The 57,671-nt window shown below is 74.4% G+C and carries 48 protein-coding genes and 2 pseudogenes (1 of these 50 running past the window's edge); 27 read left to right on the top strand and 23 right to left on the bottom strand.

Features of this window, described 5'->3' with window-relative positions; all coding sequences use genetic code 11:
* Together ACFT41_RS16445 and ACFT41_RS16440 are read left to right on the top strand one after the other, a co-directional pair.
* Positions 1-1,007, top strand: partial view of a hypothetical protein gene (locus tag ACFT41_RS16445; protein WP_377585297.1) — the 3' portion only. It extends 895 nt beyond the left edge of the window; only the last 1,007 of its 1,902 coding nucleotides appear in the window; its start codon lies off the left edge, out of view; its stop codon occupies positions 1,005-1,007.
* A complete protein-coding gene (locus ACFT41_RS16440; RefSeq protein ID WP_377585300.1) occupies positions 1,007-2,818 on the top strand; it encodes a hypothetical protein in 1,812 nt (603 codons plus the stop codon). Before ACFT41_RS16445 ends, ACFT41_RS16440 begins: the two co-directional genes overlap by 1 nt.
* A 13-nt stretch (positions 2,819-2,831) precedes the next feature.
* Here ACFT41_RS16440 and ACFT41_RS16435 read toward each other — a convergent pair whose 3' ends face one another.
* Positions 2,832-4,679 (bottom strand): hypothetical protein, encoded by a 1,848-nt coding sequence (locus tag ACFT41_RS16435; protein WP_377585303.1) that lies wholly within the window; start codon positions 4,677-4,679, stop codon positions 2,832-2,834.
* Positions 4,680-4,790: 111 nt separating this feature from the next.
* Here ACFT41_RS16435 and ACFT41_RS16430 point away from each other — a divergent pair, with 111 nt between their 5' ends.
* The 9 genes and pseudogenes from ACFT41_RS16430 (at position 4,791) to ACFT41_RS16390 (ending at position 15,277) form a co-directional block, all read left to right on the top strand.
* Positions 4,791-6,104, top strand: a complete 1,314-nt coding sequence (locus tag ACFT41_RS16430) for a PQQ-binding-like beta-propeller repeat protein (protein ID WP_377585306.1) — start codon at positions 4,791-4,793, stop codon at positions 6,102-6,104.
* 141 nt (positions 6,105-6,245) lie between these two features.
* Entirely contained in the window at positions 6,246-6,914 is a 669-nt protein-coding gene (locus ACFT41_RS16425) for a response regulator transcription factor (RefSeq protein ID WP_043962528.1), read from the top strand.
* Positions 6,911-8,092 carry a sensor histidine kinase gene (locus tag ACFT41_RS16420; RefSeq protein WP_377585308.1) on the top strand — a complete coding sequence of 394 codons (1,182 nt, stop codon included), beginning with the start codon at positions 6,911-6,913 and terminating at the stop codon, positions 8,090-8,092. The genes ACFT41_RS16425 and ACFT41_RS16420 overlap by 4 nt, the downstream gene beginning before the upstream one ends.
* A 337-nt stretch (positions 8,093-8,429) precedes the next feature.
* Positions 8,430-10,970, top strand: coding sequence for a malectin domain-containing carbohydrate-binding protein (locus tag ACFT41_RS16415; RefSeq protein WP_377585311.1), 2,541 nt, complete (start codon positions 8,430-8,432; stop codon positions 10,968-10,970).
* Between the two features lie 138 nt (positions 10,971-11,108).
* On the top strand, positions 11,109-11,429 hold the full coding sequence (locus tag ACFT41_RS16410) for a VOC family protein (RefSeq protein WP_377585314.1): 321 nt from the start codon (positions 11,109-11,111) through the stop codon (positions 11,427-11,429).
* A 15-nt stretch (positions 11,430-11,444) separates the two neighbouring features.
* Complete coding sequence (locus tag ACFT41_RS16405; protein WP_377585316.1) at positions 11,445-11,924, top strand: hypothetical protein; 480 nt, start codon at positions 11,445-11,447, stop codon at positions 11,922-11,924.
* Positions 11,921-13,300 carry a KGGVGR-motif variant AAA ATPase gene (locus ACFT41_RS16400; protein ID WP_377585318.1) on the top strand — a complete coding sequence of 460 codons (1,380 nt, stop codon included), beginning with the start codon at positions 11,921-11,923 and terminating at the stop codon, positions 13,298-13,300. The genes ACFT41_RS16405 and ACFT41_RS16400 overlap by 4 nt, the downstream gene beginning before the upstream one ends.
* On the top strand, positions 13,300-14,772 hold the full coding sequence (locus ACFT41_RS16395; RefSeq protein WP_377585320.1) for a hypothetical protein: 1,473 nt from the start codon (positions 13,300-13,302) through the stop codon (positions 14,770-14,772). The genes ACFT41_RS16400 and ACFT41_RS16395 overlap by 1 nt, the downstream gene beginning before the upstream one ends.
* Positions 14,773-15,035: 263 nt before the next feature.
* Positions 15,036-15,277, top strand: a pseudogene (locus ACFT41_RS16390) (VOC family protein).
* 87 nt (positions 15,278-15,364) lie between these two features.
* Here the strand turns inward: ACFT41_RS16390 and ACFT41_RS16385 are convergent.
* The 4 genes from ACFT41_RS16385 to ACFT41_RS16370 form a co-directional block, all read right to left on the bottom strand.
* Complete coding sequence (locus ACFT41_RS16385; protein WP_377585322.1) at positions 15,365-16,192, bottom strand: hypothetical protein; 828 nt, start codon at positions 16,190-16,192, stop codon at positions 15,365-15,367.
* A gap of 102 nt (positions 16,193-16,294) precedes the next feature.
* Positions 16,295-18,364 carry a 3-hydroxyacyl-CoA dehydrogenase NAD-binding domain-containing protein gene (locus tag ACFT41_RS16380; protein WP_377585324.1) on the bottom strand — a complete coding sequence of 690 codons (2,070 nt, stop codon included), beginning with the start codon at positions 18,362-18,364 and terminating at the stop codon, positions 16,295-16,297.
* Positions 18,361-19,584, bottom strand: a complete 1,224-nt coding sequence (locus ACFT41_RS16375) for a thiolase family protein (protein WP_377585326.1) — start codon at positions 19,582-19,584, stop codon at positions 18,361-18,363. The genes ACFT41_RS16380 and ACFT41_RS16375 overlap by 4 nt, the downstream gene beginning before the upstream one ends.
* A 230-nt stretch (positions 19,585-19,814) precedes the next feature.
* Complete coding sequence (locus tag ACFT41_RS16370) at positions 19,815-21,143, bottom strand: ribonuclease D (protein ID WP_377585328.1); 1,329 nt, start codon at positions 21,141-21,143, stop codon at positions 19,815-19,817.
* A 200-nt stretch (positions 21,144-21,343) separates the two neighbouring features.
* Here ACFT41_RS16370 and ACFT41_RS16365 point away from each other — a divergent pair, with 200 nt between their 5' ends.
* Positions 21,344-22,813, top strand: coding sequence for a trypsin-like peptidase domain-containing protein (locus ACFT41_RS16365; RefSeq protein WP_377585330.1), 1,470 nt, complete (start codon positions 21,344-21,346; stop codon positions 22,811-22,813).
* Between the two features lie 86 nt (positions 22,814-22,899).
* Positions 22,900-23,775, top strand: a complete 876-nt coding sequence (locus ACFT41_RS16360) for a hypothetical protein (RefSeq protein ID WP_377585333.1) — start codon at positions 22,900-22,902, stop codon at positions 23,773-23,775.
* 132 nt (positions 23,776-23,907) lie between these two features.
* Here the strand turns inward: ACFT41_RS16360 and ACFT41_RS16355 are convergent, their stop codons facing one another.
* Positions 23,908-24,480, bottom strand: a complete 573-nt coding sequence (locus ACFT41_RS16355; protein ID WP_377585335.1) for a DUF3000 domain-containing protein — start codon at positions 24,478-24,480, stop codon at positions 23,908-23,910.
* A 207-nt stretch (positions 24,481-24,687) separates the two neighbouring features.
* Here ACFT41_RS16355 and hemE point away from each other — a divergent pair, with 207 nt between their 5' ends.
* The 3 genes from hemE to hemQ are packed head-to-tail and all read left to right on the top strand — an operon-like array spanning position 24,688 to position 27,908.
* Positions 24,688-25,779 (top strand): uroporphyrinogen decarboxylase, encoded by a 1,092-nt coding sequence (gene hemE, locus ACFT41_RS16350; RefSeq protein WP_377585337.1) that lies wholly within the window; start codon positions 24,688-24,690, stop codon positions 25,777-25,779.
* Positions 25,780-25,794: 15 nt separating this feature from the next.
* Complete coding sequence (hemG, locus tag ACFT41_RS16345) at positions 25,795-27,210, top strand: protoporphyrinogen oxidase (RefSeq protein ID WP_377585339.1); 1,416 nt, start codon at positions 25,795-25,797, stop codon at positions 27,208-27,210.
* Complete coding sequence (gene hemQ / locus ACFT41_RS16340; RefSeq protein ID WP_377585342.1) at positions 27,207-27,908, top strand: hydrogen peroxide-dependent heme synthase; 702 nt, start codon at positions 27,207-27,209, stop codon at positions 27,906-27,908. The genes hemG and hemQ overlap by 4 nt, the downstream gene beginning before the upstream one ends.
* A 120-nt stretch (positions 27,909-28,028) precedes the next feature.
* On the opposite strand, the gene ACFT41_RS16335 is transcribed toward hemQ, so the two are convergent.
* The 3 genes from ACFT41_RS16335 to ACFT41_RS16325 form a co-directional block, all read right to left on the bottom strand.
* A complete protein-coding gene (locus ACFT41_RS16335; protein ID WP_377585385.1) occupies positions 28,029-29,039 on the bottom strand; it encodes a lytic polysaccharide monooxygenase in 1,011 nt (336 codons plus the stop codon).
* Between the two features lie 200 nt (positions 29,040-29,239).
* A complete protein-coding gene (locus ACFT41_RS16330) occupies positions 29,240-29,710 on the bottom strand; it encodes a GNAT family N-acetyltransferase (protein ID WP_377585345.1) in 471 nt (156 codons plus the stop codon).
* Between the two features lie 115 nt (positions 29,711-29,825).
* Positions 29,826-30,086, bottom strand: a complete 261-nt coding sequence (locus ACFT41_RS16325) for a Prokaryotic metallothionein (RefSeq protein ID WP_377585348.1) — start codon at positions 30,084-30,086, stop codon at positions 29,826-29,828.
* A gap of 159 nt (positions 30,087-30,245) precedes the next feature.
* Here ACFT41_RS16325 and ACFT41_RS16320 point away from each other — a divergent pair, with 159 nt between their 5' ends.
* Positions 30,246-30,521, top strand: coding sequence for an isoamylase early set domain-containing protein (locus ACFT41_RS16320; RefSeq protein ID WP_377585350.1), 276 nt, complete (start codon positions 30,246-30,248; stop codon positions 30,519-30,521).
* A gap of 53 nt (positions 30,522-30,574) precedes the next feature.
* Here ACFT41_RS16320 and msrB read toward each other — a convergent pair whose 3' ends face one another.
* Positions 30,575-30,985 carry a peptide-methionine (R)-S-oxide reductase MsrB gene (msrB, locus tag ACFT41_RS16315; protein WP_377585352.1) on the bottom strand — a complete coding sequence of 137 codons (411 nt, stop codon included), beginning with the start codon at positions 30,983-30,985 and terminating at the stop codon, positions 30,575-30,577.
* Between the two features lie 47 nt (positions 30,986-31,032).
* Here msrB and ligD point away from each other — a divergent pair, with 47 nt between their 5' ends.
* Complete coding sequence (gene ligD / locus ACFT41_RS16310; RefSeq protein WP_377585354.1) at positions 31,033-32,061, top strand: non-homologous end-joining DNA ligase; 1,029 nt, start codon at positions 31,033-31,035, stop codon at positions 32,059-32,061.
* A gap of 232 nt (positions 32,062-32,293) precedes the next feature.
* Here the strand turns inward: ligD and ACFT41_RS16305 are convergent, their stop codons facing one another.
* Positions 32,294-32,590, bottom strand: coding sequence for a hypothetical protein (locus tag ACFT41_RS16305; protein ID WP_377585356.1), 297 nt, complete (start codon positions 32,588-32,590; stop codon positions 32,294-32,296).
* Positions 32,591-32,804: 214 nt separating this feature from the next.
* On the opposite strand from ACFT41_RS16305, the gene ACFT41_RS16300 reads away from it, so the two are divergent.
* The 4 genes from ACFT41_RS16300 (at position 32,805) to ACFT41_RS16285 (ending at position 40,588) form a co-directional block, all read left to right on the top strand.
* Entirely contained in the window at positions 32,805-35,996 is a 3,192-nt protein-coding gene (locus tag ACFT41_RS16300) for an FtsX-like permease family protein (RefSeq protein ID WP_377585359.1), read from the top strand.
* A 68-nt stretch (positions 35,997-36,064) separates the two neighbouring features.
* Positions 36,065-38,827: a hypothetical protein gene (locus ACFT41_RS16295; protein ID WP_377585361.1), complete on the top strand. Its 2,763-nt coding sequence runs from the start codon at positions 36,065-36,067 to the stop codon at positions 38,825-38,827.
* A 1-nt stretch (position 38,828) separates the two neighbouring features.
* A complete protein-coding gene (locus ACFT41_RS16290; protein ID WP_377585364.1) occupies positions 38,829-39,821 on the top strand; it encodes an ABC transporter ATP-binding protein in 993 nt (330 codons plus the stop codon).
* A 95-nt stretch (positions 39,822-39,916) separates the two neighbouring features.
* A complete protein-coding gene (locus ACFT41_RS16285; RefSeq protein ID WP_377585388.1) occupies positions 39,917-40,588 on the top strand; it encodes an ABC transporter ATP-binding protein in 672 nt (223 codons plus the stop codon).
* A 26-nt stretch (positions 40,589-40,614) separates the two neighbouring features.
* On the opposite strand, the gene ACFT41_RS16280 is transcribed toward ACFT41_RS16285, so the two are convergent.
* Positions 40,615-41,067: a GNAT family N-acetyltransferase gene (locus ACFT41_RS16280; RefSeq protein ID WP_377585367.1), complete on the bottom strand. Its 453-nt coding sequence runs from the start codon at positions 41,065-41,067 to the stop codon at positions 40,615-40,617.
* Positions 41,068-41,141: 74 nt separating this feature from the next.
* Between ACFT41_RS16280 and ACFT41_RS16275 the strand changes: the two genes are divergently transcribed.
* Positions 41,142-41,615 (top strand): ion channel, encoded by a 474-nt coding sequence (locus tag ACFT41_RS16275; protein ID WP_377585370.1) that lies wholly within the window; start codon positions 41,142-41,144, stop codon positions 41,613-41,615.
* A 24-nt stretch (positions 41,616-41,639) separates the two neighbouring features.
* Here the strand turns inward: ACFT41_RS16275 and ACFT41_RS16270 are convergent, their stop codons facing one another.
* Entirely contained in the window at positions 41,640-43,202 is a 1,563-nt protein-coding gene (locus tag ACFT41_RS16270) for an alpha/beta hydrolase (protein WP_377585391.1), read from the bottom strand.
* Positions 43,203-43,271: 69 nt separating this feature from the next.
* Complete coding sequence (locus ACFT41_RS16265; protein ID WP_377585394.1) at positions 43,272-44,381, bottom strand: ATP-dependent DNA ligase; 1,110 nt, start codon at positions 44,379-44,381, stop codon at positions 43,272-43,274.
* Positions 44,382-44,516: 135 nt separating this feature from the next.
* On the opposite strand from ACFT41_RS16265, the gene ACFT41_RS16260 reads away from it, so the two are divergent.
* The 3 genes from ACFT41_RS16260 to ACFT41_RS16250 all read left to right on the top strand — a co-directional run bounded on the left by ACFT41_RS16260 (position 44,517) and on the right by ACFT41_RS16250 (position 45,927).
* A complete protein-coding gene (locus ACFT41_RS16260) occupies positions 44,517-44,729 on the top strand; it encodes a hypothetical protein (RefSeq protein WP_229404206.1) in 213 nt (70 codons plus the stop codon).
* A 160-nt stretch (positions 44,730-44,889) separates the two neighbouring features.
* A complete protein-coding gene (locus tag ACFT41_RS16255; protein WP_377585373.1) occupies positions 44,890-45,312 on the top strand; it encodes an SRPBCC family protein in 423 nt (140 codons plus the stop codon).
* Positions 45,313-45,417: 105 nt separating this feature from the next.
* Positions 45,418-45,927, top strand: coding sequence for a DUF1990 family protein (locus tag ACFT41_RS16250; RefSeq protein WP_377585376.1), 510 nt, complete (start codon positions 45,418-45,420; stop codon positions 45,925-45,927).
* A 21-nt stretch (positions 45,928-45,948) separates the two neighbouring features.
* Here ACFT41_RS16250 and ACFT41_RS16245 read toward each other — a convergent pair whose 3' ends face one another.
* The 9 genes from ACFT41_RS16245 to ACFT41_RS16205 all read right to left on the bottom strand — a co-directional run bounded on the left by ACFT41_RS16245 (position 45,949) and on the right by ACFT41_RS16205 (position 56,949).
* Positions 45,949-46,866: a DNA-3-methyladenine glycosylase family protein gene (locus tag ACFT41_RS16245; RefSeq protein ID WP_377585379.1), complete on the bottom strand. Its 918-nt coding sequence runs from the start codon at positions 46,864-46,866 to the stop codon at positions 45,949-45,951.
* A 320-nt stretch (positions 46,867-47,186) separates the two neighbouring features.
* On the bottom strand, positions 47,187-47,708 hold the full coding sequence (locus tag ACFT41_RS16240; protein WP_377613903.1) for a hypothetical protein: 522 nt from the start codon (positions 47,706-47,708) through the stop codon (positions 47,187-47,189).
* A 345-nt stretch (positions 47,709-48,053) separates the two neighbouring features.
* Positions 48,054-48,839, bottom strand: a complete 786-nt coding sequence (locus ACFT41_RS16235; protein WP_377589840.1) for an anti-sigma factor family protein — start codon at positions 48,837-48,839, stop codon at positions 48,054-48,056.
* On the bottom strand, positions 48,836-49,534 hold the full coding sequence (locus ACFT41_RS16230) for a sigma-70 family RNA polymerase sigma factor (protein ID WP_377589841.1): 699 nt from the start codon (positions 49,532-49,534) through the stop codon (positions 48,836-48,838). The genes ACFT41_RS16235 and ACFT41_RS16230 overlap by 4 nt, the downstream gene beginning before the upstream one ends.
* An 84-nt stretch (positions 49,535-49,618) precedes the next feature.
* A complete protein-coding gene (locus ACFT41_RS16225) occupies positions 49,619-50,476 on the bottom strand; it encodes a spermidine synthase (RefSeq protein ID WP_377589842.1) in 858 nt (285 codons plus the stop codon).
* Between the two features lie 46 nt (positions 50,477-50,522).
* On the bottom strand, positions 50,523-51,491 hold the full coding sequence (locus ACFT41_RS16220) for a hypothetical protein (RefSeq protein ID WP_377589843.1): 969 nt from the start codon (positions 51,489-51,491) through the stop codon (positions 50,523-50,525).
* A 68-nt stretch (positions 51,492-51,559) separates the two neighbouring features.
* Positions 51,560-54,034: an AAA family ATPase gene (locus ACFT41_RS16215; RefSeq protein WP_377589844.1), complete on the bottom strand. Its 2,475-nt coding sequence runs from the start codon at positions 54,032-54,034 to the stop codon at positions 51,560-51,562.
* The gene (locus ACFT41_RS16210; RefSeq protein ID WP_377589845.1) at positions 54,034-55,182 is read right to left on the bottom strand and encodes an exonuclease SbcCD subunit D; all 1,149 of its coding nucleotides are present in this window, start codon (positions 55,180-55,182) and stop codon (positions 54,034-54,036) included. The genes ACFT41_RS16215 and ACFT41_RS16210 overlap by 1 nt, the downstream gene beginning before the upstream one ends.
* Positions 55,183-55,194: 12 nt before the next feature.
* Positions 55,195-56,949 carry an ATP-binding protein gene (locus ACFT41_RS16205; RefSeq protein ID WP_377589846.1) on the bottom strand — a complete coding sequence of 585 codons (1,755 nt, stop codon included), beginning with the start codon at positions 56,947-56,949 and terminating at the stop codon, positions 55,195-55,197.
* A 381-nt stretch (positions 56,950-57,330) separates the two neighbouring features.
* Here ACFT41_RS16205 and ACFT41_RS16200 point away from each other — a divergent pair.
* Positions 57,331-57,671: pseudogene (locus ACFT41_RS16200) on the top strand (hypothetical protein); the annotation flags it as partial.

The following is a 57,671-nucleotide window of genomic DNA, read 5'->3' as shown; positions in this document are numbered from 1 at the left end:
ACCCGCTCTACGTGCAGTTCGCCGGGCCGATGGCGTACCACGGGCTCAGCGACGCAGTCCGCGACTACGGCAACGACATCGCCGCGTTCTTCGCCCCCGGCTCGCCCACCCTCGGCGGCAACGAGCGCGCCAACGTCAACCTCGCCCCGAACTACTCCGAGGAGAACGCCTTCCTCGGCTGGAGCCTCGCCCTCATCGCCGTCGGCACCGTGCTCTGGCTGCGCCGCGAGCCGATCGTCCGCGCCCTCGCGGCGACCGGCGCGTTCTTCGCGGTGCTCTCCCTCGGCGAGCGGGTGTCCTGGTGGGACCGGGAGCTGTTCACCGGCCCCTGGGAGATCCTGGTGCGGCTGCCGCTGCTCGACGCCGTGGTGCCCACCCGGTTCGGCATGATCACCACCGTGGTGGTCGGGGTGCTGCTCGCCCTCGCCGTCGAGCGGGTCTGGGCGCTGCGCACGGCCGAGGCCCGCACCATGCGTACCCTCGGGGTGGCCGCCCTGGTCATGGCGCTGCTGCCGATCGCGCCGATGCCGCTGAAGGTCACCTCCCGCCCGCCGGTGCCGACGTTCATCACCGCCGACCGGTGGCGCGACTACGTCGGCCCCGACCAGACCCTCGTGCCGATCCCGGTGCCCAGCATGGGCAACACGCACGGGATGCGGTGGGCGGCCACCACCAACCTCGACTTCAAGATCCCGGGCGGCTACTTCCTCGCCCCGCGCAACGGCAACACCGGCGACCCGGGCCGGTTCGGCGGGCGGCCCAGCGGCGTCGGCGAGCTGCTGGAGGACGTGGCCAGCACCGGGCGTACCCCGAAGCTCGACGACCGCCAGCGCCGCCGCTCCCTGGACGAGTTGCGGCACTGGCGGGCCGCGATCCTGGTGCTCCCGGTCGGCCAGCACAACGCCGAGCCGCTGCGGCGTACCGTCGAGGACCTGGTCGGCCCGGCGCGCCGCGAGCTGGACGTCTGGGTCTGGGACGTGCGGACGCTGACCGACCCGTCGGCCTGATGGCCGCGCCCGCCACCGGCGGCGCGCCGGCCGGGCGGCGGCAGCCGGGCGCGCCGCCGGTCGCCGTTCGACCCCGGCGGGTACGGGGCGTCGACGCCGCCGTGGTCGCCGGCTACCTCGGCCTGGCGGTGCTGCTCACCAGCCGGCAGTGGGGCCGACCCGACCGGCTGTTCCACCAGGACAACGACCAGATGCTGTTCGAGTGGATGCTCGCCCACGCGGCCCGCGCCGTCACCACCGGGGAGCATCCGCTGCACAGCGTGGCTCTCAACGCCCCGGACGGGGTGAACCTGATGGCCAACACGTCGGTGCTCGGCCTGGGCGTGCCGCTGACCCCGGTGACGCTGCTGTTCGGCACGCAGGCGGCCTTCCTCGTGGCGGTCGTCGTCAGCCTGGCCGGCACCGCCACCGCGTGGTACGTCCTGCTGGCCCGCCGCCTGGTCGACTCCCGGGTCGCCGCCGCAGTCGGGGGCCTCGTCTGCGGCTTCGCCCCCGGCATGGTGGCCCAGGCCGGGGCGCACCTGCACATGGCCGCCCAGTTCCTGGTGCCGCCGATCCTGGCGCTGGTGTTCCGGCCCGACACCGACCGGGTCCGCCGGCACGGGGTGGCGCTCGGGCTGCTGGTGGCGTACCAGGTCTTCGTCGGCGAGGAGCAGCTCGTCTTCCTGGCGCTCGCCGCCGGGGTGCTCACCCTGGCGTACGCCCTCGCCGACCGGGCGGCGGCCCGCCGGCTGGCGCCCGCGTTCCTCGGCCGGCTCGGCGTGGGCGCGCTGGTGGCGGGGGCGCTGCTGGCGTACCCGCTGTGGTTCCAGTTCCTCGGCCCGTACCACTACCGGGGGATGCCCTTCCATGCGCGGGGCTTCCAGCTCGACGCCGCCTCGTACGCCGCGTCGGCCCGGCAGACGGTCCTCGGCGACGGGTACGTGCCCGGGCTGCTCGCGCCGAACCCGACCGAGGAGAACTCGTTCTTCGGTCCCGGGCTGCTGGTGCTCGCCGTGGTGGTCGTGGTCTGGCTGTGGCACCGGCCGCTGGTGCGGGCCCTCGCCGCCGTCGGGACGCTCGCCGCGCTGCTCTCCCTCGGCGACACCGTGCGCGTGGACGGCGCGTCGACCGGGCTGCCCGGGCCGTACCGGCTGCTGGCCGGGGTGCCGCTGCTCGACCTCGTGGTGCCGGCCCGGTTCGCCCTGATCTGCGTACCGGTGCTGGGGGTGCTGGTCGCCCTCTCCCTGGACCGGGCGTTCGCCCTGGCTCCGGTCCCGTCGGCGGGCGACCGGCGAGGGGCGCCGGTGCGGCTGCTCTGGGGCGGGGCCGTGGCCGCCGCGCTGCTCCCGCTGGCCCCCACGCCGATCCGCACCGTGCCGACGTGGCCGGTGCCGGCGTTCGTGGCCGGCGGCGGCTGGCGGGCGTACGTGCCGGCCGGCCGGACGCTGGTGCCGGTGCCGCCGGTGACCGGGGCGGGGGTGAGCCCGGCGACGTTCTGGTCGGCCCGCACCGGGCTGGCCTTCACCGCGCCTGGCGGCTACTTCATCGGCCCGAGCGCCGCCGGCGACCCGACCGCCCGCTGGGGCGCGCCCGACCGCCCGACGGCGACGCTGCTACGCCGGGCGGCCGAGACGGGCGAGGCGCCGGTGGTGACCGACGCGGACCGTCGGCAGGCGGTGACCGACCTGCGCCACTGGCGGGCGGCCGTGCTGGTGCAGGGCGGACTGCATCGGGGCGATCCGGTCCGCCGCACCGTCGACCAGCTCGTCGGCCCGGGACGCGAGGTCGACGGCGCCTGGGTCTGGGACGTACGCCCCCTGGTGGGCTGACCGCCGCCGGGCCTCACACCTGCCAGAGCCAGACGTCGTCGACGCGCTGCGGCGGGCCCAGCAGGGCGGTCATCAGCTCACGCAGGACCGCCTCGCGCGGGTGCGCGCCGAGGACGACCACGGACGCCTTCCAGTAGCGTAGGTCCTCCACCGCCTGCCGACGGTTCTCCTCGGTCAGCGGCGGCACGGCGCCGGCGTCCATCGTGGAGTAGACGAGGGTGCTGGTCGGCCGGTTCGGGGCGCCGAAGACGCCCTCGCCGTCGGGGTTGGGCCCGATGAAGTAGCCGCCGGGGATGGGGAACTCGTGCCCGGTCAGGGCGCTCCAGCGCAGCGTGGGCAGGCCGTGCACGTTGCTGGGGATCGGCACCGGCACCAGGGTCCGCCCCGCCGGGACGTACGGCCGCCAGCCGCCGGAGGTGATGAAGTGCGGCGGCGGGTCGATCCGCTCGGCGGGCAGCGGGCGGGGGACCAGCGGCAGCACGGCGAGCGCGAGCGCCGCGTACCCGACGGGGCGCAGCCAGCGGCCCACCCGGCCGGCGGTCGCGGTCCCGGCGGTTGCGGTGCGGGCCAGCGCGTCCCAGGCCAGGGCGAGCAGCACGCCGACGGCGGCGGCCACCACCAGGGCCAGCCGGGTGGGCATCATCATCTCCACCAGCGGCAGGTCGTCCGGGATGTACGCCCACGGACCGTCGACCGTGGTCTCCGCCCCGTCGAAGCGCACCACCGGGCCGATCGAGGCGACGGTGAACACGACCACCAGCACGGCGACGATCCGGGCGGCCGGCGACCGGCGGACCAGCAGCGCCAGCGCGACCAGCGCGACCAGCACCAGCGGCCAGCCGAACCAGGTGTTCTGCTCGGTGAGGCCGATGGTCTTCTCCACCGCCTCGTCGCCGGCCACCGTGTCCCGGGCGAACGTGACGAAGGCCACCAGGTCCTCGCCCCAGTTGTGGAACACCCCGCCCTGCAACCCCCGGTAGGACTGCGGGCCGTTGAACTGGAACCAGATCGGGTACGCCGTGAGCAGCAGCGCCAAGCCGCCGCCGAGGCCGAGCGCGGACAGGAAACCGCGGGCGCGGGCCCACGCCGCCCGGGGCCGCTGCGCCGCGTACGCCAGCACGACCACCAGGCAGGCCAGCGCCGTGAGCAGCAGCATCTCCTCGTTGATGAAGATCTGGTACGCCACCAGCAGCCCCAGCACCACCCCGTCCCGCCGCCAGCTGCGTCCCGCCGCGCCCAGCAGCAGCACCCGCGCCACGATGAGCGGCAGCAGGTAGTTGGAGACGAAGTTCGGCTGCCCGTTGGCGTGGTGCACGATGCCGGGCGCGAAGCCGAGGAACGCGCCGCCGAGGAACGCCGCCGCGCGCGAGCGCACCAGGTGCCGCGACAGCATCCAGTACGAGGTGGCCGCCGTCGCCGCGAGCGCCCCGCCGAGGTAGAGGGCGTACGTCACCTGCGGGCCGAGCAGCAGCGTCACCGGCGCCAGCGGCAGGGTCGCGCCGAGCAGCGACGTGTTCGCCATCATGTTCACCCCGTCCGGGGCGTTCTGGCGCAGGGAGAGCAGCGGGTTCTCCAGGTGCCGCACCGAGTACGCGCCGTGGGCGAAGAGCCACTCGAACCAGCTGTGGTCGGTCGGCAGGTGCGACGACACGCGGTGCTCGACGTCCCCCCAGTAGTTGAGGCAGACGAGGACGCCGAGGAGCACGTAGGCTCCGATGGCCAGCAGGTCGGCGCGGGCAGGTCGCCACCGGGGCCGACGGGGTGTGCCTGTGCCCGCCGCGTCGGGTCCGGTCGACGCGGCCCGCGTCGCGACGGGTGCGGAGTCGGAGTTCAGCGAGGGGTCTACCACCGGCACGGCCACGACGCGCCATCGTACAGGCGCGTTCGTGTGGTCCCGGCCGCCCGGTGCGCCCCACGGCGGCCCGGCGGGACGCCCCGCTCGCCGCCGGCCACGGCCCGGAAAGGAGCGAGGGTGACGCTCATCGACCTCGGCGAGACGCGCGGCGACCAGGGCCCGGAGCCTCCGCCCCGGCCGCCCCGGGCGGTGGGCCGGCCGCTGCGGGTGGCACTGGCCGGCCTCCTCGCGCTGTTCGTCCTGGTCTCGTCGGCGCCCGTGGTGCGCCCCGCGTCGGCGGTGCTCGGCGGCCGGCTGGGCGTCCAGGTCGTCGTCATCGGCGGCCGGGCCTACCTGCTGGACCCGGCGACGCCAGGCAGCAGCGCCCCGCGCGAGGTGACGGCACACGCGACGCCCGCCCGCGCGGGGGCCGCAGTCCGGCCGTTGTGGCGCACGCCCGTGTTCGGCAGTGGCCAACTGACCGGCGTTCAGGAGCACGCCGGCCTCGTCCTGTTCACCGAGTACCCCGACGGGTCGGCGGCGGAGACCCTCGCCGTGGACGTGGCGACCGGCGAGCGGCGCTGGCAGCAGCCCGGCCACCCGGTGCCCACCGTGGGCGGGGGGCTGCTGCTGATCGGCGAGGACATTCAGCGGGGCGAGCTGCGGTCGGTGGACCCGCCGTCGGGCCGCGTCCGATGGTCGGTGCCGAGCCGCCTGGGCAGGACGACCTTCCACTACCGTGGCGAGGGCGGCCCGGCCGACCTGGTGGCGCTGGTCACGGCCGCCGGCCGGATCGAGCTGCGCGATGCGGCGTCCGGGGCGGTGCGCGCGGGCCTCGCCGCGCCGCCGGGCGGCTGGCAGGGGGGCCTGCAGGTCGACATCGCCGGTGACCTGCTGCTCGCCTTCGAGCACGACCAGAGGGAGGTCCGGCGGGTCACCGCGTACGGGCTCGGCGCGCTGGACCGGCGCTGGGCCCTGGAGCAGCCACAGTTCGGCTACGCGGTGGGCTGCGGCGGGGTGCTCTGCGCCTCGGCCTACCGGGGCGCCGGACTGTCCGGGCTGGACCCGGCGACCGGCGAGGTCCGGTGGACCGTTCCCCGCTGGCAGACGGTCGTCGCGGTGCGCGGCGACCGGCTCCTGGCGATCGCCGACGACCAGGCGGGCGGCACGGCCAGTCACCTCGGCGTGCTGGACGCCGCGACCGGGCGGGAGGTCGCCGACCTGGGCCGCTGGGACCTGGCGTTCAGCCGCACCCCGGGCGGGCCGTCCTACGGCACGCGCCCCGACCGCGACGGCCGCGGCCTGGTCGTCGCGGAGCTGGACCTGGCGGGGGCGACGGTCCGGCTGCGCGACGTGCTGCCCGGCGCGGCGGGGGACTGCGCCGCCGACGGCCGCGACATCGTCTGCCGCCGGGAGTCAGGCACGTACGGCTGGTGGCGGCTGCCCGCCTGACGGCCGTCCCCGCCCGGCGGCTGCCTGACGCTTCTCCACCGCCCGGCGGCTGCCCGCCTGCCCGGCGTCCGGCCGGCGGTGCGACGCTGGTTTGGTGGCCGGCACTAGGTTGTCGGGAGGTCGGCCGGCGAGGAGGCGGGTATGCGGGTGTTGGTGGTCGAGGACGAGCGCAACCTCGCCGACGCGATCGCGCGGGGGCTGCGTAAACGCGGCATGGCCGTCGACGTGGCCTACGACGGCGACAGCGGCCACGAGATGGCCTTCGTCACCCGGTACGACGTGGTGGTGCTGGACCGGGACCTGCCCGGCATCCACGGCGACCAGATCTGCGCCGAGCTGGCCGCCTCCGGCACACTGACCCGGGTGCTCATGCTCACCGCCAGCGGCACGGTCGCCGACCGGGTCGAGGGGTTGCAGCTCGGCGCGGACGACTACCTGCCCAAGCCGTTCGCCTTCGACGAGCTGGTGGCCCGGGTGCAGGCGCTGGGCCGCCGGGCCACCCCGGCCGCGCCGCCGGTGCTCGCCGTCGCCGACCTGGTGCTCGACCCGGCCCGCCGGGTGGTGACCCGGGGCGGGGCGGCGGTCGACCTGACCAACAAGGAGTTCGGGGTGCTGGCCGAGCTGCTCAAGGCGCGCGGCGCCGTGGTCTCCAGCGAGGAGCTGCTGGAACGGGTCTGGGACGCCAACACCGACCCGTTCACCACCATCGTCCGGGTCACCGTGATGACGCTGCGCCGCAAGCTCGGCGACCCGCCGCTGATCGAGACGGTGGTCGGTGCCGGCTACCGCACCGCCGAGGGGTTGTCGTGAGCGTCCGGCTGCGGCCGACCCTGCGGCTGCGGCTCACCCTGCTCAACGGGGTGCTGCTGGTGGGCGCCGGGACGATCCTGGTGCTGCTGGCCTGGCTGCTGCTCCGCGACGCGCTGCGCCCCACCGACGAGCTGCTGCCCGGCACCACCGTGCTGCTGGCTGACGGCCGGTCCCTGGACGCGGCGGAGTGGCAGCGGCAGCTCGTCGCCGCCGCGTCCCGGGAGCTGCTGGTCAAGGGCCTGGTGGCGCTGCTGGCGATCAGCGTGGTCGGGGTGGCCGGCGCGTACGCGGTGGCCGGCCGGGCGCTGCGCCCGCTGCACCAGGTCACCGCGACCGCCCAGCGCCTCGGCGAGGCCACCCTCGACCAGCGGATCGGCTGGTCCGGGGCGGACGACGAGGTGGCCGAGCTGGCCAAGACGTTCGATGCGATGCTGGACCGGATCGCCGCCGCGTTCGAGGCGCAGAAGCGGTTCGTCGCCAACGCCTCGCACGAGCTGCGTACCCCGCTCGCCGTGATGCGGACCGAGATCGACGTGACGCTCAGCGACGACGAGGCCGACGCCGACGAGTACCGCCGGATGGCCACGGTGGTCCGCGACGCCTCGGAACGGGCCAACGGGCTGGTCGACGCCCTGCTGGTGCTGGCCCGCAGCGAGGCCCAGGCGGGGCGGCGGCTGGGCCGGCGCGCCGAGTGCGACCTGGCCGCCGGCACCGCCAACGCGCTGTCGGCCGTGCGCCGGGAGGTGGAGCGGATCGGGCTGCGGGTGCAGACGTCGCTGGAATCCGCGCCGGTGGTGGGCGATCCCGGGCTGCTGGACCGGCTGGCCGGCAACCTGATCGAGAACGCGGTGCGCTACAACCACCTGCACGGCCGGATCACGGTGCGTACCGGCACGGACGGCTGCACGTCCTGGCTGGTGGTCGCCAACACCGGCTTCGAGGTCAGCCCGGGTGACGTGCCGGGCCTGTTCGAGCCGTTCCGCCGGGGCGGGCAGGAACGCACCGGGGCCCGCGGCTCCGGGTTGGGGCTGTCCATCGTCCGGGCGGTCTGCGACGCGCACGGCGGCACGGTGCGGGTGTTCGCGCAGCCCGGCGGCGGCCTGGAGGTCACGGTGACCCTGCCCGCCGCCGACACCACGCCCGCCGTCGCCGGGCCGTCCCACGCCGGGCGGCCCTGACCCGTCCCACGCCGGGCGGCCCTGACGGTTGGCCCTGACAGGCGGCCCTGACAGGCGGCCCTGACCTGGCCTCGGGGCCGGTCGTGGTCGGCTTTTCGTGCGCCCCGACCGACTGACCCGGCGAGGTCCGCCTCCGGCGGGCAGCCCGGCGTCGGGTGCTCGGGTGGAGCCGTCGCGCGGTTGGGGCAGAATCGGACGCCCCCGCTGGACTCGGCGGCTGCGGTGCATGAAGGTGTGATGGCGCCATGCCTCACGTGGCGCGCGCCGCCGAGCCGGCAGTCCCCGGCTGCCCGGCTGTGAGCCGCACCTCCGTCCGTACGTGCTCCGGGAGCTGCCCGTGATTGGTTCCTCGTCCCTGACCCGCCGCACCCTGGCGGTGCTCGCGGCAGTCGCCCTGACCAGCGCCGGCCTCGCCGCCGGCGGCCCGGCGAGCGCCGCGCCCGACCACGACAAGGTGGTCTCCGCCGTCCCGTCGACCGCGTCGCCGGACATCATGGATGGCACCGTATTCGCCATCCACGACGCCGGCACGAAGATCATCGCGGCGGGCTCGTTCACCACGGTGCAGAATCGCAACTCGGACGTGGACATCACCCGCAACTACGTGCTCGCCTTCGACAAGGCCACCGGCGCGGTGGACACCGCGTTCGCGCCGGTCGTCGACAACGAGGTGAACGCGGTGGCCGCCGGTCCGACCGCCGGCACCGTCTACCTGGCGGGCAAGTTCAACACGGTCAACGGGGTGACCCGGCGCAAGCTGGCGCTGGTCAACGTCGCCACCGGGGCCACCGTCACCAGCTTCGCCGGGCCGGCGTTCAACGGCCTCGTCGACGACGTCGCCCTGGCCGGCGACCGGCTGCTCGTCGGCGGCATCTTCACCACCGCCGGCAACGCCAACCCGCGCGGCGGCCTCGCCTCGCTCGACGCCACCACCGGCGTGCTGGACAGCTACCTGACCACCACGCTCACCGAGAACCACAACTACGACGGGGTGAGCGGGGCCAAGGCCGGCGTCGGCGCGGAGAAGCTCGCGCTCTCCCCGGACGGCACCCAGCTCGTCGTGATCGGCAACTTCAAGAAGGCCGACGGGGTGCTGCACGACCAGATCGTGCGGCTGGACCTCGGCGTGAGCGCCGCGACCGTCGCCGACTGGAACACCAGCCGGTACACCCCGCGCTGCTCGTGGAAGGCGTTCGACTCGTACATGCGGGACGTGGCCTTCGCCCCGGACGGCAGCTACTTCGTGGTGGTCACCACCGGTGGCCGGTACAGCGGGTCGCTCTGCGACGCCGCCGCCCGCTGGGAGGCCGCCGCGACCGGCGACGAACAGCAGCCCACCTGGGTGAACTACTCCGGCGGCGACACCTTCCTCTCGGTCGGCATCAGCGAGCAGGCCGTCTACGTCGGCGGGCACCTGCGCTGGCTCAACAACAGCTTCGGCGGCGACAACGCACAGGCCGGGGCCATCGGCCGGGCCAGCATCGCCGCCCTCGACCCGAGCAACGGGCTGCCGCTGTCGTGGAACCCGGGCCGGCACCCGCGCGGCTACGGCGTGGCCGAGATGCTGGTCACCCCGCAGGGCATCTGGCTCGGCTCCGACCAGTCCTGGATCGGCAACTTCCAGTACCGGCGGGAGCGGATCGCGTTCTTCCCGCTGACCGGCGGCATGGCCCCGCACCCGACCACCACCGCCGGCCTGCCCGGCACCGTGTACCAGGCCGGTGTGCCCGTGCCGACGAACGTGCTGTACCGGGTCAACGCCGCCGGCCCCGCCGTCGTGTCCACCGACAACGGGCCGGACTGGAGCGCCGACACCGCCGCCAGCCCCAGCCCGTACCACAACACCGGCAGCAGCGCCGCGAGCTACGGGGTCGTGCCTAACCTCGACGGGACCGTTCCGGCCGGGACCCCGGCCGCGCTGTACAGCAGCGAGCGGTGGGACGGCACCGGCGCCCCGGAGATGCAGTGGGACTTCCCGGTACCGGCTGGCACCGAGGTCACCGTCCGGCTCTACCTGGCCAACCGGTACGCCGGCACCTCGACGCCCGGCAAGCGGGTCTTCGACGTGACCCTGGACGACACGCTCGTCCTGGACAACCTCGACCTGGCGGTCACGCCGGGGCACGACACCGGCACCACCCGGGCGTTCACGGTGGTCAGCGACGGCAACGTCGACATCGACTTCGGGCACGTGGTGGAGAATCCGCTCGTCAGCGCGATCGAGATCGTCAAGACCGGCCCGCCGCCCGCCGGCACCGGCGACGAGGTGCAGGCCCGCCCGTACGACGGGGCGGCCACGGTCGGCGCGGCCACCCCGGTGGCCAACCCCGACGACACGGACTGGTCGGAGGCGAAGGGCGCGTTCTGGGTCGGAGGCACCCTGTTCTACGGGATGAACGGCGCGCTCCAGCGGCGCACCTTCGACGGGACGACCTTCGGCACGCCGAGCCTCGTCGACCCGTACCACGACGCCTACTGGGACGCCGTGGAGACCGACTCCGGCCCGGCCGGGCAGACGTACGCCGGGGTGACCAGCAACTTCTATCCGGAGATCGCCAACGTCACCGGCATGCTCTACACCGGCGGCCGGCTCTACTACACCCTCGCCGGCCAGAACGGGCTGTTCTGGCGCTGGTTCACCCCCGACAGCGGGGCGGTCGGCGCCGACAAGTTCACCGTCGCGGGAGTGACCGGGTTCGCCGACACCGGGTCGATCCTCCTCGCCGACGGCACCCTCTACCGGGTCAGCCGTACCACCGGCGCGCTGGCCTCCACCGCGTGGGCCGGCGGCGTGCCCACCGGCGCGTTCACCACCGTCAGCGGCCCCACCGTCGACGGGGTGGACTGGCGCGCCAAGGCTGTCTTCGTCGGCCCGTAGACCCCCGCCGCACCACGGGGGCACCCCGGCCCGGCTCCGCGTCCGCGCGGCGCCGGGCCGGTGCCCTTTCCGGGGTACGCGCCCCGCCGCTGACCTCTGCCGATCTGCGGGGCGCTCCACTCCACCACGGAGGCGACCGTGAGCGCACGGATCAGGAACATCAGCATCGACTGCCACGACACCTACGCCCTGGCCGGCTTCTGGGCGCAGGTGTTCGGCACCGGGCGGCAGCCCGACGGCTTCCCCGGCGACCCGGAGGCCATGGTCCGCACCGCCGACGGGGAGACCGTGCTGTTGCTTCAGGTGCCGGAGGGGAAACGCGGTGAACTAGAAACCGTCCCGTGGCAAACTGATCTTGGGGGATGGCCGCCGCTTGGATCCGTTGAGGGTCTTTACGGGCCGCACCCGCGACACTGCTGCGGACTGAGAGCACCCTCCGACGGGGGGCCCCTGCCCTAATCTAGGATCCTCTGTGTGCCGGCGAATCCAGCAGAGCACCATTACGCCCGCGCCGCAGTGCGGCACTACGACGATGCCGTCTTCCTCCACGACGGTAGCCGCTTGCCCAATGCCGATCATCATTTTGGGTTCGCCGTGGAGTGTGCGCTCAAGAGTATGATCCTGCGGTTCACGCCAGCCACTATGAATCCCAAGAAACCGAACCGGCCGGCGGCCACCCGCCCATGGGTCGCGGATCCGGCGACCGGCAAGCCAGTCGATTACGGCCATCTGCCCTGGGTCGCCGCCGATCTGGCGCTGTTGACGCGTGGCAGGTCCGCAGCCCGTCTTTCTGCCGCGCTCGGCAGTCTCGCTGCCTTCGACACCTGGTCGGTTGAAGACCGCTACCTCGACGGCACCGCAGTTGCCGAGCTAGATGTAATGGAGCGGCGTACCGTGGCGACGGAGATCCTGACCTTACATGAACATGCCTTGATCACCGGACGGCTGCCGTGACTCTGCCCCCTGACGTAGTTCGTTTTGACGAGGCCGGGCCTCGTGTCCTCGCGATCGCCCACGAAGTGGCCGCTGAGGGCATGGACGTATTAGCTGTTCGGGATGTGCTGGGACGCTTCGCCCTGGTTGTTGACGACCGCGAACGCCAAGCTCCAGCGGAGCGGGTTGCGGTCTGGACGGAGCGGCTTAACGCGGACCTTCGTTGCTACGCTACCGACCGTCCCCTGCTGCTAGTCACCGGCCTTTTCTCGGCAGAGGCTCTACTAACTTCCGAACGCATTCAGCAGGACTCGTCACACGTGCCGGATGGCGGCCAAGGCAACGTTCGTCTTCTTGATAACACTGTGGTTGGGGAAGATTGGGCGCAGGTATCCACGCCGGCTCTCGAAACGGATGGCTCACGGACTCACCGAACTGCGCTCTACGGCTTCAAGGGGGGGGTCGGGCGGACCACTGCCACTGCCATCCTCGCTCGTCATCTCGCTGACCTTGGCCACATCGTCTTAGTCATTGACCTGGATCTGGAGTCACCCGGTGCGGGCCCGTTGCTCAGTGAAGAGGCTTCGCTGCCGCGCCATGGTGTTGTCGATCAACTCGTCGAGTCTGCCGTAAACAACGCCGAGGGGCTCGATCTGGTAGCGCCCGGGTACACCCCGCGGATTGGCCGCGGTGAACTCTGGGTTGCACCTGCGCGTGGCCAGGGTTCGGCGAGTGCGCCTTATTCTTACGTCGACAAACTCAATCGTGTCTACGCCGATATTCCAGGTGCTGTCTTCGCTGACCGCATGGAGAACGCCGTCCGGGCCTGCGAGACTGCCGTATCGCGGGAAAGTGAGAGTGGTCGTCGCCCCGACGTGGTCCTGCTGGACAGCCGGGCTGGTATCCACGACATCGCCGCCATAACCATCTCACGGCTCTGTGACCTCGCCCTGCTATTCGGCGGCGATAACAGGCAGACGTGGGAAGGGTACGGTGACCTGTTCGTGGCGTGGCGGTCCTCAGGTCAGGCCCGTCTTATCCGCGAGAAACTACGCATGGTTGCATCTATGGTTCCGGATTCGCCGCAACGCCCCATGGAATTGTATTTGAGGTCGTTTCGAGAGAACTCCTGGGAGTGCTTCAGTGCTCTATATGATGACGATGCTCCTGTAGAGACAACCGGGAAGATTGTTCCGGGGGCTTTCTCGCCCTCCCTGGAGGATGATTCGGCCCCGCACTATCCGATCCCCATATTGTTCGAGCCTGGACTTGTTGGACTGGACGCTCAGAGTGCACCGGGTTGGCAAGATCGTGCCTTCGTTCAAGCTGCGTATCGTGACTTCTTGGCGATAGCCACACATTTGATTATTGCCGACCCTCAGAATGAAGGAACATGATGACCAGCGTGCTGAGCGTCGGGCAGTATCGTGACCTACTCTCAAGTGCGTTGCCTGCAGCGACGGACGCCGACACGGTCTTGCCGGACCTGAACACCCTCTTCGCTCCGGACGCACACCGGGCGGCGCTTTATGTCGATAGCACTGTCGTCCGCGGGGGGCGTGGCGTTGGCAAGACCTTCTGGTATCGGTCACTGCTCGACAGCACTCTGCGCCAAGTTGCCGCACAGGAATACGGCATCGAGCGGCTGCGTCACCTCACCGTCGCCGCCGGGTACGGAGCCGCGATCGAGCCCGGCCTGTACCCCGGTACCAGTGTCTTAAGGCAGCTCGCAGAGACCAGCATCCGCCCCTACGATATCTGGTACGCCGTCCTGCTAACTGCACTCGGCCAACCGGAGCTGCAAGGGCTGGTAGAGTGGCAAGACCGAGTCGCTTGGGTGCGTGCCAATCCTGGCGCGGCAGAGCGCACGGTGCAAATAACAGACCACCGAGCGCAAGAGCAAGGCACCACTCACCTGATTCTCTTCGATGCCCTGGAGCACCTTCACCGCATGCGAGCCCAAGCCGACCGCCTTATTGGTGGCATCCTGGAGCTGGCTCTAGCGATGCGTCTGGGTACCCGCAATATCCGATGCAAAGTCTTCATTCGTCCGGACATGCTCGACGGTGCCCTACTTCACTTTCCGGACGCGTCTAAACTAACGGCCAATGCCGCCAGCCTATCTTGGTCTCGAGCAAGTCTTTACGGGCTCCTCTTTCACCGCATGGGAAACTCCGGCAGCGCGCAGGCGGATCACTTCCGTCGTCTTGTAAGGGGTTGGAAGACTGATGCAGGCGGCAGTCGGCACGTTCTGCCTTCTCTCCTCAGCGGTGACGAGCAGTCTCAGGAGGAGCAGTTTGCGCTGATCGCTGGACCTTATATGGGTGCCAACTATCGCAAGGGAAATACGTACACCTGGTTGCCGAATCACCTCATGGACGGGAATGAGGAGGTGAGCCCGCGGAGTTTCCTCAGCGCGCTGGGAAAGGCGGTCTCGGAGACCCAGGGAAAATACGCAGGTCATGAATATGCCATCCATCACGAGGGCATCCGGCGAGGCGTCCAGACCGCCTCGGAGACGCGTGTACGGGAAATCAGCGAGGACATGCCGTGGGTGCATCTAGCGGTTGGTCCATTGGCCGGCCGGCAGGTTCCTATCGACCAGGAAACGGTCGTGGACCTGTGGCACGAGGTTCGGCTGACCGATATCCTGCACAACGAGGCTGAACGATACGGGACCAAGAACGAGGATGCCCTCGTCCGAACCGGACCTCGCCACCCTGACGACGTTGGCCGCCTCATCGAGGAGTTGATCACCCTTGGAGTAATGCGCCGCCGCCGCCGCGATGGTCGAATAGACCTACCTGACGTCTATCGGATTGCATTCAACATTGGCCGTAAAGGCGGGGTGCCCCGGGTTGCAGGCTGAAAGACCGCGAATAGCCGCTGGTCTCCCGGGGGTGGGTTTGGCATCGGAGATCGAGAGAAGGCTGCCTTCCGATGTCGTGACGTCCGCGTCTCTCCTGCCGCGACTGGGGCCTGCTGACGCACTCCTCTGTTGTTGAGAACGCAGGCCGGATGTGTGCGGAGTGTTGTCTGCCGACGAATGAGTCGGATTGTTGCTTCAAGTGAACACCGCCGCCGTCGATTGACTTGTAGCTCATCAGCTCTACGCCTGAAAACTCAGGACAGATACCCTATCCCTTGGCAGCTGCCCTGGAGGGCAAGACGGTGAAGAGCTAGGTGCTACCTGTGTCTGGAGCCGGCTGACCGGCCCCGCGACGCCGAGGTCGAGCGGCTGCTCGCCCTCGGCGCGACCCAGGTCGACGACCGGCGGCGGCCGGGACGGCACCGGCTGGGTGGTGCTGGCAGACCCGGAGGGCAGTGAGTTCTGCGTGCTGCGCAGCGCCGCCGAGCGGGCCGCGTCGGTTTAGCCCCGGAAACGGGCCGGGCCCCCGTGCGCGCGGCGGGGGCCCGGCTTCCCACCCGGGCCGCCTCGCGGGGGCCCGGTCACCTCCGGGTCAGGAGCGCTGCTCGATCTGGCTGCGCATGGTGACCAGCTCGGCCTTCGCCTGCTTCGCGGACTCGAAGAACACCACGATCACGCCGACGCTGCCCCGGTCGGCCCAGACGCAGACGCCCAGCGGCATGCCCTCGGTCTTGCCGTCGCCGCAGCGCGCCTCACCGCCGAGCGGGCCCGGCTCGGCCGCCGTCATCTCCTTGACACCCAGTTCGGTCTTGAGGCCGGCGGCCGCGTCGTCCAGCTCCTTCGTCGGGTCCGCCAGCACCCCGGACGCCGCGATGATCATCACGATGTCCTGCTTGGCCACGTTGCCGTAGAACGCCCCGACGGTGCTCGTCTCGTTCTCCACGGTCGCCTTCATGTCGGCGACCATCTCGTCCGACAGCTTCGTCAGTTCCGGGTCGGTGATCCGCTTGCGGCCGGCGAGGGTGGCCGGGGCGACCACCCGGGTGTTGGTGGCGTCGACCACGTCGCCGACCTCGTCCTTCACGGCGAACCAGGTGATCGCCGTGCCGCCGAGGCAGAGCACCAGCACCACGGCCAGGACGATCAGCACGACCTTGCCGGTCTTGGACTTCTTCGGCGCGGGCGGCAACGGCGCGGCGTACTGCTGGTCGGCGTACTGCTGCCCGCCGTACTGCTGCCCGCCGTACTGCTGTCCGCCGTACTGCTGTCCGGTCGGCGGCGGGTAGCCACCCGGCTGCTGCGGGACGGGCTGCTCCCCGTACGGCTGTTGCGGCTGGTAGGGGTACGGGTTGCCCGACGGCTGGGACATGTGAGTCAGCTCCAGATTGTTGATCAGAGCGGTGATCGTAGCCAGGCCCACCGACAGCCGCTGTCCCGTGCAGGGCGAACGTGAGCACGACGACGATCGCGGTGGCCGGGGACGCCCGCGTGGGACGCCCGACCACCGCGATCGCGGGGAGGATCAGCGGGGCAGGCTGGCCAGGCCGGGCGGGAGGAACCGCCCGCCGGTCACCCGCTCGCTGGTGCCCGTCCGGTCCAGGTACGGCGTGATGCCGCCCAGGTGGAACGGCCAACCCGCGCCGAGGATCAGGCACAGGTCGATGTCCTGCGCCTCGGCGACGACGCCCTCGTCGAGCATCAGCCGGACCTCCTGCGCCAGCGCGTCGAGGGCGTTGCGCCGCACCTGCTCGGCGGTCAGCGGCTCGTCGCCGACGACCAGCAGCTTGGCGACGTCGGCGTTGATCTCGTCGTCGACCACGATCGGCTGGCCCGACTCGGCGATCCGCCGCAGGTTCTCGCTCACGGCGAACCGGTCCGGGAACGCCCCGTGCAGGGTGCCGCCCACGTGGTACGCCACGGCCGGGCCGACGAGCTGGAGCAGCGCGAGCGGGCGCATCGGCAGGCCCAGCGGGTCCAGCGCGCTGTTCGCCACGTCCAGCGGGGTGCCGGCGTCGACGGCGGCGAAGACGGTGCCGAGGAAGCGGGTGAGCAGCCGGTTCACCACGAACGCCGGGGCGTCGGACACCAGCACGCTCGACTTCTTCAGCTGCTTGCCGACCGCGAACGCGGTGGCCAGGGTGGCGTCGTCGGTGCGTTCGCCCCGGACGATCTCCAGCAGCGGCAGCACGGCGACCGGGTTGAAGAAGTGGAAGCCGACCACCCGCTCCGGGTGCTCCAGCTCGGCGGCCATCGCGGTGACCGACAGGCTGGAGGTGTTCGTGGCGAGCACCGCCTCCGGGGAGACGATCTTCTCCAGCTCGGCCCAGACCTGCTTCTTGACGTCGAGGTCCTCGAACACGGCCTCGATGACGAAGTCGGCGTCGGCGAACGCGGCCTTGTCGACCGAGCCGCTGACCAGCCCGTACAGCCTGGCGGCCGTGCCCTTGTCCATCCGGCCCTTGCTGACGGCCTTCTCGATCTGGGTGTGCACGTAGCCCACGCCCTTGTCGACCCGGGCCTGGTCCAGGTCGGTCATGACGACCGGCACCTGGAGGCGGCGGGCGAACAGCAGCGCGAGCTGGCTGGCCATCAGGCCGGCGCCCACGATGCCGACCTTGTTCACCGGCCGGGTCAGGCCCTTGTCCGGCGCGCCGGCCGGCCGCCTGGCCCGCCGCTGCACCAGGTCGAACGCGTACAGGCCGCTGCGCAGCTCCTCGGAGAAGATCAGGTCGGCGAGGGCCTCGTCCTCGGCGGCGGTGCCGGCGGCGAAGTCGGCGTCCTTGGCCGTCTCCAGCAGGTCGAGCGCCTGGTACGCGGCGGGGACCGCGCCGTGCAGCCGCGCATCGAGGGTCTGCCGGGCGAAGTAGAGCACGCCCGCCCACATGTCCTTGTCGACCTCGGGCCGGGTCACGGTGATCTCGCCGCGCACCACGCCGGCGGCCCACTCCAGGGACCGCTCCAGGAAGTCGGCCGGCTCCAGCAGCACGTCGGCGATGCCCAGCTCGGCGGCCTGCTTCGGCTTGAGCATCTTGTTCTGCATCAGCGGGTTCTGCAGGATCACCTGGGTGGCGGCCGGGATGCCGATCAGGTGCGGCAGCAGCTGGGTGCCGCCCCAGCCGGGGATCAGGCCGAGGGAGACCTCCGGCAGCGCCAGGGCCGACGCCCCGCCGGACAGCGTCCGGTAGTGGCAGTGCAGCGCCAGCTCCAGGCCGCCGCCCATCGCCGCGCCGTTGACGAAGGCGAACGTCGGGACCGTGCTGTCCTTCAGCCGGGCGAAGACCCGGTGGCCGAGCCGGCCGATCTCCAGGGCCTGCTCCCGGTCGGTGAGCTGCGGCAGGCTGGTGATGTCGGCGCCGACGCAGAAGATGTACGGCTTGCCGGTGACCGCGACGAACGCCGGGTCCGCCGCGAGGGCGGCGGTGATCGCCTCGTCGAGGCTGGTCAGGCCGCCCGGGCCGAAGCTGTTCGGCTTGGTGTGGTCGAAGCCGTTGTCGAGGGTGATCAGGGCGGCCGGGCGGGCCAGCCCCGGCACGTTCACCTGGCGCAGCAGCGCCCGGGTGACCACCTCGTTCGGTGCGGCGAGCGTGCTCACTTGTCTCCACCCTCCCGCTGAGCCTGCTGGCTGGACTCCGTCCAGTGTGGGTTCTCCCAGATCACGGTGCCGCCCATGCCGATGCCGATGCACATGGCGGTGAGGCCGTAGCGGACCTCGGGGTGCTCGGCGAACTGCCGGGCGAGCTGGGTCATCAGCCGCACGCCGGAGGACGCGAGCGGGTGACCGATGGCGATCGCGCCGCCCCACGGGTTGACCCGGGGGTCGTCGTCGGCGATGCCGAAGTGGTCGAGGAAGGCGAGCACCTGCACGGCGAACGCCTCGTTCAGCTCGAACAGGCCGATGTCGTCGATGCTCAGGCCGGCGATGCGCAGCGCCTTCTCCGTCGACGGGATCGGGCCGACGCCCATCACCTCCGGCTCGACGCCGACGAAGCCGTACGAGACCAGCCGCATGGCGACCGGCAGGCCCAGCTCGCGGGCGGTGTCCTCGGCGGCGAGCAGGCTCGCGGTGGCGCCGTCGTTCAGGCCGGCCGCGTTGCCCGCGGTGACCTTGCCGTGCGGGCGGAACGGGGTCTTGAGGGTGGACAGCTTCTCCAGCGAGGTGTCGCGGGGCGCCTCGTCGACCGTCGCCAGGCCCCAGCCGCCCTCGTCGTCGCGGATCGCCATCGGCACCAGGTCGCCCTGGAGCTTGCCGTTGGCGTACGCCTTCGCGGTCCTCTGCTGCGAGGCGAGCGCGAACGCGTCGGTGCGCTCCTTGGTGATGTGCGGGACCCGGTCGTGCAGGTTCTCCGCGGTGGCGCCCATGACCAGGGCTGACGGGTCGACCAGCTTCTCCGCGACGATCCGCGGGTTGGGGTCGACGCCCTCGCCCATCGGGTGCCGGCCCATGTGCTCGACGCCGCCGGCGATCGCCACGTCGTACGCGCCCATGGCGATGCCGCCGGCCACGGCGGTGACGGCGGTCATCGCCCCGGCGCACATCCGGTCGATGGCGAAGCCGGGGACGGTCTTCGGCAGGCCGGCCAGCAGGGCGGCGGTGCGGCCGATGGTGAGGCCCTGGTCGCCGATCTGGGTGGTGGCGGCGATGGCGACCTCGTCGACCCGCTCCGGCGGCAGCTGCGGGTTGCGGCGCAGCAGCTCACGGATGCAGCGGATCACCAGGTCGTCGGCGCGGGTGTTGGCGTACATGCCACCCGCCTTGCCGAACGGGGTGCGGACGCCGTCGACGAAGACGACATCGCGGACTTCACGGGGCACTTGAGCCTCCTTTTCGACCCTGACTCGGCCACGTCGCCGACCAGCGGCACCCACGGACCGAACGAGGATCGCGGCACGGGCGTGGTCCCTCGGATGCTACTCGCCAGTAACCACCCTCGACACCACCCCCCGTGTGGCCCACCCCACACCCCGGGGCGCGTCAGGCCCCGGGGTGTGGGGTGGGCCAGCGCGCGGTCAGGCCGCCGGGGGCGGGCTCGTCAGCGCGGCGGTCAGGCCGCTGCGGGCGGGCCCGCCAGCGCGGCGGTCAGGTCGGGCACCAGGAGGGCCAGCTGCCACTCGCGGGCACCGAAGCCGTGCAGCGTCTCGGCGACCGTCGCCTCGGTCACCTCCTCCGGCGGGGCCCAGGCGAGCCGGCGGACCGAGTCCGGGGCGATCAGGTTCTCCGCCGGCAGGGCGTGCTCGCCCGCGATCCGGACCACCACCTCCCGGCACCGGGCCAGCCGGCCCGCGGCGACCGGATCCCGCTCCGCCCAGCGGTGCGGCGGGGGTGGCCCCTCCACCGCCGGGGTGGCCGGCAGCGCGTCGTCGGGCAGCTGCCGGGCGTCGTCCAGCGCCGCCAGCCAGGTGCGGGCCAGCCGGCGCACCGACCGGCCGCCGAAGCCAGGAAGGGTCAGCAGCGTCTTCTCGTCCTTCGGGTCCAGCTCGGCGGCGGCCACGATCGCCGAGTCCGGCAGGACCCGGCCCGGCGCGGCGTCGCGGCGGGCGGCGATCTGGTCCCGGGCATACCAGAGGGCCCGGATCCGCGCCTGGGCGCGGGCCCCGCGCACCCGATGGATGCCGGAGGTACGCCGCCACGGCTCCGCCCGGACCCGGGGCGGGCGGTCGACGCTGCGCACCAGCGCGGCGAACTCCTCCGCCGCCCACGCCGACTTGCCCTGGCGGGTCAGCTCCGCGTCGAGCATGTCGCGCAGGTCGGTCAGCATCTCCACGTCCAGCGCGGCGTACGTGAGCCACGACTCCGGCAGCGGCCGGCTCGACCAGTCCGCCGCCGAGTGGTGTTTCTCCAGGCTGAAGCCCAGTAGCTGCTCGGTCAGCGCGGCCAGCCCGACCCGCTCGAATCCCGCCAGCCGAGCGGCCAGTTCCGTGTCGAACAGCCGGCGCGGGCGCAGCCCCACCTCCGCCAGGCACGTCAGGTCCTGGCTGGCGGCGTGCAGCACCCACTCGGCATCGGCGATGGCCGCGTCCAGGGTGCTCAGGTCGGGCAGCGGCAGCGGGTCGATCAGCGCGGTGCCGGCCCCCGTCCGGCGCAGCTGCACCAGGTATGCCCGCTGGCTGTAGCGATAACCCGAGGCGCGCTCGGCGTCCAGGGCGACCGGGCCGGTGCCGGCGGCGAAGCGGGCCACGACCTCGGCCAGCCCGGCCTCGGTTGTCACCGGCTCGGGTGTCCCCTCACGGGGGGCGGTCAGGGGCACGGGCCCGTCGGCGGTCGGTTCGGGCCCCGCGTTCACCGGCTCCGGCGCGGCCGACAGCGGTTGGTGCGGCTCGTTTCCCGTTCGGCTTTCGGCGGCCCGACGGCGCAGGGGTGGTTCGTCGGTCACCTGACAACCCTAGTGCGCGCGGCGATCCGGCGCGCGCAGCCGGGTGCGGCGTGTGTCGGCGTCGGCGACTTGACCCGGCATGCCAGGGTCGGACATCAGGGGAGACAAAGCGCGGTGGCGCGGGTACGTTCCTTCGGGCCGCCGACCGGGACCGCACCGGTGCCGGCGGGCACCAGGGCGTCGACGGGGAGGACGTGGCGATGACGACGGCTGGGTACGGTGCGACGGGCCCGGGGCAGGGGCCCGGCGACGGCTCGGGCGGGAGCTGGCCCGCCCCGGCGCGACCCGCCGAGCCGCCGGTGAGCGGGCCGCCGGTGGGTGAGCCGGCCGCCGCCGCCCGCCCCGGCCCGCTGCCGCCCCGCATGGACCCGCCCCGGCCCGACGTGCACCGAACCGACGTGCACCGAACCGACGTGCACCGAACCGACGTGCACCGACCCGCCTCGCCGCCGGGCACCGCGCAGCCGACCGCCCGGCCCGATCCGCACCGGGCCGATCCGCACCGCGGCACCGCCGCCGCGTACCCGCAGGCCGGGAGGGCCTACCCGCCCGCCGGTGGCACCTACCCGCCCGCCGGTCAGGCCGCCCCGCCCGGCCACTGGCCCGGCTCGTCGTCCGCCACCGCCCAGTCCGCCGTGCCTGGCCAGTGGCCCGGTCCCGCGCCCGCCGGCTGGCCCGCCCCGCAGCAGTCGCCGGGTGCCGCCCCGCAGCCACCGGCCGCCCCGCAGCAGGCACCGATCGCCGGGCAGCAGCCGCCGGCCGGGTACGCCGCGCCGCCGCCGTCGCCTCCGGTCTCCGGCCCGGCGTACCCGCACGGCGGGGCGTCCCCGGTCCCCGGGCCGGCCTGGCCCGCGTCCCCGCCGATGGGCGGCCCGACCCCGCCGCCCCGGGCCCGGGGCCGGGCGCTGACGTTCGTCGCGCTCGGGCTGGCCGTGGTCCTGGCCGTGGTGAGCGGCGTGCAGGCGTACCAGATCAGGCGGCTCTCCGACCGGCTGGCCGACACCGACCGGCGGTTGGCCACCGGGCAGAGCGGCGACGGCGCCCGGCTCGACGGCCTGGACCAGCGGGCGCAGGCCCTCGAGAAGCAGGCCGGGGCGCAGTTCAACCCGGAGGCGGTGGCCAGCGCCGTGCTGCCCAGCGTGTTCCGGGTCCGGGCCGGGCAGTTCACCGGCACCGCGTTCGCCGTCGGCAAGCCCGACAGCGGCGGCGGAACAAACCTGTTCACCAACTTCCACGTGGTCGAATCGGTCTGGACCGGCGGGGGCCGGGAGGTCTTCCTGGAACGCACCGACCAGCGCTACCCGGCCACCATCGTCAAGGTCGACGAGGCCAACGACGTTGCCCAGCTGCGGACCACGAGCAAGTTCACCGGGCTGGTGACGGCGTCCGCCGCGGTCAAGTCCGGCCAGCAGATCGTCGTCGTCGGTGCCCCGCTCGGCCTGCAGGACAGCGTCACCACCGGCGTGGTGAGTGCCTTCCGCGAGGCCGACCAGGGCTCGGGCCCGATCATCCAGTTCGACGCGCCGATCAACCCCGGCAACTCCGGCGGCCCGGTCATCAACGGTCAGAAGCAGGTGGTCGGCATCGCCACCGCCAAGGCCCGCGACGCCGAGGGCATCGGCCTCGCCGTACCCATAAAGGTCGCCTGCGACGGCTTCCGGATCTGCTGACTCCGGCCGCTCCGCGCCGTCCGTTCCGTACCAGCCGGTTCGTCGCGGCCCCGGCCACGGGTCGCCCCACCTGGAGGAAGAGAAGAATGTCGCAGCCACCGACCGGGCCGGGGGAGCAGCCGCCATACCCGCCGCCGGGCGGCGTGGGCCAGCCCGTGCCCCCGCAGTACGACCCGACGGGCCAGCCGGCGGAGCCCACCCGGCAGTTCACCCCGGGCCAGTACGGGACGCCGCAGCCGGCGGCCGAGCCGACGCAGCAGTTCGGTCCGGTTCAGCACGGCGCGCCGCAGCCGACGCAGCAGTTCTCCGCGCCGGTCTCGACCCCGCCGGTCTCGGGTGCCGGATACCCGCCGGTCTCCGGTCCGGGACAGCCGTCGCCGGCGTTCGGCCAGCCGATGTCGGTGCCGCCCGCCTCCGGGCCGGTGTTCGGCCAGCCGATGTCCGGTCCGCCGGGCGCGACACCGGCCTATGGCCCGCCGGGCGCGATGCCGGTCTACGGCCCGCCGGGCGCGATGCCGCCCTACGGCTCCCCGGCGCCGGCCGCCGGCCAGGGCGGGCGCAAGGTGCTGGTCCTGGCCGTGGTGGCCGGGCTGCTCTTCGTCCTCGGCGGCGTGATGACCGGTCTCTACCTGACCAAGAGCAGCGAACTGGACCGCACCGAGAAGCGGCTGACCGGCCAGGTCAGCGAGCGCGACGGTACGATCGCGGCGAACAAGACCGAGATCGAGAAGCTCAAGACGGACCTGCAGGCCGTGCGGGACAAGCTCTCCAACACCGAGCAGGACCTCACCGGCACCCGGAACGACCGGGACGAGCAGGCCCGGCAGAAGAAGGTCATCGCCACCTGTCTGGACAAGCTCACCAGCGCGTTGACCGCCGCCGCGGCGAACAACAAGGCCGCGTACGACAAGGCCACCGAGGGCATGAACAAGGTCTGCGACGAGGCCGAGGACTACCTCTGACGGACACCATTGCCCCGCCCGTCGTTTGTACGGGCGGGGCAAAACCGATAGATCTCGGAGCGAAACGGCCCCTCTGGGGGCCGAAATCGTCCAAGATCCGTGGTGTCGTGCGGTGGGGTGCAGCCCGGTGGATCAGGCTGCGCCGGCCGGGCGGCGTTCCGGCAGGGCGGTCACCCCGGGCGGGGGCAGACCCGCCGTCGAGGCGAGCAGGGCGCACCAGGCCAGCAGGTGCGGGGTGAGGTCCTCGCCGAGCGGGGTCCAGGAGGCCCGGATCTCGATGTCGCCGGCGGCCGGCGGCCCGGCGAGGTCGCCGAACCGGGTCGACATCGTCTGGGTGATCGTGCCCCCGATCGCGCGGTGCGGGGCGTCCTGCGTGTCCAGCGCGTCGGTCAGCCAGGTCCAGCCCACCCCGGGCAGCAGCGGGTCGGCGGCCAGGTCGATCTCCAGCTCTGCCGTGACGTAGGTGACCAACCGCAGGGTGCCCTGCCATGCCTCGTGCCCGGCGGGGTCGTGCAGCAGGATCAACCGACCCGTGGCGACCTCGTCGCCGTCGCGCAGCACTGTCGCGGAGAGCGCGAAGGCGTACGGCGCGAGGCGTTGCGGCGCGCCGACCTCCTCCAGAACGATCTCCGATCGGGGCGCGGCCGACCGCAGCCCGGCGACCGCGCGGGCAAAGGTCTCCGGTAGCGCGATCGGGGGGGCCATGCCGGCAGCCTATGCCGCCCGTCGTCCGGCCGACGGAACGGCACGCCGACGGCCTGCGGCGGCAGCCCTCGCGCGTGCCGCGAACGGTAGGCGGTAGAGAAGGGAACCCTTCTCTACCGTATGCGTTGACAGGGGGCCCTTCCTAACACGTCACAAAAGGCGGCGGGGGTGGGGGAGGGGGTCCGGGGGCGTGGCACGATAGCCGCGATGAGCACCGAGACGACGGGCACCGCCGCCCGAGACGGAGACACCGGCCGCAGCGGGACGAGCGGGTCGCCGTTCGTCCGGGCGTGCCGGCGCGAGCCCGGGCCGCACACCCCGGTCTGGTTCATGCGCCAGGCCGGCCGCTCCCTCCCGGAATACCGCGAGATCCGCAAGAACGTCGGGATGCTGGAGTCCTGCCGCCGTCCCGAGCTGGTCGCCGAGATCACCCTCCAGCCGGTACGCCGGCACGGGGTCGACGCGGCGATCCTGTTCAGCGACATCGTGGTGCCGGTGGCCGCCGCCGGGGTGGAGCTGGACATCGTCGCGGGCACCGGGCCGGTGGTGGCCGAGCCGGTGCGCACCGTCGCCGACGTCGAGCGGATCCGGCCGATCGGCCGTGACGACGTCTCCTACGTCGACGAGGCGGTGCGGATGCTCGTCGCCGAGCTGGGCGACACCCCGCTGATCGGCTTCGCCGGCGCCCCGTTCACGCTGGCCAGCTATCTGGTCGAGGGCGGGCCGTCGCGGACCCACGCGAAGACCAAGGCCCTGATGTACGGCGACCCGCAGCTGTGGCACGCCCTGTGCGCCCGGCTGGCCGACGTGACGCTGGCGTTCCTGCGGGTGCAGGTCGACGCCGGGGTGTCGGCGGTGCAGCTGTTCGACTCGTGGGCCGGGGCGCTCTCCGAGGCCGACTACCGGCGCTACGTGCTGCCGCACTCGACGCGCGTGCTGGCCGGGTTGGCCGACGCGGGGGTGCCCCGGATCCACTTCGGGGTGGGCACGGCCGAGCTGCTGCCCGCCATGGGCGAGGCCGGCGCGGACGTGGTCGGCGTCGACTGGCGTACGCCGCTGGACGTCGCGTCCCGCCGGATCGGTGCCGACAGGGCCGTGCAGGGCAACCTCGACCCGTGCGTGCTGTTCGCCCCGTGGCCGGTCGTCGAGGCCGAGGTACGGCGGATCGTCGCCGAGGGGCGGGCGGCCCCCGGCCACGTGTTCAACCTCGGTCACGGCGTCCTGCCGGAGACCGATCCGGACGTGTTGACCCGGGTGGTCGCGCTGGTGCACGAGGTGTCCGCGCGCCCGGGCGAGTAGTAGAGGGGGGCGACCGTGCGGCAGCCGTGGCGGGTGGCGATCGTCGGGGGCGGGATCACCGGGCTGGCCGCCGCCGTCCGGCTGGCCGACCGGGCTCCGGCGGGCACCGAGGTCACCGTGTACGAGCAGTCCGGCGCGCTCGGCGGCAAGCTGCGCACCGGCGCGCTGGCCGGCGGGCCGGTGGAGTTCGGCGCGGAGTCGTTCCTGATGCGGGACCCGGCCGGCGGCGAGTCGGCGGCGGTGACCCTGGTGCGCCGGCTCGGCCTGGCCGGCGACATCGTGCACCCGAGCGTCGGGCAGGCCGCCCTGGCCGTCGACGGGGGGCTGCGCCCGATCCCGGGCGGGACGCTGGTGGGCGTACCCGGGGATCTGGCGAAGGTGGCGGCGGTGGCCGAGCCCGCCGCCGGCGCCGACCGCGACGAAGACCGGCCGCTGCTGGCCCCCGGCGCGGACGTCTCCGTCGGGGCGTTGGTCCGCGCCCGGTTCGGCGACGCGGTGGCCGACCGGCTGGTGGACCCGATGCTCGGCGGCGTCTACGCCGGCCGGGCCGACGACCTGTCGCTGGCCACCACGATGCCGGCGCTGGCCCGCGCGGCCCGGGTGGAGCACACCCTGCTCGGCGCGGTCCGGGCGGCGCAGGCCGCCGCGCCGCGCGCCCCCGGCGAGCCGGTCTTCGGCACCCTCGCCGGCGGGCTGAGCCGGCTGGTCGAGGCCGCCGCCGCGGCCGGCGGGGCGACGATCCGCCGCGACGCGGCCGTGCGGGAGCTGACCCCGACGGCGACCGGCTGGCGGCTGACCGTCGGCCCCACCCGCGACCCGGAGCTGGTCGACGCGGACGCCGTGCTGCTGGCCGTGCCGGCCCGTCCGGCGGCCCGGCTGCTGGCCGGCGTCGCCGACCTCGACCCCGGGGTCGCGGCGAGCGTCGGCGCGCTGGACTACGCGAGCGTCGCGCTGATCACCCTGGCGCTGCCCAGCCCGGAGCTGCCGGCGCTGTCCGGGTTCCTTGTGCCGGCCACCGAGGGGCTGCTGATCAAGGCGTCGACATTCTTCACCACCAAGTGGGGGCACCTGGCCCGGCCGGACGGGCTGGCCCTGGTCCGCGCCTCCGTGGGCCGCTACGGCGAGGAGGCGTCCCTCCAGGTCACCGACGGCGACCTGGTGGAGGCGGTGCACCGGGAGCTGTCGAAGGTGCTCGGCGCGCCGCTGCCCGCGCCGGTGGCCAGCCACGTGCAGCGGTGGGGCGGGTCGCTGCCGCAGTACACCCCGGGGCACCTCGACCGGGTGGTCGCCGTGCGGGCGGCGCTGCGCGGCGCGCACCCCACGCTGGCCCTGGCCGGCGCCGGCTACGACGGCGTCGGCATCCCGGTCTGCGTCCGCTCCGGCGAGACGGCGGCCGAGGAGATCATCACGGCACTGGGAGGATCGGCATGACCGAGCAGACCAACGCGGCGCGGCTGCGGGAGCTCAACGAGAGCATCCGCTACACGATGTGGTCGGTGTACCGGGCCACCGGCCCGCTGCCGTCGCTGCGGGAGAACGTCACCGGTGAGGTCGAGGCGCTCTTCGCCGAGCTGGCCGGCAAGGACGTGACGGTGCGCGGCACGTACGACGTGGCCGGGCTGCGCGCCGACGCCGACCTGATGATCTGGTGGCACGCCCCGACCAGCGACGCGCTCCAGGACGCGTACCTGCGGTTCCGCCGGACCAGCCTGGGCCGGGCGTTGACCCCGGTGTGGTCGCAGCTGGCGCTGCACCGGCCGGCGGAGTTCAACAAGAGCCACATCCCGGCGTTCCTGGCCGGCGAGGAGGCGCGGGCCTACCTGTGCGTCTACCCGTTCGTCCGCTCCTACGAGTGGTACCTGCTGCCCGACGCGGAGCGGCGGGAGCTGCTGGCCGAGCACGGCAAGATGGCCCGGGGGTATCCGGACGTGCGGGCCAACACGGTCGCCTCGTTCGCCCTCGGCGACTACGAGTGGATGCTCGCCTTCGAGGCCGACGAGCTGCACCGGATCGTGGACCTGATGCGCGACCTGCGGGCGTCGGGGGCGCGCCGGCATGTCCGGGAGGAGGTCCCGTTCTACACGGGCCGCCGCCGCGCGATCGCCGACATCGTCACCTCCCTCCCGTGAGCAAGGAAGGGCCCCCTGTTAACGCAAAACGTTGTACAGGGGGCCCTTCTTAACACGCGCTGCCGCGTCGGGCGGTCGTCGTGCTGCCGGCTTGCCGGCCGGGCGCGGTGCTGCCGGCCGTCAGACGGTGGCCGTGCAGGTCGGCGTCGGCGCGGTGTTGGTGCCGGTCGACGAGGCGACGAACCCGAACGAGGTCTTCCCTCCGGCGGCCAGCGATCCGTTGTAAGCGACGTTGCGGGCGGTCACCGTGGACCCGCTGGTGGTCACCGTCGAGCTCCAGTAGGAGCTGACCTGCTGGCCGTTGGCCCAGGTCCAGGTCACCGTCCAACCCTTGATCGCCGACGATCCGGCGGTCACCTCGATCTCGCCCTGGAACCCGCCGTTCCAGGAGGAGACGGGCCGGTAGGTCGCCGTGCAGCCCCCGGTCGCCGGCGGGGTCGTCGGCGGGGCGGTGGTCGGCGGGGCCGTGGTGGGGGGAGCGGTGGTCGGCGGGGTGGTCGGGCCGCCCCCGCCGAAGTCCACGTCGCTGCACAGGTAGTACGACTGGTCGAGGTGGCTGGCCTGCCAGATCGTGTAGACGATGTGCCGCCCGGTGCGGCCCGGCGCGTTGGCCGGCACCTGGATCGACACGCCCGACGCCTCCTGCTTCCACTGGGACGCTGGCGTGTTGCCGATCTCGCCGGCCAGCTCCAGGTCGCTCCAGCCCAGCGGCTTCGTCAGCGCGTCGAAGCCCTGCTTCGTCACGTACACCCGGATGTAGTCGGCGCCGTGACTGGCCTGGTCGTTGAGCTGGATGCGGAAGCTGTTGGAGATCGAGGTGGTCTTCCACGCGCCGATCGTGTCCAGCGAGTTGTACTGGCCGCTCTGGGTGTGCCCGGCGCTGCACAGTTGGCCGTCGGGGATGGCGGCCTGGTGGTTGCCGGCGACGCCCTCCCGGAACAGGCCCATCCAGTTCCACATGGCCTGCGGGTCGGCCTGGAAGGCCTGCCAGCACATCGGGTCCTGGGTGGCCATGGCGGGGTTCATGTGGTCGGCGCCCCAGCGCTGCCAGCAGCCGTAGTTGCGGGACGCCGGGTCGACGACGGAGCCGTGGGCGGACGCGGGGTTCGCCAGGGCGGTGGTGAGCAGCATGGCGGCGGCCGTGCCGACGGCGAGCAGCCAGGCTGCCAGGCGAGGCGTGGAACGCCTGCGCACGAGGGTGGACAATGGAGCCTCCGGGATGAGGGGTCGACGGTGACGACGCCCGGATCGCGGGAGTTGCCCCTCCCGTGCCGGTTCGCGTTGCTCCCGTGGCGGCTCTGCTGCGAGATTCCCACACCCATAGGGATGTGTCAATTGGTGACGCTGTCTCCGTGCGCGGGATGCCGGCACATCGGGGTGTGCGGGATATCGTCCTCGACGTACTCCGGCCCGCTGACGGCGAAGCCGTGCCGGGCGTAGAAGCCGACCAGGTGGGACTGGGCCTCCAGCAGGCACGGCCGGTCGCCCACCACGGCCAGCGCCTCGGCCATCAGCCGCCCGGCGTGGCCGCCGCCCCGGGCCCACGGCGCGACCACGACCCGGCCGATCCGCGCCAGGCCGCCGGGGTCGGCCAGGATCCGCAGGTACGCCACGACGCCGCCGCCGCGGGCCAGCCACAGATGCCGGGTGCCCGGCTCGACGTCCCGGCCGTCGAGTTCCGGGTACGGGCACCGCTGCTCCACCACGAACACGTCGATCCGCAGCCGCACCAGGTCGTGGAAGGTGCGGGCGTCCAACTCGGCGAAGGAGGCGATCCGGGCCTCGACCGTCTGCGGCGACACCGACCGATGCTAGGCCCCCGCCGCTGGCGCAAGGAAGGGCCCCTTGTTAACGCATTTTGTATAGCAGGGGCCCCTTGTTGACACCGCCTGTCAACAAGGGGCCCCTGCTTGCACATCAGCGGGGGCGGAAGCCGACGGCGTCACGGATCTCCGCGCCCCGGTCTCCCTCCTCCTGGCGGGCGCAGTGGGCGCAGCAGAAGAAACGCCCCGACACCTCGACCCCGTGGCCGACGATCTTGACCTGGCAGTGTTCGCAGATCGGGGCCAGCCGGTGCGCCGCGCACTCGAAGCAGTCGAAGGTGTGCACCTCGCCGCTGACCGTGCGTACCTCGAACGCCATCCAGTAGTCGTTGCCGCAGACCTCGCACGTCGCCATTGCCGAACCCCCGTAGCCCAAAGGACAGATGTCCCCTCAGCGTGTGACAACGGCCCGAACCGGGCAGCCGAAACAGCAGGAACCGGGCCACCCGGGCGGCGTGTCGGACCGGCGTGTCGGGCGTTGTGCCTGGTGAAAGCCTCGACCCCGGAGGATGACGTGATCAAGCGCAGCAGGCTGTTCGGCAACCAGACCCGGGTCACCTTCTGTCTTCCCCGCGAGGCGCCGGCTGGCCCGGTGAGCGTGGTCGGCTCCTTCAACGACTGGGAACCGGGCCGCCACGAGCTGGTCGCCCGGCGCGACGGCACCCGTACGGTGACCGTCCGGCTCCGGCCGGGGGCGTACCGGTTCCGCTATCTGGCCACCGGCGGGGTCTGGCTCGACGACGACTCCGCCGACCGGGTCGACGAACAGGGCAGCGTGCTGCTCATCTGACGGCGAGCCCGACGGCGAGCCCGCGCGTCGACGGGAAACCCGCCCGCCGCCCGTCAGCCCTGCGCCGGCTCCAGCCGGATGGAGACCGAGTTGACGCAGTGCCGGGTGTCCTTCGGGGTGAAGCCCTCGCCCCGGAAGACGTGCCCGAGGTGGCTGTCGCAGCGGGCGCAGCGGATCTCCGTACGCCGCATGCCGTGGCTGTCGTCCTCGATCTCCCGCACCGCGCCCGGGATCGCGTCGTCGAAGCTCGGCCAGCCGCAGTGCGAGTCGAACTTGGTGCCGCTGGGATAGAGCTGCGCCCCGCAGGCGCGGCAGTGGTAGACGCCGGGGGTCTTCGTGTCCACGTACTCGCCGGTCCACGGGCGCTCGGTGCCCGCCTCGCGCAGCACCCGGAACTCCTCCGGGCTGAGCCGGACCCGCCACTCGTCCTCGGTGCGGGGCAGTTCGTTCTCGTCAGGACTCACCCCGCAACGGTACGTCGGCTGTCGGTGCCGTGGCATATGGTCGCGGGATGGCAGGCACCGCGAAAGCCCCGGCCGCCGAGGTCGAGGTGGCCGGGCACACCGTACGGCTGACCAGCCCGGACCGGGTGATCTTCCCGGAGCGGGGCTTCACCAAGGCGGACGTCTTCGGCTACTACCTGGCCGTCGGCGACGGCATCATGCGCGCGCTGCGGGGCCGCCCGACCACGCTGCAACGCTTCCCCGACGGCATCGGCGGGGAGGCGTTCTTCCAGAAGCGGGTGCCGGCCCGGGGTGTGCCGCCGTGGCTGACCACCGCCCGGATCAGCTTCCCCAGCGGCCGGACGGCCGACGAGCTGTGCCCGGCCGACCTCGCCCACGTGGCCTGGGCTGCCCAGATGGGCGCCGTCGTGTTCCACCCCTGGCCGGTCCGCGCCGACCACGTCGACCACCCCGACGAGCTGCGCGTCGACCTCGACCCGCAGCCCGGCACCGACTTCGCCGACGCGGTCGCCGCCGCCGCCGAGGTGCGGGCCCTGCTCGCCGAGCTGGGCGCGACCGGCTGGCCGAAGACGTCCGGGGGCCGGGGCGTGCACGTCTACCTGCGGATCGCGCCCCGGTGGACGTTCACCGAGGTGCGCCGGGCCACCATCGCGTTGGCCCGGGAGCTGGAGCGCCGCCGCCCCGACCTGGTCACCACCGCCTGGTGGAAGGAACAGCGGGGCGAGCGGGTCTTCGTCGACTACAACCAGATGGCCCGGGACCGCACGATCGCCTGCGCGTATTCGCTGAGGGCCACCGCCCGGGCCACCGTGTCCACGCCGGTCACCTGGGACGAGCTGCCCGACGTCGACCCGGACGACCTGCACCTGGGCAGTGTCCCGGCCCGGTTGGCCGAGCGGGGCGACCCGCACGCCGGCATCGACGACGCGCCGTGGGACATCACCCCGCTGCTGGAGTGGGCCGACCGGGACGACGTCGCGGGGCAGGGCGACCTGCCGTACCCGCCGGACCACCCGAAGATGCCCGGCGAGCCAAAGCGGGTGCAGCCGAGCCGGGCAAGGCCTTCCACCAGTTAGCGGGCCCTACATCGAGCCTTCTCAGCCGTCCGGCCCGGCGGTAGTTCTATCGTCAGCAGCAGCCGCGCTGGCGGACACGGCCAGGCGGCGGCGCAGACCCGGCACAAGGGCCACAAGGGCCATGGGGCAGATTTGGCGGAAGACCGACGTCGAAGAGTGGATCAGGGAGTACCGGCCGGACCTGGCCGCAGAGTGAAGAAGCGCCCGGTCGGGGCCCTCCTGCTGTGCGGAATCAGCTGATCGGGCCCATCATCGCCTCCACGGCCTCCTTCGCCGTCCGCAGGTCCGCGCCCGTTGCCTCCCGGTACGCCTTGATCGCCTGGATCTTCTGGCCCCGGGCCAGGTAGTCGCGCACCCCGGGCGGCTCCGGCCGCTGGTCGATCACCCCGAGATGGTCCATCACGAGCTGGAGGCGACGCTCGATCTCGGCGAGCCGCGCCGTCGTGGCCCGGTCCTGTCGGGGGCCGGTCAACTGGGCGGCCAGCAGCAGCACGACGCCGATCGTCAGCACGATGAGGGCGATTTCCATGCCAGCCATCCAAGCAGGCCGCCGCCAGGCCCGGACGTCACGCGTCTCCCGCCGCGCGCGCGAGGCTCGGTCGGCCGCGCCGCAGACACGACGTCCGGCCGCACTACGGACGCCACGGCCAGGCATAACGGTCGGATAACGGGCGCGAACCTTTCCGTACCCGTAGTGGGTCTTTGTGTCCGTCGGCTCCGCGGGGGCCCGGGGAGGCGGCGCAATGGTGCTGGTGTGGAGGCGGGCGTGGGCCGCCCGGGGGCTGCTGCTGGCCGCGTTGGTGGCGGCCCTGGTGGCGGTCGCCCTCGTCACCGGGCTGGCCGACTACAGCCGGCGGGCCGTCGACGCGGGGCAGCGGGCGGTGCTCGCCGCGTCGCCCGCCCAGGAGCGCAGCCTGCTGGTCAGCGGCTCGGGTGGCCCCGACCGGGCCGCCTTCGCCGCCCGGGACCGGGCTGTCCGCGACCGCTTCGCCGCCGGGCTCGGCGGGGCGACGGTGGCGGTGCGCGCCGCCCGACACGGGACCGGGCGGGAGCTGACCGGCGACCTGGGCGCCGCCCGGGTCGGCGACGACCCGGTCTTCGCCGAACTGACCACCCTGGAGGGCCTGGCCGGGCACGCCGACCTGGTGGCCGGGCGGCAGCCCCGCGGCGGGGCCGTGCCGACGCAGGTGCTCCTGCCGGAGCGGGTCGCCGGTGTGCTCGGCCTGACCGTCGGCGAGCGGGTGCCGCTGCGCGACCGGGCCACCGAGCGCACCGGCGAGGTGGAGGTGGTCGGCCTCTTCCGGCCCCGGGACCCTGCCGGGTCGTACTGGCGGCTCGCGCCGGGCGCCGTCGCCGCCGGCTCCGAGACGTCGTACGGGCCGTTCCTGCTCGACCCGGCCGATTTCGACCGGACGTTCCCCGGCACCACCTCGGCGGCCTGGCTGGTCGAGCCCGATCTGGCGGCGGTCGGGCCGGGCCGGCTGGACGCCGTGCGGCGGGCGGTCGCCACGGAGATCGCCGACCTGCCCGGGGCGACGGGCCTCGGCTCCTCCGCCCAGACCGTCACCACCATGGACCGGCTGATCGACCGGCTGACCCGCGCCGACCTGGTGGGCCGGTCGTCGCTGCTCACCCCGTTGCTGCTCGTCCTCGTCCTCGGCGGGTACGCGCTGGTCCTCGTGGCTGCCCTGCTCAACGAGGACCGTCGGGGGCAGACGGCGCTGCTGCGCGCCCGGGGCGCGGCCCGGCGGCAGATCGCCGGGCTGGCCGTGCGGGAGGCCGCCCTGGTGGTCCTGCCGGCCGCGCTGCTCGGGCCCCCGATCGCCGCCGAGGCCCTGCGCCGGATCGGCCACGACCAGGGCTGGTCCGAGCTGACGGCCCCCGGCGGCACGACCCTCACCTGGGCGGTCGCCTCCGCCACGGCGGCCGGCTGCCTGGTGGCCATGGAGCTGCCGGCGCTGCGCCGGGCCGGCACGTACGTCGCCGACATGGCGGCCCGGTCCCGGCCGAGCCGGGGCGCGGCGGCCCAGCGGATCGGCGCCGACCTGGCCCTGGTCGGGCTGGCGCTGCTGGCCTGGACGCAGCTGCGGCAATATTCCTCCCCGCTGGCCGGCTCCGACGGCCGGCTCGGCGTCGACCCGCTGCTGGTGGCGGCACCCACGCTGGGCGTGCTCGCCGGTGCCGTCGTCGCGCTGCGCCTGCTGCCGCCGGCGGCCCGGCTCGCCGAACGGTTCGTCGACCGCCGGCCATGGCTGGCCGCGACGCTGGGCATGTGGCAGGCCGGCCGCCGGCCGCACGCCGGCCCGGTGCTGCTGCTCGCGCTCGCCGTGGGCGGCAGCACCCTGGCCTGGTCGCTGGTGACGACGGGGGAGCGGTCGCACGTCGACCAGGCGGACTTCACCGTCGGCACCGACCTGCGGCTGGTCGAGCGGTCCGGTGCCGCGCCGGCCGACCGGGCCGGCCGCCTCGCCGCCGCGCCCGGCGTGGACCGGGCGGTGCCGGCCTGGCGCGACGACATCCGGGTGGGACGCGAGGACCTGCCGGTGAGCGTGCTGAGCCTGGACACGGCGGCGGCGTCCGACGTGGTCCGGTTCGACGAGCGGCTCGCCGGCGAGTCGACCCGGGCCCTCTTCGACCGGCAGGTACGCGGCCGGGCCGCGCCGCTCGGCGTCGAGCTGTCCGCCACCGCCCGCCGGCTCGCCGGCACGGTCGGCACCCCGGTGACCGGGGCCGTCACGCCGCACCCGGTCCGGGTGTCCGTGCTGCTCACGACCGCCGACGGCGGCGCCTGGAAGCTGCCCCTGGCCAGCGCGGGCAGCGACGGCCGGCCCGTGCCGGTGGCCGTGGACCTGCCGGACAACGGCGGCCGGACCTACCGGCTGGCCGGATTCGACGTGGACGGCGGGCCGGCGCTCGGCTCCCGCTACGGGCTGGAGGTGGCCGGGCTGCGCACGGTGGACGCGGGCGGCGCGACCAGTCCGGTGCCGCTCGACGGCGGCTGGGTGCCCCGGCTGGACGACCCGGAGAGTGCGGAGCCGGTCCGGTTCGCCGACGGCGTGCTGCGCGCCGGACGGAAGGCCATGCGCGTCGCGGGCGGCCGGTTCGCGTCGCAGCCGCCCAGCCGCTTCGCCGTGGTGCCGGCCGGGACCGGCCCACCGGTCCCGGCGCTGATCACGCCGGAGGTGGCCCGGGCGCTGAGCGTCGGCCGGGGCGACACGATGGACGTCGGCCTCTCCGGGGTGACGCTCACCGTCGCGGTGGTCGGGGAGGTCGACGCGGTGCCGGCCAGCGGCGGGGCGGCCGGCGGCATGCTGCTGGACCTGCCGGCGGCCGCCGACTGGCTGCTGCGGGCCACGGGCACCGTCCGGCCGGTCTCGGAGTGGTGGATCCGCACCGAGCCCGGCGGGTCCGCCGAGGCGGCGCGGGCGGTCGCCGACCTGGCGGGGGTGACCGTGCTGGACCGGCGGGTGACGGCGGCGGAGGCCGGCCGCGACCCGTACTGGCTCGGCACGCGCACGGGCCTGCTCGCGGCGGCGGCGGGCTCCGTCCTGCTCGCCCTGGTCGGGTTGGGGGTGGACGGCTGGGCCACCGCGCGGCGGCGGATCGGCGAGCTCGCGGTCCTGCACACCCTGGGCGCCCCGGCGCGGCTGCTCGCCCGCGCACTGCTCGCCGAGCAGACCTTCCTGGCCGGCGTCGGCGTCGGGGTCGGGCTGCTGGTCGGCGCCGGGGTGGGTGCCACCATGGCACCGCTGGTGGTGCTCACCCGGTCGGCGGACCGACCGGTGCCGGAGGCGGCCTTCGCGCTGCCCTGGCTGCCGGTCGCCGGCACCGCCCTCGGCCTGCTGCTGGCGGCGCTCGCGTTCAGCACGGCGATCGCCTCCGGCGTCCGCCAACGCGTCGCGGCGGCCCAGCTGCGGATCGGCGGCGACCGGTGAACGGGGGCGGGGCAGCGGGCCGGCGGCGACCGGTGAACGGGGGCGGGGCAGCGGGCCGGCGGGGGCCGGTGGGCGGGGGCGGGTCGGCGCTGGCCGGGGCCGCCCGCCGGGTGCGGGCCTTCGCCGGGCAGTTCCTCCTGCTGGGGGTGCTGGCGCTGGTGGCCGCGCTGCTGGTGACCGGCGTTCCGCGTACCGCCGACCGGCTCGCCGAGCGGGGGCTGCGGCAACACATCGCCGACCGCCCGGCCGCCGAGCGGGACGTGACCCTCACCGCCGCCGAGGCACCGGCCGGCGGGGGCGGCCAGCCGGTCACCGCGACACGGGGCCAGGAACTCGACACGTTCCAGGCGGGCCTGCCCGGGGCCGTCCGGGAGGCGGTGCAGAGCCGGTGGTTCCTCGCGGAGACCGCCTTCAGCCGGCTGACCGGCCCGGACCTCGCGGCGAAGAACTATTTCGTCGTCGCCCGGCTCCGCGCGTCACCGGGCGTCACCGGGGCGGCCACCCTGACCGAGGGACGCTGGCCGGCGGAGGCGGTGGGCGCGGAGCAGCCCGTCGAGGTCGCGCTGGCCGCCGACACGGCCCGCAAGCTGAACCTCCGCGTGGGCAGCCGCCTGCGTTTCAGCGGTGCCGGCGGGGAGCCGCTCCCACTGCTCGTGGTGGGCGTCTTCGAGCCCGTGCGGGCCACGGACGGCATCTGGAACACCCTGCCGTCGGCGCTGCGGGTGACCGAGCCGGCCGGCGACGCGGAGCCGTACGAGATGGTGGCGCTGACCAGCGGCGCAGGCCTGGACGCGGCGATCGCGACCGGCGTGCCGGTGCGGTTCTCCTGGCGCTACCGCCTCGGCAACATGGCCGTCGCCGATCTGCGCGCCGTCGTCGACGGCGTACGGCGGCTGGAGCGCACGCCCCCGGCCGGGCTGAGCGTCACGCAGGCTGTGGACGTACCGCTGCGGCAGTTCCTCGACGCGGTCTCCGCCGCTCGGACGCTGCTCGCGGTGATCGCCGCCGGGATGTTCGCCACGGTGGCGGGGCTGATCGTGCTCGCGGCCCGGCTGGCGGCCCGCCGCCGGGAGGCCGAGTTCGCCCTGCTGGTGGCCCGGGGCGGCGCGTGGACCAGCGGCGCGCGGCGCAGCCTCGCCGAGTCGGCGCTGGTGGTGCCGCCGGCCGCGGCGCTCGGCTGGCTGCTCGGCCGGCTGCTGCCCGGCTCCGCGCCGGGCACCGACTGGCTGGTCCTCGTCGCGGCGGCCCTGGCCACCCTGGCTCTGCCGCTGGCCACGCTGGGCGCGTCGGCCCTGCCGGGAGTTCGACGCGACCTGTCCGGCCGCCGCGCCGGTGGCCGCCGGCTGACCCTCGAACTCCTCGTCGTCGCCCTCGCCGTGCTGGCCACGGTCCTGATCCGCCGTCGGGGCCTCGCCCCCGGTTCGGTCGATCCGCTGCTGGTCTCGGTGCCGGTGCTGCTGGCCGTCGCCGCCGCGGTGCTGGCGCTGCGGCTCTACCCCTGGCCGCTGCGGCTGCTCGGCCGCGTCGCGGCCCGCACCCGCGGCAGCGTGACGTTCCTCGGGGTGGCCGGGGCGAGCCGGTCGGCGGCCACCGGGCCGGTGGTCGTCGTCGTGGTCGCGGTCGCCACGGCGGCATTCTGCGGGGTCGTGGCGGGCGGCATCGAGGCCGGCCGGGACCGGACGGCCACCACGGCCGTGCCGGCGTCCGCGCTGGTCGACGGGGAGCGGCTCGCCCCGGACACCGGTGCCGCCCTGCAACGGTTGCCCGGCGTGCGGCGCAGCACCCCGGTGCTGCGGGAGAGCGCGCTGCGCATCGCCGACGCCCGGGGCGTCGACGCGGGTCTCGCCGCCGTCACCGTGCTGCTGGTCGACGGCCCGGGCCTGACCGACACGGCGCGGGACGCCGGGGTGGACGTGTCGGTGCCGCCGGTGCTGCGGGCGGGCCCGTCGCCGGGGCCGGCGCCCGCGCTCGTCTCGCCGGGCCTCGCCGCCGAGCTGACCCATGCGGGCCTCGACGGGACGGCCCTGGTGACCGTGCAGGGGTACGCCCAACCGTTCCGGGTGGCCGACACGGCCGACGGTTTCCCGCTGGTCCCACCCGACGTCGAGCGGTTCGTGGTGCTGCCCTGGCAGGCCCTGCCCGAGAGGGACGCGCCCGGTTCGGTGCCGCCCGGCCCAGGCACGCCCGGCCGAGGCTCACCCGGCCCGGGCGCGACCGGCCCGGTGCCGACGGCGTTCCTGGTCTCCGGCGACGGGTTCGACGTCGAGGCGCTGCGGCGGGCGGGCGACGAGGGTCAGCGCCGCTACCAGACCGGCGGCAGCTTCGCCGCGGGGGAGCGCCCGCGCGGCGCCGAGGTGACCACCTGGCAGGGTGCCCGCCAGCAGCTCGGCGGCGGCGGCGCGAACGGCCTGCTCGTCTTCGGCTTCGCCGCCGGCGCGGCCGGAGGCGCCGCGTTCGGCCTGCTGGCGATCGCCTTCGCGGTGCTTGCCGGGGCGCGGACACGGGGGCAGGTGCTCTCCCGGCTGCGGACCCTCGGCCTGTCCCGCCGGCAGCGGCGAGGGCTGCTGCTGGTGGAGCTGACGCCTCTGGTCGCCGCCGCGCTGCTCACCGGCGCGCTCACGGGGGCGCTGCTGCCCCTGCTGCTCACCCCGGCGCTCGGGCTGGCCGCGTTCACCGGCGGCGAGCCGGTCCGGGTCGCGTTCTCGCCCGGGCTGGTCGGGGCCGTGCTGGCGGCCGGCGCGGTGGCGCTGGCCCTCGCGGTGAACGTGGAGACGGTGAACAACCGCCGAATGCGCCTCGGCGAGGTGCTCCGGCTCGGAGAGGAGAGCTGAGATGACAGCCACCGTGGCGGCGCCCGCCGCGCCGGACCTGGCCACCCTTCAGCGGCGGGCCGCGCAGCGGGCGGCCGAGCGGGCCGGCGGGCACGACCGGCTGCGCGGGCACATCGTCTGCGACGGCCTGGTGCGGATCTTCAAGACCGACGGGGCCGAGGTGGTCGCGTTGCAGGGGCTCGACCTGGTCATCGACCGGGGGGAGTTGGTCGCGATCGTGGGCGCGTCCGGCTCGGGCAAGTCGACCCTGCTGAACATCCTCTCCGGGCTGGACACCCCGACCGCCGGCATCGCCCGGGTCGCCGAGTACGACCTGCTCGCGATGTCCGCCCGCCGCCGGTTGAGCTACCGTCGCCGGATGGCCGGGTTCGTCTGGCAGCAGACCGGCCGCAACCTGTTGCCGTACCTGACCGCGCTGGAGAACGTCGAGCTGCCGATGCGGCTGGCCGGGCGGCGCTCCCGCCGGGCCCGCCGCGAGCGGGCCCGCGAGCTGCTCGACCTGGTCGGCGTGGGCAACTGCGCCGATCGGCGGCCGGCACAGCTCAGCGGTGGGGAGCAGCAGCGCTGCGCGGTCGCGGTGGCCGTGGCCAACGACCCGGAGGTGCTCTTCGCCGACGAGCCGACCGGCGAGCTGGACGAGGCCACCGGCGCGGAGGTCTTCGCCGCGCTGCGGCAGATCAACGCGGAACTGGGGGTGACCGTCGTGGTGGTCACCCACGACCATGCCGTGGCCACCCAGGTCCGCCGGACCGTCGCCATCCGCGACGGCCGGACCGCCTCCGAGGTACGCCGGACCGCGCGGATCGGCGCGGACGGCAGCACCGAGCTGGTCAGCGAGGAGTACGCCGTGCTGGATCGCGCCGGCCGGATGCAGCTGCCGGAGTCCTTCGTCGACGCCCTGGCCCTGCGCGACCGGGTCCGGCTCACCCTGGAACCCGACCACGTCGAGGTGCGGCCGGTCGGCCGGGCAGACACCGAACGGAGTGACACGTGAGCGAGCAGCAGCGGCCCGGCCCCCTCGTCGCCACCGCCCCCACCTCCGGGTTCGCCCCCGGGGCCGCCGCCGGAGTCGCCTCGACGGCGGACGAGGTGGTGCGGGTGGACCGGGTGAGTCGCACCTTCGGCCGTGGCGACCGGGCGGTGCACGCCGTCCGGGACGTCTCGTTCAGCGCCGGCCGGGGCGAGCTGGTCGCCGTCCGGGGCCGGTCGGGTGCCGGGAAGACCACCCTGTTGAACCTGGTCGGCGGCCTGGACCGGCCCGACTCCGGCCGGGTGCGGGTGGCCGGGCACGATCTCGGCACGGCCGGCGAGCGGGAGCTGCTGCGGCTGCGCCGGGGGACCGTCGGGTTCGTCTTCCAGACCTTCGGGCTGATCCCGATCCTCTCCGCCGCCGAGAACGTCGGGGTGCCGTTGCGGCTGGCGAAGGTGCCCGCCGCCGAGCGGGAGGAACGGGTGGCGGTGCTGCTGGAGCTGGTGGGGCTGGGCGGGCACGCCGCGCAGCGGCCGTACGAGCTCTCCGGCGGGCAGCAGCAGCGGGTGGCGCTGGCCCGGGCTCTCGCCAACGAGCCGGACCTGCTGATCGCCGACGAACCCACCGGCCAGCTCGACTCGGAGACGGGCCGCTCCATCATGGACCTGCTCCGCGCGGTGGTGCATGCGCGCGGCATGACGGCCCTGGTAGCCACCCACGACCCGGCCCTCATCGACTTGGCCGACCGCACCCTCACCCTCCGCGACGGCCACCTGACCCCCACCCCCTGACCCGCCCCGTCCCTGCGGGGGCGGGGTCAGAGGGGGAGCTTCATGCCCTCGTGGGTGGGCTGGAAGCCCAGGTTCAGATAGAAGCGGTGGGCGTCGGTGCGGGACTTGTCGGTGGTGAGCTGCACCAGGGCACAGCCGCGGTGCCTTGCCTGTTCGATCGCCCAACGGATCATCTCGCCGCCCAGCCCCCGCCCCCGGCGGTCGGAGCGCACCCGCACCGCCTCGATGAGGGACCGCTCCGCGCCGTGCCGGCCGAGGCCGGGGATGTAGGTGATCTGCAGGCAGCCCACGACCACCCCGCCGTCGTCGGCCACCACGAGATGGTTGCGGGGGTCGGCGGAGATGTCCGCGAAGGCCCGCTCGTACGCGTCGTCCACCTCGGCGACGTCGCGGGCCCGGCCCAGCACGTCGTCGGCGAGCAGGGCGACGATGGCCGGCAGGTCGGCCCGGACCGCCTCCCGGAAGATCACTGTGCGCATGGCATCAGCCTGGCACAACGGCAGCGGGCGATGTCCCGACCACGGGTTGCCGGGACCGGGCAGCATGATGCGGCATGGACGTCCTGCTGCTGCCGTTCCGCTGGATCTACCGGGGCCTCGTGTGGTTCGCCAACTCGCCCAAGACGCTGATCACGTCGTACCTGCTGATGATCGTGGTGGCCGGGGTGGCCTACAGCCACGTGGAGCACAAGAGCGCCGCCGACTCGGTCTGGTGGGCGGTGGTCACCGCGTCCACCGTCGGATACGGCGACATCTCCCCGACCACGGGGGCCGGCCGCGCCCTCGCGGCGCTGCTCATCTCGACCATGGTGCTGCTGGTCATCCCGCTGATCACCGCGCACTTCGCCAGCCAGTTGATCGTGGACGACGATGCCTTCGAGCACGACGAGCAGGAGGAGCTGAAGGCCGACGTACGGCGGATGCGGGCCCTGCTGGAGGAGCTGGCGGCCCGGCACGGCATCGACCTGCCGACCGAGCCCACCCCGCCCCCGCCGCCGGGGCGACGCGCCCGCAAATTCCGCGGGTGAGCCGTCGCCGGGCGCGGGTGAGCGTCACCGGGCCGGGCAGCGCAGCCCCTCCCGGGGCACCGTCAGCGAGATCAGGTACGCGTCCACCGCGTCGGTCACGCAGCTCGTCTGCGGGTATGCCGTGTGCCCCTCGCCCTCCCAGGTCAGCACCCGGCCGACGCCCAGCATCGAGGCCAGCGTCGCCGTCTGCTCGTACGGCGTCGCCGGGTCGCCGGTGGTGCCCACCACCACGATCGGCGGAGCGCCGGCCGCCTTCCCCGTCGGGTACGGGTCCCGCCCGCCGGGCCACTCGGCGCAGCCGAGCATGCCGACGGCGAGGGCCGGGCCGAACAGCGGGTACGTCTGACGCCACTGCGACTGGAGCTGACGGATGCGCTGTACGCTCGGCTTCTCGGTCGCGTCGGTGCAGTTGACCGCGAGGTTGGCGTCGAAGAGGTTCGAGTATTTTCCGTTGTCGTCCCGGCCGGCGTACGCGTCGGCCAGCCGGAACACCTCACCCGGGTCGCCGCCGTCCAGCCGCTCGATGGCGTGGGCCAGCTCCTGCCAGCCCGACTCCGTGTAGAGCGAGGAGATGACCGCGTAGAAGACCCAGCCGGAGGTGGCCTCCCGGCCGTCCGCCGCCCTGACGGGGGAGACCTTCGCCTTGTCGATCGCCGAGGTCACCGCCGCCCGGGCGTCCGGAGCGAGCGGGCAACGCCCGGCGTTGGCGGCGCACCACCGGGTGAAGTTGTCGAACGCCCGCTCGAAGCCCTTCGCCTGGCTCTCCGAGCCGGCCACCAGGTCCTGCGTCGGGTCGACCGCGCCGTCGAGCACCAGGGCCCGCACCCGCTGCGGGTAGAGCTGGGCGTACGTCGCGCCGAGCAGGGTGCCGTAGGAGTAGCCGAGGTAGGTCAGCTTCTCGTCGCCGACCGCCGCGCGCACCGCGTCCATGTCGCGGGCGGCCTGCTCGGTGCCGTAGAGCGGGAGCTGGTCGCCGTATTTGTTGCCGCAGCCGCGCCCGATCCGCTCGTTGAGCGCCACGAACCCGTCGAAGGACGCCGGGGACTCCGGGTCGGGGTCGTAGCCGAAGCTGGCGTCGAGGTCGGCGTCGGAGATGCACTTCACGGGGCTGGACCGGGCCACCCCGCGCGGGTCGAAGCCGACGATGTCGAACCGCTCGGTGACCGACGAAGGCAGGCCGCCGAACGTCGGGCCGAAGGAGAGGTAGACGGCGGTGTCCACGCCGGAGCCGCCCGGGCCGCCCGGGTTGATCACCAGGGAGCCGATCCGGTCCCGCTGCTTCGTCGAGCGGGCCCGCAGCAGGGCGATCTCGAAGGTCTCCCCGGTGCCCGGCCCGGCCGTCGCGCCGCCGCCGGTGCCCCAGTTGCGCGGCACGGCGATGCGGGCGCACTCGTAGCGCATGTCGGGCGCGCGCCGGCCCACCAGGTCGTCGGCCACCTCGGGGCAGGCCCGCCAGGTCGGGGCGGCGCCCGGCGGGGCGGCCTCGCCCGCGCCCTCCGTGCGCGGCGCGAACGCGGGCAGCGTGCAGCCGGCGGCGACCACAACCGCGGCGCCGAGCCCGGCGAGGGTCAGCCGGACCCGGCGGATCCGGTCGGGAATGCGGGTCACCGGCGCGCCTCTCGTGATCGTGTCGACCGATCGTGCCGACGCCTCAGGCTACGCCCGGCCGGGCCTGGGCTCGGCCGTCGCCGCCGGATCGCCGCGCAGGACCTGGTCGACGTCGTAGCGGATCGGGCGGTCGAGCTGGTCGTAGCCGCAGGACCGGGGGTCGCGGTCGGGCCGCCAGCGGACGAACCGGGCGGTGTGCCGCAGCCGGTCGCCCTCCATCGCGTCGTAGCCCACCTCGGCCACCAGCTCCGGGCGCAGCGGCTCCCACTCCAGGTTCTTCGTGCCCGTCCACCGGCTGACGCCGCCGGGGATGCGCTGGCCGCGCTCGTGGTCGCCGTGCGCCCACGGGTGGTCGGGGTCGGCGTCCCGGTAGGGTGCCAGCTCGTCCAGCAGCTCCTTGCGGCGGGCGGCGGTGAACGAGGAGCTGACCCCGATGTGTTGCAGCACGCCGTCGTCGTAGAGGCCGAGCAGCAGCGAGCCGACCACCGGGCCGGTCTTGTGCCAGCGGAAGCCGGCCACCACGACGTCGGCGGTGCGGGCGTGCTTGACCTTGGCCATCAGCCGCTTGCCCGGCTCGTAGGGCAGGTCGGCGGGCTTGGCGATCAGCCCGTCGAGCCCGGCGCCCTCGAACACGTCGAACCAGCGGCGGGCCGTGGCGGGGTCGGTGGTGACCTGGGTGACGTGCACCGGCGGGTGCACCCCGGCCAGGGCCCGCTCCAGCCGGGCGCGGCGTTCCGGGTAGGGCCGGTCGGTCAGCAGCTCGTCGCCGAGGGCGAGCAGGTCGAAGGCGACGAAGTCGGCGGGGGTCGTCTCGGCCAGCAGCTTCACCCGGGACGCGGCGGGGTGGATGCGCTGGGCGAGCAGCTCGAAGTCGAGCCGGGGCTGCCCGTCCGGGCCGTCGCGGCGGATCACGATCAGCTCACCGTCGACGGCGCACCGCTCGGGCAGCTGCCGCAGGGCCTGCTCGACCACCTCGGGGAAGTAGCGGGTCATCGTCTTGCCGCCCCGGCTGGCCAGCTCCACCTCGTCGCCGTCGCGGAACACGATGCAGCGGAAGCCGTCCCACTTCGGCTCGTACGTCGTGCCGGGGTCGGTGGGCAGCCGCGAGACGGCCTTGGCCAGCATCGGTTCGACCGGCGGGTTGATCGGCAGGTCCACGGCGACAGTCAACCAGACACCACCGACAGTCGTGAGGCGGATCACCGGCGGTGGTGGGGCGGGGTGTCCCCGCCCGTCCCGTCCCGGCCCGCGCGACCGGATGGTGTTTGCGCAGCCCAGAGCTACTTTCGCCGAGTGCGGGAGTGGGTCTGCGGGTGCTGCGGGCGCTGGCGGGTCAGCGTCGAGCTGATCCACGGTCGCTACCGGTACCGCCTGGTGCGCCGCTACCCGGCCCGCTTCGGCGGCGGCAAGGACGTGCTCGGCGAGGTCGGCACGGTCGCCGAGCTGGAGGAGCTGCTGCGCCGGCGTACCCCGCTCACCCTGGCCGACCTCCACGAGGCCGCCTGACCCCCCCGCGACCCTCCCGCCTTCCGATGTTGGACAGTTGGTGTCCGCGCGGAACGACAGGTGTCCAAGATCCGGGGGAGACCACCCCGGTCACGATCTCGCGCCCGGTCTCGTCGGGGGGCGTGGGGCAGCGGCGGGGACGACGGAAGGGGCAGGACGCATGCGCTTCGAGGTGGTCACGGAGATCGACGCCGACGCCGAGCGGGTCTGGGCGGTGCAGTCCGACGTGGAGCGCTGGCCGGAGTGGACCGCCTCCGTGCGGCGGGCGCACCGGCTGGAGCCGGGGCCGCTGACCGTGGGCTCCACCGCCCGGCTGGAACAGCCCGGGCTGCGTCCCGCCGTGTGGCGGGTCGTCGAGGTCGACGCACCGTACCGTTTCGTCTGGGTCTGCGCGCTGCCCGGCGTGCGCAGCCGTGGCGACCACCGGATCGTCCCGCTGCCCGGCGGCGGGGTCCGGGTCGAGCTGAGCCTGGACCAGTCCGGCCTGCTGGCCGCACCGGTCGGCTGGCGCTACGGTGGCCTCATCCGGCGCTACCTGCGGCTTGAGGCCGACGGGCTCAGGCGTCGCTGCCAGCCGGGCTGACCAGCCGCTTCTCCAGCACGGCGAGCGGGATGCCGTGGGCGTCCGGGCGGTGCCCGACGATGCGGCCGTACCCTGGCGGGTGTCCCACGCGAGGAGGTCGCCGCCGTGTCCGAGCTGACGTACCCCGAGGTGGGGGCGACCCGCGACGGCACCCTGCCTACCGGCTACCACCACCTGCGCCACCGGGTCCGGCTGCCCGACGGAGGCTTCCCGATCGCGGCGAACGCGGTGCTCGGCTGGCGGCTGCACCGTGCCGCCGGCGTGGTGATGCGCACCGGCGTGCCGCGCGCCGCCCCGGGGGCGCGGGTCACGCCAGGGCTGGGCGTCGGACCGGCGCGGATCTGGGGCCCGACGGAGGTGGTCTGGGCGGTGGACGAGCCGGGCCGGGCCGGCTTCGGGTACGGCACGCTGCCCGGCCACCCGGAGCGGGGCGAGGAGGCGTTCGTGGTGGAGCGGGACGGCTCCGGTGCCGTCTGGTTCGAGGTGCGCGCGTTCAGCCGGCCGGACCGCTGGTTCATGCGCGCGGCCGGGCCCGCCGGCCGGGCCTTCCAACGGGGGTACGCCTGGTGGCTGGGCCGCACCCTGCGCCGCCTGTGCTCCCGCCCCGCCGCCTGACGGTGCGGCCCGAGGCGCGGGTCAGTACCGGGCGAAGGAGCGGATCGGCATGCGCGGCCCGTACCTGGGTGCCTGCACGCCCCCGGCGGCGAGCAACAGGCAGACCCGCCCCCGGTGCCCCCGGAACGGCTCCAGCAGCGCCAGCATCCGGGCGTCGTCGCCGCGCGGCTCGCCGGCCAGGGCCCAGGCCACCGTGTGGGGCAGGTGGTAGTCGCCGACGCTGACCGCGTCCGGGTCCCCGTACGCGATCCGCACCACCTCGGCGGCCGTCCACGCCCCGATGCCTCCGACGGCGGTCAGCCGGCGGGTCGCCTCGGCGGCGTCGGCGCAGCGTTCCAGCCGCGCGGCCTCGGCGGCGGCCCGGCGCAGCGTGTCGGCGCGCTTCTGCTCCACCCCGAACGGGTGGAACACCCAGTACGGCGCGGCGGCCACCGCCGCCGGGTCGGGCGGCAGCAGCAGCGGCTGCATCGGCCCGGGTGCCGGCTCGCCGAAGTGGCGCACGGCCGTCGCGTACGCCCGGTAGGCATCCGTGCCGGTGACCTTCTGTTCCAGGATCGCCCGCAGCGCCCGGGGGAAGACCTGGCCGGTGGCCGGCATCCGCAGGCCGGGATGCCGGGCGGCCAGCCGGGCCACCACCGGGTGCGCGGCGGCCCGCTCGGCGAACCCGGTGAGGTCGTCGCGGAGCCCGGCGACGGCGTCGGCCCGCTCGACCACCCAGTCGGCCCCCGGGCCGTACCCCTCGGCGAGCAGCTCCCCGGCGCCGGCCGGGCGGAGCGCGAGGGTGGCGGGGCCGGCGGGGGTGCGGGTCGCCCACCAGAACGTGCCGGCGGCGATGCGGGCGCACGGGTCGTACGTGCTGAAGGTGAGCGGCCGGACCGACGCGGCCAGCCGGTAGCCGGCGGGCGGGCGCAGCGCCCGGCGCGCGGAGGGTTCACTCACCCCGTCACTCTGCCACGCTGCCCCACGGCACAAAGAGCGGCACCGCCGACGTGGGGAACGTCGGCGGTGCCTCCTTGCCGGAGCGGAGCGGCCGGAACCGGCCGTGAGGTGCGGGGTGGGGGGACCTCGGTGGGCGCGGGTGCTGGCGTCAGCGCGCCCACCGCCCTCCTCCGCTCCGGGAGGTCCGGCGGATCGCGGCGCCGGCCCATCCTCTTCGGGGGCCGGCGCCGCGGCCGGGACGCGGCGTTGCCGGTACGCCGGTCCGGTTCACGGCGGTGGTCGGTCGTGCCCTCCCCGGCCGCGACCGACCACCGGGTCCGTCAGTACGAGTAGCCGGAGTCCGCGGCGCCCGCGTCGCTGGACGACGGCGGGGCGACCGCCTTCGGGGTGCCGGTCGGCAGGCACTCGAGGTTCTTCTTGCCGTCGGGCTGGGCGACGAACCAGGTGCCGCCGACGCCCTGGCCCTTCCACTGGCCCGGCTTCTTGTCGCCGATGTAGCGGTAGAGCGGCCAGCCGCCCAGGGTGATCTGCCGGGTGCCGTCCTGCCGGGTGATGGTGCCGACCTTGTCGTCGGAGACGCCGCTGAGCTGCGGGCTGCCGTCGGTCAGCGCGGGCGGCCACACCTCGGCGCACTTGTCCACGCAGTTCGACGCGGGCGGGTCGTCGGAGTCCTTGTCGAACCGGTAGAGGACCCAGCCCTCCTCGTCGGTGACCACCTTGCCCATCCGGGCCACCTTCTTGCCGACGAGCTGGTCGGTCAGCTCGACGTCGGCCGGCGGCGCGGCGTCCGGGGCCGCGGTGGTGGCCGCCGCGTCGGGGGAGGCCGAGGCCTCCGGTTCCACTGCCGCAGTGGGCTCGGCCGCGGCCACTGCGACCGGCTCTGCCGCGCCCGAGCTCGCCCCGTCGTAACCTGCGGGAGCGCAGGCCGTAAGTGCGACCATGGCGCTTGCGACGATGACGGTCCGCTTCAGCTGTGCCACGTGCCCTCCTCATTCTTTGCAGTTCGCCGGTTAGTACGGGCAGGTCGGCTGTCAAGGTTGAAGGAATAACAGTGGTCAATTTCACTTATCTCGGTTGAACCATTCCCGGCTGCCGCGCGTACCGCCGGACAACCCCTCCGGCGAACTGCGGGCACGCAAAATCGGCGCCGGCCGCGACAGCGACCGACGCCGATTCGGGTACGCGTCCTACATCGGCACCTGCACCAGCGGGCTGGCCACCCCGTTGACGTCCACCGACTGCACCACCAGCTTGGCGATGTCGTCCTTCGGCACGGATGTGGCCCCGCTCAGCTCCAGCGGCAGCGGATTGGTGGTGGTGCCGTAGCCGCCCCCGGGCACCGACCAGGTCGACAGGACCTCGGTCGTGTCGTTCTTGCGGACCACCATCAGCCGGCAGGTGCGCGGCCCCGGCAGCCGCTTGAGCTGGAAGTCGATCCGGGTGCCGAAGTCCTTCGAGATCAGCCACATGTTGAGCTGCACACCGGTGGACGCGTCGACGGCGGTGAACGGCTCGCCCTCCTGCTCGTTGCCACCGGTGCCCGGGTCGTTCGGGCCGGTGCTGCGCCCAGGGCTCGGCGTGCCGTCGACCGGAGCCGACGCCGTCGGCTGCGCGCCGATGCGCGGCGCTTCGCCGCCACCGGCGACGCTGGCGATGCCGACGCCGGTGAGCCCGCCGAACACCGCCACGGCGGCGGCGCTGGCCAGCATCTGCCGGAACCGGGTCCGTCGCCGGTGCGCCCGGACGGCGACCAGCGTCCGGTCCAGCAGGGCCGGGTCGGTGGCGGTCTGTTCCAGGGCCGTCATCGTCTCGCCGTCGATGTCGGAGAGCAGCCCCACCACGGGAACCATCGTCTCCAGCTCCGCGGCGCACGCCCAGCATGTGGCGAGGTGCTCCTCGAACCGCTCGGTGTCGTGCTCGTCCAGCACGCCCAGCGCGTACGCGGCGACGTCCATGTGATCTGCCCGGCTCATTCCGTCACCCCCCTCTCCTGCAGGGCCGTGCGCAGCGCGCGCAGGGCGTAGTAGACCCGCGACTTGGCGGTGCCGAGCGGCAGGCCCAGCTCCTCCGCCGCCTCCGGCACCGTCCGGCCCCGGAAGTACGTCGCCACCAGGATCTCCCGGTGCGACTGACTCAGCGTACGCAGCGCATCGGCGACCGTCATGGTGCGCAGCACCCGGTCGGTGCTGTCCGACTCGGCGAAGGCCGTCAGGTCCCGGTCGTACGTCTCCGCCGGGCGGGCCTGTTCGCTGCGGTGCTCGTCGATGGCGATCCGCCGGGCCACCGTCACCAGCCAGGGCCGCAGCGAGCCCTGCCCCTGCGCGCCGAGGCGGTGGGCGTTGCGCCAGGCCCGCAGCAGCGTCTCCTGCACGATGTCCTCGGCGCGCTGCCGGTCCCCGCCGGTGAGCCGCATCACGAACGCCAGCAGCGGCCCGGCGTGCTCGGCGTAGAGCAGCCGGATCAACTGGTCGGAGTGGTTGGTCTCAGTGGACGTGGCCTGGTGCCGCCCAGGTGCTGATCGCGGAGACACCGGGCCATTCTGGCCATCGGCGGGGCGTACGTCGACCCCCCGGGTCGACCTGGACGCGCGGGACTGCGGCTGTGCGCGGGGGGACATCCAGCCCACCCTCACCGCGTCGCCGTGCCAGCCGGCCGCCACCGCATGCATGCAGACCTCCGGGTGTCCGATGACATCAGCCCGACCCCCACCGGGCATGGCCGCCCGGGGATACGCACCGGGCGGCCCAGCGGATCAACGGCGCACCGAAAAAATTCCCGGCGGGGGCGGAGTGGAGTCGGTGGCGTCGGCGTCGTGCACCACGGCGGCCCCGCCGGCGAACCGGCCCAGCTCGTCGCCGGCCAGCACCCGGCCCGGGAACCAGTCCCCGGCCGCCCGTCGGGTCAGCTCCGGCACCGGCGGGTCGATTCGGCTCGCGACCAGCACCAGGTTGCCGTAGCGCCGGCCGCGCAACACCGCCGCGTCGCCGACCAGGCAGGCCCGGGGCAGCACCGCGCGCACCGTGGCGACCTGGGCGCGGGCGTGTCGCAGCGGCGGCCCGTCGGCGACGTTGGCCAGGTAGCAGCCGCCGGGGGTCAGCACCCGGGCCACCTCGGCCGCGTACTCCACGCTGGTCAGGTGCGCCGGGGTGCGGGCGCCCGCGAAGACGTCGGCGACCACCACGTCGTAGCTGGCGTCGCGGGTGGACTCCAGGGTGGCCCGCGCGTCGGCGACCCGCACCCGCAGCCGGGGGTCGGCCGGCCAGGGCAGCTCCCGGCGGACCAGGTCGACCAGGGCGGCGTCCACCTCGGACACCCGCTGGGTGGAGCCGGGGCGGGTGGCCTGCACGTACCGGGGCAGGGTCAGCGCCCCGCCGCCGAGGTGCAGCACCCGCAGCGGTGCGCCCGCCGGCGCGATCAGGTCGAGGGCGGCGGCCAGCCGCCGGACGTACTCGAACTCCAGGTGGGTGGGGTCGGCGAGGTCCACGTGCGACTGCGGCGCGCCGTCGAGCAGCAGGGTGAACGACCGCGGCCGGTCGGCGTCCGGGACCAGCTCGGCCTCGCCGGTGTCGACCCGCGCGGTCACCCGGTCCGTGCCCCGGCGGCGGCCCATCAGCGACCGCCCGTCGGGGCCGCCGTGGCGGCGGGCCCGGTCGTCATCAGCGCGGCCCGCGGCCCCGGGCCGCGGCGGTCAGCGCCCGGTGCAGCAGGCGGGCGTCGCCGAGCAGCGCCCGCAGGCGGCGTTCCAGGCCGGCGATCGGGATGAGGTTCTGCGGGGCCCGCGGATCCTTGTACGGGGTGGACGCGAACCGGGGGAGCGTGACCAGCGACAGGTCGGCCAGCGCGAACGCCTCGGACTCGGCCAGCTCGGCCGAGCACTCCACCCGTACGATGCCGGCCCACGGCGCGCCCCCGGAGACGGGCAGCCGAAGATACCAGGAGTAGCCGCCCCAGGCGGTGACGAGCTTGAACACCGGGGACCGCTGGCCGGCCCGCAGCCCGGTGACCACGGCGGTCAGCCGGGCGTCGAGATACTGGCTGTGCTGGGTCTTGACGTACCCGAGCGTGCGGGGCAGCTGCCGGCGGCTGCGCAGCGGGCCGTCGACGACCAGCAGGTCCCCGTCGACCCGGGCCGCCCCGGAGACCTCCACCTCCAGCGCGGTCAGCGGCCCCTGCACGGCCGCCTGGAGCTTGTTCAGCTCGCCGGTGCCGCCGACCCGGTGCACCGGGTAGCGCACCGTGCCGGCGCGCACCTCCCGGGCCGACGGGCTGGCTGTGAACAGCCCCCGCCGCACCTGGGTGCCGGCGAGCCGCGCCGCGCCGCGCTCCAGGTCGCAGCGGACCACCCCGGCGGCGTACGAGGCGGCCACGCCGGGGAACGACGCGCCGTCGGCCTCGGCCGTCCACACACTGGCGTCGATCCGGCGTACGCCGTCGACGAGCAGCACCACGTCCGGGGCCCGGACGCCGGGCCGGACGTCGATGGCCCGCCAGTCCACCGCCGGCAGCTCCACCTCGGCGTCGACCTGCTGGCGGCTCGGGGTGGCCGGCCCGCCCGGCACCGCCTCGAAGGACGCGCCGTAGCCCGGGTCCCAGGCGTCGACGAACAGCTCCGGGGCCTCGCCCACCGGCCCGCCCCCGCCCGGCCCCGTCCCGCCCGGCCCCCAGCCGGTGGGACCGGCCCCGCCCGGCCCCGTCACAGGCCGGTCCGTTCCACCCGGGCGGTGCGGGCGTCCTTGCGGACCTCGAACCGGACCGGGATGCGTTCGGCCAGCGCCGGCACGTGGGTGACCACGCCGACCATCCGGTCGCCCCGGGCGGCCAGGCTCTCCAGGGTGGCCGCCACCGTGTCCAGGGTGGCCGCGTCCAGGGTGCCGAACCCCTCGTCAAGGACGATCGACTCCAGGCTCGCCGCCGTGGTGGACATCCCGGCGAGCTGCTCCGACAGCGCCAACGCCAGGGCCAGCGACGCCTGGAACGTCTCCCCGCCGCTGAGCGTGCGCACCCCGCGCCGCAGCCCGGCGTCGTGGTGGTCGACGACGAAGAACTCGCCCTTGTCGTGGACCAGGTCGTACTGGCCGCCCGACAGCTCGCGCAGGATCCCCGACGCGCCGTCGACCAGCAGGTCCAGCGCCTCGGCCAGCAGCCAGCGCTCGAAGTTGTTGGCCCGCAGGTGCCCGGCCAGGGCCCGGGCCACCCGGGCCTGGTGCTCGTGCCCGGCCCGCTGCTCGTGCAGCTCGGCGGCCTGCTCGCGGCGCTCCACCAGCCGCCGGTGGGTGGCCTCGGCGCGCTCCACCGCGACGGTGGCCGCCCGCACCGGGTCGTCCCCGGCGGCCAGCCCGGCGGCGGCGAAGACGCCCGCGATCCGCTCCTGGACGGCCGCCTCGGCGGCCTCCGCGCCGGCGACCGCCTCGGCCAGCCCCGCCCGGTCCGCGCGCCGCCGCGCTGCCTCCCCGCCGGCCCACCCGGCCAGGGTCGCCCAGGCCGCGGCCACGTCGTTGCGGTCGGCGGCCGGCGGGCCGAACCGGGCCAGCCCGTCGCGGGCCGCGTCGAAGTCCCGCCAGGTGGCGCGCAGCCGCTCCTCGGCCGCGTCGAGGACCCCCCGGGCCCGCCGGGCGGCGTCGCGCCCCGCCCGGACCGCGCCCGCCGCGTCGTCGAGGGCCTTGCGCAGCCGGGCGTGCTCGGCCAGGTCGTGTCGCAGCGCCGCCGGGGCGGCGGCACCGACGAGCTGGTCGTCCAGCTCGGCCAGCCGCCCCCGCAACTGGTCGTGCTCGGCGCGGGCCCGCAGCAGCACCCGCTCCACGTCCCGGGCCGCCGCGTCGCGCTCCTGCACCACCCGCTGGGCCGCCTGCACGGCCGCCCGGGCCGCCTTTCCCGCGGCGGTGGCCCGCGCCACCGCCGAACCGGCCGGCACCGCCGGCACCCGGGACACCACCTGCTCGCAGACCGGGCAGGCCGCCCCGTCGACCAGGTGCGCCCGCAGCGCCACCGCCTGGTCGGTGGCCTTGGCCTCCTCGTGCGCCCGGAACGCCGCCTCCAGCTCCGCCTCGGCCCGCTGCGCCGCCGCCCGCGCCGCGTCCAGCGCGGCCACCGCAGCGTCGTGCTCGGCCTGGGCGGCCGTCACCGCCGTGGCCACCGACCCGGCCTGCCCGGCGAGCCGGTCCCGGTCGGCGTGCGCCTTCAGCAGCAGCCGCAGCGCGCTCTCGTCGCCCGCGCCGGCCAGCTCGCCGCGCAGCTTCTCCTCGCGCTCCTCGGCCAGCGCCACCGCGCCCGCCGCCTCGCCGACGCCGGCCCGCGCGTCGGCCACCGCCCGGGCCACCTCGGCCACCCCGCCGGGCGCGCGCACCGCGTCGAGCACGGCCAGCTCGGCGTCGAGGGCGGCCAGCGCCGCGTGTGCGTCCCGCGCCGCCGCCCGGGCCCGGTCCCGTTCCGGTACGGCCGCCGCGACCGCCTCGGCCAGCTCGTGCGCCCGCCCGATCCCGGCCTGCGCCTCGGCCAGCGCCGCGTCGTCGACGTCGGCGAGCCCGCCGAGCATCCGGTCGACCGCCTCCAGCCTCGCCTCGGCCTGCCCGGCCCGCTCGGTGGCCCGCCGCTGCACCTTCTCGTATACGCCGAGGCCGAGCAGGTTCACCAGGATCTGCTGCCGGGTCGCCGGCCGGGCGTGCAGGAAGTCGGCGAACTGCCCCTGCGGCAGCACCACGCAGCTGGTGAACTGCTCGTACGGCAGCCCGACCGCCTCCAGCACGGCCCGGTCCATCTCGGCCGGGGTGCCGGCGACCACCTCGCCCAGGTCCTCCGGGCTGAGCCCGGTGTCCAGTTTGGTCACGTCGAACCCGGCCGGCATGAGCTGCAACCCGGCGTTGGCGGTCTTGACGTTGCCCCGGCCGTCGCGGCGCACCACCCGGGTCGCCACGTAGCGGTCCCCGGCGGACTCGAAGACCAGCCGCACCCGCGCCTCGGTGGCCGACGGGGCGAGCGCGTTGCCCAGCCCCCGCGTCCCGCCCCAGCGGGGCACCGTGCCGTAGAGGGCGAAGCAGATGGCGTCCAGCACCGTGGACTTGCCGGAGCCGGTCGGGCCGACGAGGGCGAAGAAATCGGCGTCGGTGAAGTCGATGGTGGTCTCGTCGCGGAAGACGGTGAAGCCCGCCATGTCCAGCCGCATCGGGCGCATCAGCGGTCCGCCTCCTCGAACAGCTCGTCGAACAGCTCCCGGACGTCGGCGTCGCCGTGCCCCCGGCTGTCGAGGTAGTCGGCGAACAACTCCCGGGGCGAGCGGCCGGCCCGCTGGGCGGTGCGGGCGCCGCTGCCGGGGGCCGGCACCAGCTCCGGGTCGATCCGGATCTCCAGGGCCCGGGGCAGCAGCTCCTGCACCTGCTCCCGCAGCCCGGCCCGGGGCTGCTCGCGGACGAACACCCGCAGCCAGCCCTCCGGCGGGGCGATCTCGGCCAGCTGGTCCAGGGTGCCGCGCACCGTGCGCAGCGGCACCGCCGCCGGCACCGGCACCTCCCGGATGCGCGCCGCGCTGGTCGCGGTCACCTCGACGATGGTCACCGACGGGACGTTCTCCTGCTCGCCGAAGTCGACGGCGAGAGGGCTGCCGCTGTAGCGGATCGGGCAGGGCCCCGACACCCGCTGCGACCGGTGCAGGTGGCCCAGCGCCACGTAGTGGGCGGTGCCCGGGAACACCGTCGCCGGCACCGCGTAGCCGAGGACGGTGTGCGCGTCGCGCTCGCCGCCGCCGGTGGCCGCCCCGACCACGGTGAGGTGCGCGGTGACCAGGTGCACCCGGTCGGGCTCGGCGAAGCCCTCGGTGAGCCGGCCGAGCACCCGGCCCAGGTGGTCGGCGTACGTCTGGGTGGCCTCGGCGGCGGTCAGCTCGTACATCTCCACGGCCCGCACGGCGTACCGCTGGGACAGGAACGGCAGCGCGGCGACCCGCCAGCGTTCCCCGCCGGCCGTCGTGCCGTCGATGACGTGCTCGTCGGGGTTCTCCCGCACCCCGCCGCGCAGGGTGATGCCGGCGGCCTCGGCCCACGGCCGCAGCGCGTCGAGGGCCTGGCCGTTGTCGTGGTTGCCGCCGATGGCCACCACGTCGGCGCCGGTGCGGCGCAACGCGGTCAGCGCCCGGGTGACCAGCCGGGTCGCCTCTGGCGTGGGCGCGGCCGTGTCGTAGAGGTCGCCGGCGACGATCACCAGGTCGGGCCGCTCGGCGCGGGCGACGTCGATCACCCCGGCGAGGACCTGCTTGTGTTCCTCGGCCCGGGACTGCCCCTTGAGCACCTTGCCGACGTGCCAGTCGGAGGTGTGCAGGATCTTCATGGCCGGTGCCCCCTAGAACGGGATGTCGTCGTCGCTCGTGCCGCCGCCGGAGCCGACCACCGCGAACGGGTCGGCCGCCCCCGTGATCGACCGTAGCGTCTCCGCGGGCGCCCGGCCGGCCTCGGAGACCCGGGTGGCCCACGCCGGGAACGGGAACTCCAGGCAGAGCGGGACCGGGATGTCCGGCTGGTTGACGAACATCGTGCCCGGCTTGGCCAGCAGCGCCCGCTGCCGCTGGGCCGGCGGCAGGAAGCCGTATTCCGGGCGGGACGCCTCGGCCGGGTCGAGCCGGCCGACCACCCGGATCGCCGAGTTGGTGACGATCCGCCGCTCCACCTCGCTCGCCGTCTGCTGCGCGCCGACCAGGATCACCCCGAGCGAGCGGCCCCGCTCGGCGATGTCGAGCAGCACCTCCTTGATGGGGGAGGAGCCTTCCCGGGGCGCGTACTTGTTGAGCTCGTCGAGGACGACGAAGAGCAGCGGCTTGGCCGTGCCCGCCTTCTCCTTGCGCTCGAACTCGCTCTTGAGCGTCACCCCGACCACGAACCGCTGCGCCCGGTCGGGCAGGTTGTGCAGGTCGACGACGGTCACCTGGGCGGACTCGGCGGTGTTGATGCTGTGCGGGCGGCGGGCGGCCAGGTCGCCGCGGATCAGCCGGCCCAGGTCCTTCTTGCTGCCGATCAGCCGCCGGGCGAACGCGTTGACCGTGCCGAGGCCGACCGCGCTGCCCGCCCAGTCGCCCCGGGTCTCGTCGTCGTTGAGCTGCTCGACGATGTGGTCGACCAGGTCGGTGTAGGACCCCAGGCGCACCCCGTCGACGCTCACCCCGCCGTCGGCGGGCTGGGCGTAGCGGGCCAGGTGGGCGGCGACCGAGTGGACGACCATCGTGTATTGCTGGCGCTCGTCGTCGGCGTCGGCGAAGACGTAGGGCAACAGGCGGTCGGCGCAGAACTCGCTCAGCGTCCAGTAGAAGCTGTCGACCCCGGTCAGCCGGCTGCTCACGTCGGGCGTGCCGGAGGAGTCGCCGGCCCGGGGCGGGGCGTAGACCCGCACGTCGGGGAACGCCCCGGCGCTGAGCCCGAGCTTGGCGTAGCCGGCGCGGGTGGCGTCGTCGAGGCGGGTGTTGGGGTGGTCGAGGAAGAGCAGGTCCTCGCCCTTGACGTTGAAGATCAGCGCCTTGGCGTTGACCGCGTCGCCGCCGAGGACGCCGGAGCGGAAGACCGAGTAGAGCAGGAACGTGGCGAAGCTGGTCTTGGTGGCGACTCCGGAGATGCCGGAGATGGAGACGTGTGCGCCCCGGGTGCCGTCGAGGAAGTCGGCGTTGAGGTAGACCGGCACCCCGTCGCGGCCCATCCCCATCGGGATCCGCCGCTCCATCCGGTCGAAGTGCAGCGCCCGGGCCCGCGCGTCGCCCTCGGCGCGGTATACCACCGCCCCCGGCGTCGGCGGGACGTAGACCTCCGGGTCGACCCGGGTGGTGGTGATCTCGGCGGCCTCCTGCACCATCGCCGGCAGGGTGCCGTCGGCGATGGCGAAGACGTCGGAGTCGAACTGGGCGCCCTCGTGCCGCGCCCGCACCTGGGTCACCACCCCGGCGATGGTCACCGGCTCGCGGTCGGGCATCTCGCGCCGGGTCACCACCACGTCGTCGAGCTGGAGGTAGCTGCCCGGCGCCACGGCCGTCCAGAACGTCAGCGGGGTGGCGTCGGCGGTGCCGAGCACGCGGCCGACCCCCTCGCCGGGGCCGGCGGACCCGTCGTCGGTGATCGGCAGGCTCTCGGTCATCGGCCCGCTCCCGTCAGCTGGTCGTCTCGGTCACGGCACACGAGGAGCATCCTGCCGCAGGGATGTGACAGGTTGCCACGCGACGCGGCGGACGCCACCCTCCGCCCGGTACGCGATCACTCGTCGCATTCCTCCGAACGCGCACGGTGTCGCAAAATTTCTCGTCGCAGAGGTGACGGAAACCGGTTGCTCGGCGCAACAATGACACCGGCACCCATCGAGGATCTTCGTTACGTCGATGTTTCGGGGTGCCCCTGCGGCCCGCCACCTGCGGGCCGTGGGCCGGCCCGGCGGCCACCACCACCGGGTCACCGCCGGTCGGCACCCCCTTCCGACCGGTCGTCGAGTGAAGGCAGGAGCCTCATGCGTCGTACCACTGTCCTGGCGGGCCTGGCCTCGGCCGCGCTGCTGGCCACCGCCGTGCCCGGCGCGGCCGTCGCCGCCCCGGCCGCCGCCCCCTCCGCCGACGCGTTCACCCGCGCCGTCGCCCAGCTGAAGTCCCACGCCGCCGACGCCCTCACCGGTGACGGGCAGACCTTCACGCTGAAGAACGTCGCGACCGACGCCGACGGCACCGAGCACGTCCGGCTGCACCGCTACCTCGACGGGCTGCCCGTCCTCGGCGGCGACCTGGTCGTGCACCTCGGCCGGGGCGGCGCCTGGCGCGGCGCCAGCCAGAGCATCCGGGCCGCGCCGCGCCGGGC

The sequence above is a fragment of the Micromonospora sp. NPDC057141 genome, assembly GCF_042670805.1.
Classification (GTDB): Bacteria; Actinomycetota; Actinomycetes; order Mycobacteriales; family Micromonosporaceae; genus Micromonospora.
This window is presented reverse-complemented; position numbering and strand designations above follow the sequence as displayed.

Bases quoted from the DNA above. Each gene is read 5' to 3' on its own strand.
- ACFT41_RS16440 (WP_377585300.1), top strand. From the start codon at position 1,007: ATGGCCGCGCCCGCCACCGGCGGCGCGCCGGCCGGGCGGCGGCAGCCG.
- ACFT41_RS16425 (WP_043962528.1), top strand. From the start codon at position 6,246: ATGCGGGTGTTGGTGGTCGAGGACGAGCGCAACCTCGCCGACGCGATC.
- ACFT41_RS16395 (WP_377585320.1), top strand. From the start codon at position 13,300: ATGACCAGCGTGCTGAGCGTCGGGCAGTATCGTGACCTACTCTCAAGT.
- ACFT41_RS16365 (WP_377585330.1), top strand. From the start codon at position 21,344: ATGACGACGGCTGGGTACGGTGCGACGGGCCCGGGGCAGGGGCCCGGC.
- ACFT41_RS16360 (WP_377585333.1), top strand. From the start codon at position 22,900: ATGTCGCAGCCACCGACCGGGCCGGGGGAGCAGCCGCCATACCCGCCG.
- ACFT41_RS16355 (WP_377585335.1), bottom strand. From the start codon at position 24,480: ATGGCCCCCCCGATCGCGCTACCGGAGACCTTTGCCCGCGCGGTCGCC.
- hemE (WP_377585337.1), top strand. From the start codon at position 24,688: ATGAGCACCGAGACGACGGGCACCGCCGCCCGAGACGGAGACACCGGC.
- hemQ (WP_377585342.1), top strand. From the start codon at position 27,207: ATGACCGAGCAGACCAACGCGGCGCGGCTGCGGGAGCTCAACGAGAGC.
- ACFT41_RS16335 (WP_377585385.1), bottom strand. From the start codon at position 29,039: ATGCTGCTCACCACCGCCCTGGCGAACCCCGCGTCCGCCCACGGCTCC.
- ACFT41_RS16325 (WP_377585348.1), bottom strand. From the start codon at position 30,086: ATGGCGACGTGCGAGGTCTGCGGCAACGACTACTGGATGGCGTTCGAG.
- ligD (WP_377585354.1), top strand. From the start codon at position 31,033: ATGGCAGGCACCGCGAAAGCCCCGGCCGCCGAGGTCGAGGTGGCCGGG.
- ACFT41_RS16305 (WP_377585356.1), bottom strand. From the start codon at position 32,590: ATGGAAATCGCCCTCATCGTGCTGACGATCGGCGTCGTGCTGCTGCTG.
- ACFT41_RS16300 (WP_377585359.1), top strand. From the start codon at position 32,805: ATGGTGCTGGTGTGGAGGCGGGCGTGGGCCGCCCGGGGGCTGCTGCTG.
- ACFT41_RS16290 (WP_377585364.1), top strand. From the start codon at position 38,829: ATGACAGCCACCGTGGCGGCGCCCGCCGCGCCGGACCTGGCCACCCTT.
- ACFT41_RS16280 (WP_377585367.1), bottom strand. From the start codon at position 41,067: ATGCGCACAGTGATCTTCCGGGAGGCGGTCCGGGCCGACCTGCCGGCC.
- ACFT41_RS16275 (WP_377585370.1), top strand. From the start codon at position 41,142: ATGGACGTCCTGCTGCTGCCGTTCCGCTGGATCTACCGGGGCCTCGTG.
- ACFT41_RS16255 (WP_377585373.1), top strand. From the start codon at position 44,890: ATGCGCTTCGAGGTGGTCACGGAGATCGACGCCGACGCCGAGCGGGTC.
- ACFT41_RS16235 (WP_377589840.1), bottom strand. From the start codon at position 48,839: ATGAGCCGGGCAGATCACATGGACGTCGCCGCGTACGCGCTGGGCGTG.
- ACFT41_RS16230 (WP_377589841.1), bottom strand. From the start codon at position 49,534: ATGCATGCGGTGGCGGCCGGCTGGCACGGCGACGCGGTGAGGGTGGGC.
- ACFT41_RS16225 (WP_377589842.1), bottom strand. From the start codon at position 50,476: ATGGGCCGCCGCCGGGGCACGGACCGGGTGACCGCGCGGGTCGACACC.
- ACFT41_RS16215 (WP_377589844.1), bottom strand. From the start codon at position 54,034: ATGCGCCCGATGCGGCTGGACATGGCGGGCTTCACCGTCTTCCGCGAC.
- ACFT41_RS16210 (WP_377589845.1), bottom strand. From the start codon at position 55,182: ATGAAGATCCTGCACACCTCCGACTGGCACGTCGGCAAGGTGCTCAAG.